Annotated in this window: 48 protein-coding genes and 3 pseudogenes (1 of these 51 running past the window's edge); 9 read left to right on the top strand and 42 right to left on the bottom strand. The window is 40.9% G+C overall.

Annotated elements, in window-relative coordinates:
• Positions 1–51, bottom strand: partial view of a hypothetical protein gene (locus Q7J63_RS13485; protein WP_304886860.1) — the beginning only. The gene continues 420 nt to the left of window position 1, outside the view; 51 of the gene's 471 nt are visible here — the first part of the coding sequence; it begins with the start codon at positions 49–51; its stop codon lies beyond the left edge, outside the window.
• Positions 52–590: 539 nt separating this feature from the next.
• Positions 591–2,027: an NADP-dependent isocitrate dehydrogenase gene (locus Q7J63_RS13480; RefSeq protein ID WP_304886859.1), complete on the bottom strand. Its 1,437-nt coding sequence runs from the start codon at positions 2,025–2,027 to the stop codon at positions 591–593.
• Positions 2,028–2,121: 94 nt separating this feature from the next.
• On the opposite strand from Q7J63_RS13480, the gene Q7J63_RS13475 reads away from it, so the two are divergent.
• The 3 genes from Q7J63_RS13475 to Q7J63_RS13465 all read left to right on the top strand — a co-directional run bounded on the left by Q7J63_RS13475 (position 2,122) and on the right by Q7J63_RS13465 (position 5,984).
• The gene (locus tag Q7J63_RS13475) at positions 2,122–3,045 is read left to right on the top strand and encodes a LysR family transcriptional regulator (RefSeq protein ID WP_304886858.1); all 924 of its coding nucleotides are present in this window, start codon (positions 2,122–2,124) and stop codon (positions 3,043–3,045) included.
• Positions 3,046–3,702: 657 nt separating this feature from the next.
• Positions 3,703–4,584 carry a bestrophin family protein gene (locus Q7J63_RS13470; RefSeq protein ID WP_026333723.1) on the top strand — a complete coding sequence of 294 codons (882 nt, stop codon included), beginning with the start codon at positions 3,703–3,705 and terminating at the stop codon, positions 4,582–4,584.
• A gap of 347 nt (positions 4,585–4,931) precedes the next feature.
• Positions 4,932–5,984 (top strand): formylglycine-generating enzyme family protein, encoded by a 1,053-nt coding sequence (locus tag Q7J63_RS13465; protein ID WP_304886857.1) that lies wholly within the window; start codon positions 4,932–4,934, stop codon positions 5,982–5,984.
• A 327-nt stretch (positions 5,985–6,311) separates the two neighbouring features.
• On the opposite strand, the gene Q7J63_RS13460 is transcribed toward Q7J63_RS13465, so the two are convergent.
• From Q7J63_RS13460 to Q7J63_RS13365, 20 genes are all read right to left on the bottom strand, one after another.
• A complete protein-coding gene (locus tag Q7J63_RS13460; protein ID WP_304886856.1) occupies positions 6,312–7,244 on the bottom strand; it encodes an NAD-dependent epimerase/dehydratase family protein in 933 nt (310 codons plus the stop codon).
• A 72-nt stretch (positions 7,245–7,316) separates the two neighbouring features.
• Positions 7,317–7,643 (bottom strand): RidA family protein, encoded by a 327-nt coding sequence (locus Q7J63_RS13455; protein ID WP_304886854.1) that lies wholly within the window; start codon positions 7,641–7,643, stop codon positions 7,317–7,319.
• A 104-nt stretch (positions 7,644–7,747) separates the two neighbouring features.
• Positions 7,748–8,272, bottom strand: a complete 525-nt coding sequence (locus Q7J63_RS13450) for a nuclear transport factor 2 family protein (RefSeq protein ID WP_304886852.1) — start codon at positions 8,270–8,272, stop codon at positions 7,748–7,750.
• A gap of 194 nt (positions 8,273–8,466) precedes the next feature.
• Positions 8,467–10,017, bottom strand: a complete 1,551-nt coding sequence (locus tag Q7J63_RS13445; protein WP_304886851.1) for an amidase — start codon at positions 10,015–10,017, stop codon at positions 8,467–8,469.
• A gap of 361 nt (positions 10,018–10,378) precedes the next feature.
• A complete protein-coding gene (ggt, locus tag Q7J63_RS13440) occupies positions 10,379–12,076 on the bottom strand; it encodes a gamma-glutamyltransferase (protein WP_304886849.1) in 1,698 nt (565 codons plus the stop codon).
• 487 nt (positions 12,077–12,563) lie between these two features.
• Positions 12,564–13,385 carry a sterol desaturase family protein gene (locus Q7J63_RS13435; protein WP_304886847.1) on the bottom strand — a complete coding sequence of 274 codons (822 nt, stop codon included), beginning with the start codon at positions 13,383–13,385 and terminating at the stop codon, positions 12,564–12,566.
• 1 nt (position 13,386) lies between these two features.
• A complete protein-coding gene (locus Q7J63_RS13430; protein WP_304886845.1) occupies positions 13,387–14,721 on the bottom strand; it encodes a M20 family metallo-hydrolase in 1,335 nt (444 codons plus the stop codon).
• 85 nt (positions 14,722–14,806) lie between these two features.
• A complete protein-coding gene (locus Q7J63_RS13425) occupies positions 14,807–15,862 on the bottom strand; it encodes an asparaginase (protein WP_026333720.1) in 1,056 nt (351 codons plus the stop codon).
• A gap of 78 nt (positions 15,863–15,940) precedes the next feature.
• Positions 15,941–17,122, bottom strand: coding sequence for a DUF1624 domain-containing protein (locus Q7J63_RS13420; RefSeq protein WP_304886841.1), 1,182 nt, complete (start codon positions 17,120–17,122; stop codon positions 15,941–15,943).
• Between the two features lie 160 nt (positions 17,123–17,282).
• A complete protein-coding gene (locus tag Q7J63_RS13415; protein WP_304886840.1) occupies positions 17,283–18,284 on the bottom strand; it encodes a c-type cytochrome in 1,002 nt (333 codons plus the stop codon).
• A gap of 235 nt (positions 18,285–18,519) precedes the next feature.
• Positions 18,520–19,524 carry an NAD(P)-dependent alcohol dehydrogenase gene (locus tag Q7J63_RS13410; RefSeq protein ID WP_019598582.1) on the bottom strand — a complete coding sequence of 335 codons (1,005 nt, stop codon included), beginning with the start codon at positions 19,522–19,524 and terminating at the stop codon, positions 18,520–18,522.
• A gap of 91 nt (positions 19,525–19,615) precedes the next feature.
• Positions 19,616–20,017, bottom strand: coding sequence for a nuclear transport factor 2 family protein (locus tag Q7J63_RS13405; RefSeq protein WP_304886837.1), 402 nt, complete (start codon positions 20,015–20,017; stop codon positions 19,616–19,618).
• Positions 20,018–20,059: 42 nt separating this feature from the next.
• The gene (locus Q7J63_RS13400) at positions 20,060–21,268 is read right to left on the bottom strand and encodes an acyltransferase family protein (RefSeq protein ID WP_304886835.1); all 1,209 of its coding nucleotides are present in this window, start codon (positions 21,266–21,268) and stop codon (positions 20,060–20,062) included.
• 48 nt (positions 21,269–21,316) lie between these two features.
• Positions 21,317–21,736: a RidA family protein gene (locus Q7J63_RS13395; protein WP_304886833.1), complete on the bottom strand. Its 420-nt coding sequence runs from the start codon at positions 21,734–21,736 to the stop codon at positions 21,317–21,319.
• A gap of 146 nt (positions 21,737–21,882) precedes the next feature.
• Complete coding sequence (locus Q7J63_RS13390; RefSeq protein WP_019598578.1) at positions 21,883–22,149, bottom strand: hypothetical protein; 267 nt, start codon at positions 22,147–22,149, stop codon at positions 21,883–21,885.
• Between the two features lie 174 nt (positions 22,150–22,323).
• On the bottom strand, positions 22,324–24,741 hold the full coding sequence (locus tag Q7J63_RS13385) for a TonB-dependent receptor family protein (RefSeq protein WP_304886830.1): 2,418 nt from the start codon (positions 24,739–24,741) through the stop codon (positions 22,324–22,326).
• 384 nt (positions 24,742–25,125) lie between these two features.
• Positions 25,126–27,072: a sensor histidine kinase gene (locus Q7J63_RS13380; protein WP_304886829.1), complete on the bottom strand. Its 1,947-nt coding sequence runs from the start codon at positions 27,070–27,072 to the stop codon at positions 25,126–25,128.
• 431 nt (positions 27,073–27,503) lie between these two features.
• Complete coding sequence (locus Q7J63_RS13375) at positions 27,504–28,835, bottom strand: DUF418 domain-containing protein (RefSeq protein WP_304886828.1); 1,332 nt, start codon at positions 28,833–28,835, stop codon at positions 27,504–27,506.
• A 123-nt stretch (positions 28,836–28,958) separates the two neighbouring features.
• Positions 28,959–29,471 carry a nuclear transport factor 2 family protein gene (locus Q7J63_RS13370; protein WP_304886827.1) on the bottom strand — a complete coding sequence of 171 codons (513 nt, stop codon included), beginning with the start codon at positions 29,469–29,471 and terminating at the stop codon, positions 28,959–28,961.
• A 327-nt stretch (positions 29,472–29,798) separates the two neighbouring features.
• Complete coding sequence (locus Q7J63_RS13365; protein ID WP_304886825.1) at positions 29,799–30,554, bottom strand: hypothetical protein; 756 nt, start codon at positions 30,552–30,554, stop codon at positions 29,799–29,801.
• 352 nt (positions 30,555–30,906) lie between these two features.
• Between Q7J63_RS13365 and Q7J63_RS13360 the strand changes: the two genes are divergently transcribed.
• Together Q7J63_RS13360 and Q7J63_RS13355 are read left to right on the top strand one after the other, a co-directional pair.
• Entirely contained in the window at positions 30,907–32,850 is a 1,944-nt protein-coding gene (locus Q7J63_RS13360; protein WP_304886823.1) for a tetratricopeptide repeat protein, read from the top strand.
• Positions 32,850–33,581 carry a response regulator gene (locus Q7J63_RS13355; RefSeq protein ID WP_304886821.1) on the top strand — a complete coding sequence of 244 codons (732 nt, stop codon included), beginning with the start codon at positions 32,850–32,852 and terminating at the stop codon, positions 33,579–33,581. The genes Q7J63_RS13360 and Q7J63_RS13355 overlap by 1 nt, the downstream gene beginning before the upstream one ends.
• A gap of 146 nt (positions 33,582–33,727) precedes the next feature.
• On the opposite strand, the pseudogene Q7J63_RS13350 reads toward Q7J63_RS13355, so the two are convergent.
• The 16 genes and pseudogenes from Q7J63_RS13350 to Q7J63_RS13275 all read right to left on the bottom strand — a co-directional run.
• Positions 33,728–33,862 (bottom strand): annotated as a pseudogene (locus Q7J63_RS13350) (type II toxin-antitoxin system HigB family toxin); the annotation flags it as partial.
• A gap of 110 nt (positions 33,863–33,972) precedes the next feature.
• A pseudogene (locus Q7J63_RS13345) lies at positions 33,973–34,271 on the bottom strand (HigA family addiction module antitoxin).
• Positions 34,272–34,274: 3 nt separating this feature from the next.
• Positions 34,275–34,555: pseudogene (locus Q7J63_RS13340) on the bottom strand (type II toxin-antitoxin system RelE/ParE family toxin).
• Positions 34,556–34,862: 307 nt separating this feature from the next.
• Positions 34,863–35,459: a mobile mystery protein B gene (locus Q7J63_RS13335; RefSeq protein WP_304886819.1), complete on the bottom strand. Its 597-nt coding sequence runs from the start codon at positions 35,457–35,459 to the stop codon at positions 34,863–34,865.
• Entirely contained in the window at positions 35,450–35,908 is a 459-nt protein-coding gene (locus Q7J63_RS13330; protein ID WP_304886817.1) for a mobile mystery protein A, read from the bottom strand. Before Q7J63_RS13330 ends, Q7J63_RS13335 begins: the two co-directional genes overlap by 10 nt.
• A 459-nt stretch (positions 35,909–36,367) precedes the next feature.
• Positions 36,368–36,670, bottom strand: coding sequence for an addiction module antidote protein (locus tag Q7J63_RS13325; RefSeq protein WP_304886815.1), 303 nt, complete (start codon positions 36,668–36,670; stop codon positions 36,368–36,370).
• Between the two features lie 85 nt (positions 36,671–36,755).
• Positions 36,756–37,820: a porin gene (locus Q7J63_RS13320; protein WP_304886813.1), complete on the bottom strand. Its 1,065-nt coding sequence runs from the start codon at positions 37,818–37,820 to the stop codon at positions 36,756–36,758.
• A gap of 29 nt (positions 37,821–37,849) precedes the next feature.
• Positions 37,850–38,113: a hypothetical protein gene (locus tag Q7J63_RS13315; protein WP_304886811.1), complete on the bottom strand. Its 264-nt coding sequence runs from the start codon at positions 38,111–38,113 to the stop codon at positions 37,850–37,852.
• Positions 38,110–38,802, bottom strand: a complete 693-nt coding sequence (locus Q7J63_RS13310) for a TrkA family potassium uptake protein (protein ID WP_019598560.1) — start codon at positions 38,800–38,802, stop codon at positions 38,110–38,112. The genes Q7J63_RS13315 and Q7J63_RS13310 overlap by 4 nt, the downstream gene beginning before the upstream one ends.
• A gap of 12 nt (positions 38,803–38,814) precedes the next feature.
• Positions 38,815–40,557, bottom strand: coding sequence for a TrkH family potassium uptake protein (locus Q7J63_RS13305; RefSeq protein WP_304886809.1), 1,743 nt, complete (start codon positions 40,555–40,557; stop codon positions 38,815–38,817).
• A 260-nt stretch (positions 40,558–40,817) separates the two neighbouring features.
• Complete coding sequence (locus Q7J63_RS13300; RefSeq protein ID WP_304886808.1) at positions 40,818–44,636, bottom strand: TaqI-like C-terminal specificity domain-containing protein; 3,819 nt, start codon at positions 44,634–44,636, stop codon at positions 40,818–40,820.
• Positions 44,637–45,309: 673 nt separating this feature from the next.
• Positions 45,310–45,732 carry a hypothetical protein gene (locus tag Q7J63_RS13295; RefSeq protein WP_304886807.1) on the bottom strand — a complete coding sequence of 141 codons (423 nt, stop codon included), beginning with the start codon at positions 45,730–45,732 and terminating at the stop codon, positions 45,310–45,312.
• Between the two features lie 75 nt (positions 45,733–45,807).
• On the bottom strand, positions 45,808–46,377 hold the full coding sequence (locus Q7J63_RS13290; RefSeq protein ID WP_304886806.1) for an NAD-dependent epimerase/dehydratase family protein: 570 nt from the start codon (positions 46,375–46,377) through the stop codon (positions 45,808–45,810).
• Between the two features lie 80 nt (positions 46,378–46,457).
• A complete protein-coding gene (locus tag Q7J63_RS13285; protein ID WP_304886805.1) occupies positions 46,458–47,027 on the bottom strand; it encodes a Crp/Fnr family transcriptional regulator in 570 nt (189 codons plus the stop codon).
• A gap of 449 nt (positions 47,028–47,476) precedes the next feature.
• On the bottom strand, positions 47,477–47,896 hold the full coding sequence (locus Q7J63_RS13280) for a hypothetical protein (RefSeq protein WP_304886804.1): 420 nt from the start codon (positions 47,894–47,896) through the stop codon (positions 47,477–47,479).
• A 99-nt stretch (positions 47,897–47,995) separates the two neighbouring features.
• Positions 47,996–49,099, bottom strand: coding sequence for a porin (locus Q7J63_RS13275; RefSeq protein WP_304886803.1), 1,104 nt, complete (start codon positions 49,097–49,099; stop codon positions 47,996–47,998).
• An 823-nt stretch (positions 49,100–49,922) separates the two neighbouring features.
• Here Q7J63_RS13275 and Q7J63_RS13270 point away from each other — a divergent pair.
• The 4 genes from Q7J63_RS13270 to Q7J63_RS13255 all read left to right on the top strand — a co-directional run bounded on the left by Q7J63_RS13270 (position 49,923) and on the right by Q7J63_RS13255 (position 53,036).
• Positions 49,923–50,594: a porin family protein gene (locus tag Q7J63_RS13270; RefSeq protein WP_022582266.1), complete on the top strand. Its 672-nt coding sequence runs from the start codon at positions 49,923–49,925 to the stop codon at positions 50,592–50,594.
• Positions 50,595–51,417: 823 nt separating this feature from the next.
• Positions 51,418–51,765: a helix-turn-helix domain-containing protein gene (locus Q7J63_RS13265; RefSeq protein ID WP_304886800.1), complete on the top strand. Its 348-nt coding sequence runs from the start codon at positions 51,418–51,420 to the stop codon at positions 51,763–51,765.
• Positions 51,752–52,492, top strand: coding sequence for an ImmA/IrrE family metallo-endopeptidase (locus Q7J63_RS13260; protein ID WP_304886798.1), 741 nt, complete (start codon positions 51,752–51,754; stop codon positions 52,490–52,492). Before Q7J63_RS13265 ends, Q7J63_RS13260 begins: the two co-directional genes overlap by 14 nt.
• A 22-nt stretch (positions 52,493–52,514) precedes the next feature.
• Complete coding sequence (locus tag Q7J63_RS13255) at positions 52,515–53,036, top strand: hypothetical protein (protein WP_304886796.1); 522 nt, start codon at positions 52,515–52,517, stop codon at positions 53,034–53,036.
• 241 nt (positions 53,037–53,277) lie between these two features.
• Here the strand turns inward: Q7J63_RS13255 and Q7J63_RS13250 are convergent, their stop codons facing one another.
• From Q7J63_RS13250 to Q7J63_RS13235, 4 genes are all read right to left on the bottom strand, one after another.
• The gene (locus Q7J63_RS13250; RefSeq protein WP_304886794.1) at positions 53,278–54,069 is read right to left on the bottom strand and encodes a DUF3050 domain-containing protein; all 792 of its coding nucleotides are present in this window, start codon (positions 54,067–54,069) and stop codon (positions 53,278–53,280) included.
• Positions 54,070–54,550: 481 nt separating this feature from the next.
• On the bottom strand, positions 54,551–55,459 hold the full coding sequence (locus Q7J63_RS13245) for an AraC family transcriptional regulator (RefSeq protein ID WP_304886792.1): 909 nt from the start codon (positions 55,457–55,459) through the stop codon (positions 54,551–54,553).
• Positions 55,460–55,468: 9 nt separating this feature from the next.
• Positions 55,469–55,969 carry a hypothetical protein gene (locus Q7J63_RS13240; RefSeq protein WP_304886790.1) on the bottom strand — a complete coding sequence of 167 codons (501 nt, stop codon included), beginning with the start codon at positions 55,967–55,969 and terminating at the stop codon, positions 55,469–55,471.
• Between the two features lie 8 nt (positions 55,970–55,977).
• The gene (locus tag Q7J63_RS13235) at positions 55,978–56,736 is read right to left on the bottom strand and encodes an oxidoreductase (protein WP_304886788.1); all 759 of its coding nucleotides are present in this window, start codon (positions 56,734–56,736) and stop codon (positions 55,978–55,980) included.
• Positions 56,737–57,671 lie beyond the last annotated feature (935 nt).

The raw sequence follows: 57,671 nt of genomic DNA, 5'->3' as shown, positions 1-57,671 counted from the left end.
ATATGATTCCATACCCGAAAAAGGGCAAATTATGAATAATTGATTGGCCATGATTTTTTTGTTTTGATAATCTGTATTGTTTTTTCTTGGCGATCATCTCAGATGACAATTTTTTTTCAGAGAATATTTTTTAGGGCTGATGTTTTTCTTGTCCTTTGGTTGGAGTCTTTTAGGAGAGGCAATCTAATTTGGGAAACCAGGTGATACGGTCCAAATACATGCATTTTCCGAAATTTTTTCTAAATTATAAATATTTTTCACAAGAAATTAATTGCTTTATACATTGGGTGTTTTTTGCGTAAAAGCAGTTTTATTATATAAATAATATTTTGTTTTTTTACATATTTTAAGACATCTTGATTCGCGATTTTCGTGTAAAAACAATTGTAGTATAAATTGAAATTGAGATAAACAATGGGTGCGATTTGTAATATTTTAATTTGATTATTTAATCATATAATTATTTAATTCATGGATATAAATTCAATAAATTATTCTTTATAATGATTTTTTAAAGGGTTTGTGAATTTTTAAATTTGACTTTGGGGCTATTTTAATAATAGCACCAAAGTCAAATTTAAATCTGCTATTTATTGTCCCTGTCCTAGCGAGAAGGCTACCTTACCATTGAAAGAATAAAGGTTTTCGGTTTTAATCGTGTCGATGTTTTCCTTCAGCGCATTGGTCAAGAGCGCGATGATAATTTCTTTGTTTATTTCCTGATTGTCTTTCGGCTTGAAGCGACATCTCCAGTGGTCCGTACAAAAAGTTTCTTTAAAACCCTGCGGCCACACTTTTATGCCTCTATTTGTAATCATTGACAATTCAAGTCCACTGGGGATTATCTTATTAAGATTTTCGGCCAATTCATTTGGGTCATATCCATTCCAGTGCACGAATATATCCACACCCATTAATTTCTTTTCAGCAGAGGGTTTGCGTTTGTATTTTGGAAGAATGAGTGCGGAATTGTTGGAATAGGTGACGGGTTTAAAAATGGTAGGTTTGTTTCCAAGATTGGCGATTACCGCTTTTGCAAATTCCCTTGTTCCTACCTTTGTTTTACTTTTTCCCGCTGTATAGATATCTGAAGTGTGTGTGCCTTGTTCCAGTGTGGCAAGCCATGCATTTTGGATTTTCTCTGCGACTTTGGTCTGACCAATATGGTTCAGCATCATGATCGCGCCCTGTAACAAGCCGGAAGGATTTGCAATATTCTTACCCCCGATATCAGGAGCAGTCCCATGGATGGCCTCAAACATCGCACATTCTTCGCCAATGTTTGCAGATCCTCCAAGACCCACAGAGCCGGTAATCTCGGCGGCTATATCTGAAATGATATCTCCATACAAATTGGGCATGACAAGCACATCAAATTCTTCCGGAGATCCAGCCACTTTGGCTGCACCAATATCCACAATCCAATGCTCGTTCTTGATTTCCGGGTATTCCTTGGCAATTTCATTGAACACTTGATGAAACAAACCATCTGTCTGTTTCATGATATTGTCCTTTGTAAAGCAGGTTACTTTCTTGCGATTTTGTTGCTTGGCATATTCAAAAGCATACCGAACGATTTTTTCACAACCAGGACGACTGATCAATTTCAAGCATTGGACAACCTCATCCGTTTGCTGGTGTTCAATCCCAGCATATAAATCCTCTTCATTTTCCCTCACGATGACAATATCCATTACAGGATGTTTTGTGTTTACAAAGGGATGCAAACTCATACAGGGTCTAACATTGGAATACAAGCCCAAAAATTTACGGGTAGTGACATTCAAACTTTTGTAACCACCACCCTGCGGGGTGGTAATAGGGGCTTTCAAAAATATTTTATTGCGCTGGATTACTTCCCATGATTCAGGTGCAATTCCTGAAGTATTTCCGGCCAAATAAACTTTTTCGCCCACTTCTATTTCTTCTGTTTCAATTTCGGCACCAGCCGCTAAAATAATCTCAAGTGTTGCGTCCATGATTTCTGGCCCTATTCCATCGCCTTTTGCTACTGTTATCTTGGTCATGTTAGATCGAGTTTGTTTTTTGACACCGCAAATTTGAACATTCAAAAGCATAATATTTTATTTATATTTGTAATGAAATACATAAACATAACTTATGAATTATACCCTTCATCAACTACAAGTATTCTTGAAAATTGTCCAAACGCAAAGCGTTACCAAGGCATCGGAAGAGTTGCATCTCACACAACCGGCTGTATCCATTCAGCTTAAAAAATTTCAAGAGCAGTTTGATATCCCACTTACAGAGTTGGTAGGCAGAAAAATTTACATCACCGATTTCGGAAGGGAAATTTCCGAAGCGGCAGAAAATATCATCAACCAAGTCTATGCCATCAATTATAAAACATTGGCCTATAAAGGGCAATTGACGGGAAGGTTAAAGATCTCCGTGGTGTCAACCGGGAAATACGTAATGCCTTATTTTCTTACTGATTTTATCCAGGAGCATTCTGGGATAGCCTTGTTGATGGATGTCACGAACAAGAACAAAGTCTTGGAAAGTTTGGAAAACAATGAGGTTGATTTTGCGCTCGTTTCCATTTTGCCAGCCACGCTGAACATCGAGAAACTTGATCTGCTTCAAAATAAATTGTACTTGGTGGGAAGTACAGCCATCAAAGCCAAGAAGGGGATTGGAACAAAAGAAATTTTTAAAGACCTGCCCTTGATCTTTAGGGAAAAAGGCTCGGGAACCAGACAAACTATGGAGAGTTTTTTTCAAAATAATTCCATATCGGTCTTGAAAAAAATGGAGCTGACTTCCAATGAAGCCGTCAAGCAAGCTTTAATGGCAGGGTTGGGATATTCCATTATGCCGCTGATAGGCATCAAGAATGAACTTCACAACCATGAACTTCAAATAATCCCCATAAAAGGTCTTCCGATTGTCACTACTTGGAGCCTGATCTGGCTGAAAGGCAAGAAGCATTCTCCTGTTTCGTCTTCATTTTTGGATTATTTAAGGAGAGAGAAAACTCAAATCGTTCAGGATAAATTCAGCTGGTATGAACAGTATTAGCGGCTTGGCTCTTTAACCGGTTTATGCATTACGGACGCAATTGAAGTTTGTAATTTACCGATAATGAATTGGGTAGAGACTATTTTTTACCTTACCCTATTGGTGTCAAGAATTTGGTTCCCAATAGTCTGATTTTCTGGAAGTTTCGATTCTATTTGGAAACGGAATGCATATTCTGGGTTTAGGGCCTGGATTTTGGCAAGGGAGCCAATAGGTTGATTTGGGAATTCCAACCTATGGAAAATTCCAAATTATCATTTCTATTTTGGGAGGATCTGGGGCAGTATCCTTCCAAAGAGGAAACTGGTTCAGGCAGAGAAGATCAAATACCCCTTGGGATTGGTTGACAGGGTAGGCGCTTTCAAAGCCAATTACCGCAACTCTCATAATTTCTGAATAGCGTTATATTCCGTCTTTTTCGAGGCATGAGGAGTTGGGTTTTTTTCTAAAAAATTGTGAATTATGATGCTGCTTGTCCGATCGAAAATCCACAGAACAAGAGTTTTGGATTGAACTTTGGCTTTTCCATTTGTAGGAAATAGAGATTGTATTTGTCATTTATGAAATCCATGGCGGAAAAAGTGTTTTTTCATGGGCCTTAATTTCCAGTCTGTTTTTACTCTATATTCGCAGAATTGTTCATTCTTGATTGCCTCCATGTTTTATTACAACCCAAAGGATTGGATTTTAGCCATCTTCAGAATCACAAAGTCAGAAACCATTATGACTTTGGCCCCCACCTTGATTTTTATTTCTTTGTACTCTTGGGGGATCGTGTATTTGGAGGTTTATTACCTCAAGCTTTCCGAAAACAGTTATGCCAAGGACATCACCATCATGCACTCACTTCTGGGTTTTGCCATATCGATGTTGTTGGTCTTCAGGACCAATACGGCCTATGATCGCTGGTGGGAGGGGCGAAAGCTTTGGGGAAGCTTGGTAAACAACAGCAGAAACCTGGCGATAAAACTCAAGGTTTTTTTACCGGCAGAGGACCAAGGATCAAGGACATTTTTCAGGCAAGTCATTCCGCTTTATGCCTCGGCACTCCACAAGCACCTTCAAAAGGAAAGCACCAAATTACAGTTGGATGAAAAACCACATCCGGAGCTCCCTGATTTTGACAACAATCCCCACGTACCCAACAAGGTGGCCGAAAGCATGATTTTCAAGATCAATGATTTGTACAAGAACAAGATTATCTCAGGAGACCAACTCATTGTGCTCAATGATGAAATGCGGTCCTTTACAGAAATCTGCGGTGCCTGCGAACGGATCAAAAACACGCCAATCCCCTTCAGTTACAGTGCTTTTATCAAAAAATTCATTTTTATCTATGCTGTTACCCTTCCTTTTGGTTTGGCGCTCTCCTTGGGTTATTTCACCATTCCAGTCACCGCGTTTATTTTTTATGTGTTGGCGAGCTTGGAGTTGATCGCAGAAGAGATCGAGGACCCTTTTGGCACAGACATCAATGATCTTCCTATGGAAAAAATAGCGGACAACATAAAAAGGAATGTCAAGGATATATTGACCTAATGACGGATCGGGTTTGAAAAGGAGCAGCCAGATAACGACCATGGAAGACAATTTTGGGAATTTGGCCTCTTCCATCCCACATCTGCATCAACGCAAGGTGTTGACTATTTTTGACTTCACCCTATTGGAGTCTGGAATTATTCTCCCAATAGTCTGATTTTCTTTCCGTTTCAATCCCATTTGGAAACCTATTGCATATTTCGGGTTTAGCGCCCTTTTTAGAAATCTACTGCCTGTTTTGGCTTGAATTGACTTGTGATTTGAGCGTTTTGACCCTTAGAAAATGATTCAGAATCGGTAACTTTATCAGAAATTAATGATATGCCTTTCTCCAAAAATGTCTTTTCATGAAGTACCTGTCGAGTAGCCTTTGTTTTTTATATTTATGGATTGTGCTGTGTTCTTGTCAGCGAAAAAACCAACAGGATCCATTGGTGGCCAACCTTTCCCAAGCACCTGAAAAGTCCATTGCGGGAATGGTGTGGATCACTGGTGGGGATTTTACCATGGGGACCAATGACCAAAACTCCTATCCGAGTGAAAGGCCAGCTGTGATCAAGAGGGTCAATGATTTCTGGATGGATGAAACAGAAGTGACCAACAAGCAATTTGCCGAATTTGTAGAAGAAACTGGATATATAACTGTTGCCGAAAAAATCCCGGATTGGGAGGAGATGAAACAAACCCTTCCACCCGGAACCCCTAAACCGGATGCATCCCTGATGGTCCCAGGTTCATTGGTCTTTGTTGGACCTGAGAAAGCAGTGCGCTTAGACGACATCAGCCAATGGTGGCAGTGGGTATTGGGAGCGAATTGGAAGCATCCTGAAGGTTTGGGTTCTGACTTAAATGGAAGGGAAAACCATCCCGTAGTTCATATTGCTTTTGAAGATGCGCAGGCCTTTGCCAAATGGTCTGGGAAGCGCCTGCCCACGGAGGAAGAATGGGAGTATGCAGCAAAGGGAGGGAAGAATACCCGATTTCCATGGGGGAATGAATTGAAACCACAGGGACTATTTAAAGCCAATACTTTTCAGGGGGATTTTCCCCATGAGAATGTGGAATTGGATGGTTTTCAGGGTACTGCACCGGTCCGCTCTTTTGCCCCGAATAATTTTGGCCTGTATGACATGATTGGAAATGTCTGGGAGCTTACGTCGAATTGGTATGATGCCATCGCTTTTATGCGTGCCAATAACATCGCTCCGGCCTTGGATACGGCCATCTCCAAATGTTTCAATCCTGAAAATCCATATGCCATCGAAAAAGTCATCAAAGGAGGATCATTTCTCTGTGCAGATGACTATTGTATCAATTACAGACCAAGCGCCAGAAGGGGCCAGGATGTCTATTCTGGAACCTCCAATGTTGGATTCCGCTGTGTAATGGATGCGGAGTGATGGCAATCAATAAACCGAGAAACCAGGCATTGGAATTTTTCCTGGGCAGATAGGGATTCAAGGATGGCTATTAAAAAATGCCTCAAACTGCTCTCAATAAAAGGAAGCGTCGTCTTCCAAAACTTGCTGAAGGTTGAACCCTTGTTCTGCATTATCAATTCTATTCCGGTCTGAAATTGCTTAAGAATCAGTTGCGTGCATACTGTTTTTGACTCCACTATTTCGGCGCTTCTGCTTATTCTCCAAATAGGCTTTTTTTTGTAATTGCAGTCCTATTAGGAAACCTAATGCAGAACACGGGTAAATAAATTGTAAGCAGTCATTGTTTTAGTATTCTCCCAAAGATTCCATAACGGTTTTGAATTTGATTCCCAGGTCATTTATGGCCAATGTATTTGCATAGACTGTTTTTGGTTGATTTCCGGGTTCCTCATGATTGAGCATCCGGGTGATATCAGAGACCGGATAGGTTTCACTTGTCAGCAGGTAATTTTTTCCATGCAAGCCTGTTTTGCTTGCCGCCTGAAAAATCCCCTCTGCAATATCTTCCACATCCACCATCGCAAACTCGATATCATTGTCATAAAATCCCTGAAAGAATGGATCAGGGGCAATCTTATTTTTGAATAGGAATTGAATGCCCGTGGAGGTCGAATCTTCCCTTTTGGACAATGACTTGCCGGTAACCAATACAGGAGATACCGTTACTATTTCAAAATCCAGATGGGGATGCGATGCGATAAACTGTTCCACGGTGCGTTGGGCAAGGAATTTTGCCTGTCCATAGGGATGGCTTTCTTCGCCATAGAAGGGGAGGTCTGATTCATCGAAGGTTTCATCGGGGTTTTTATTTCCTGCCGGAAGAGGGAAATCGGTATTGAAAGCTGCAACTGATGCTATAATGACCACTTTCTTGATTCCGGGAGTTTTCTGAGTGGCATCCAGAAAGTTTTCGGTACCCTTCACGGTCGGATCAAACAATTCAGTTTTGGGATCCTTCACCGCAAGCTGAAAGGGTGTGCCGCCATGAATGACGATTTCACACCCAGTCAAAAATCCTTCGAGTTCTGATTTGTTTTCAACATTCAAAGCGACAAGTTCTAGGTTTTCCGCGTTTGGCAAATGCTTTAAATGTATGTATTTCTCGACCTTGGAAATATCGGTGGTGGACACTTTTACATGATATCCTTCTTTCAAAAATTTCTTGGTGTTGTGGCTTCCAATAAAGCCTGAACCTCCGATGATTCCTACTGTTTTCATTTTTGATTGTTTAGGGTTTTAAAAATCCGCAAGGTTTAGGCTTGCCTTTAAAAATTCCATTGAAGGCTCTATTCATGCATTACATTGCGCTTCCAATTCGATCTCAATCAGAAATTCCGGCAAGGCCAAACCTTTGACCCCGAGCCAGGATCCGGTTGGAAACTGCTGGGGATAGATGGTGTTTCGGTATGCAGTATGTTCTAAAAATGCCGGCATGTCTGTGGTAAAGACATTCTCCACTACCACATCGTCAAAAGCACATCCATAGTACTTTAACACTTTTTCCAGATCGGAATAACAATTTTTCATCTGCTGTAGAAAATCACCAACAGCCATGGGAGCGCCTTCATCATCCATGCTGACCGCACCGGAGACTTTGATATTGTTTCCAATCTTCACGGCATGGCTGTATCCTTAGGCTTTTTCTACCTCAGGTCTGAGATGAAAGTATTCGGGCTTTTCTAAATCCATGGCTGAGGTCATTGCGTTTTGGATTGTTGGGGTCACTTAGAAGGTGCCTTGATTTCATACCCTTGACTTTCCAAAACATTCAACATATCATACCAATACCTCAAAAATGCAATCTTACCGTCCATTATCCTCCCTGCAGTATGATAGGGAACTGTTATCACTTTTCCAGTTGTCTTGTCAGTAATGGTATTGGTACCCCAGGACAAAACCCATTCCCCTTCGTTCCAATTGTTGGTGACTTTGACAGGAAGAAAAAGCTCTCCCGAAAGGCTGTGTTTAAATTTATTGGTACTATTGGTGTAATAGGCTGTATGCTGGGCCTTTGTCAAAGAGTCTAAGCCTCCTCCCAAACCATAGACCATTGCATTTGCAGCAAGTTGAGCATCCATAGTAGCCACATCACCTGACTGAAGGGCCTTGGTATATTTCTTTACGACCTCCAGTGCTGTTTCGGCATTTTGAAATTCCAAGGTCACTGCCATTTCCTGTGCGTTGGAAATGAAAGGTGTCAGCATGAAGACCAAAGCCAAGGCCAAAGTTTTTTTTAAATTTTTCATCGCAGATTAGTTTAAAATAGTGTGAAGGAATTTTTTTAAATCCTCCCTAATTACCTGAAAATCAATAAAAAATAAAAAGGAACATGGACAGATGCACTGATTTACTGTCCCAATGACGGGGAAAAATTTCCGAAGAGCGCACAAAGATTTGGGATTTCTAACAATAGAAATCCAGCTGCTTTTTTCGGTTTGTTTTATTTCGGGGATTTCCGGTGCTTGGTTCCCTGCTCGTAGGCGTAGGTGAGCTTGATCAAAACCGGCTCATCATACATCCTTCCCAAAAACTGTAAGCCTGCAGGAAGATTTCCGGATGTAAATCCCATGGGAATGGTGAAGGCCGGCTGACCGGTATGGGGAGAGACAATCTGGCTGTTGTCCCCTTTGTACTCTTCTTCAAAGAAATCGATCCTGGCAGGTTTGTTATTCCAGGTCGGATAGACCAAAGCATCCAGTTGCAGTTCCTCCATTTTCTTTTCAATGGCTTCCCGGAATGCAATTCTTCTGAGGTCTGTATAGGCATCTCCACAAGGGAGAGCGGGATTTTCCCGACGGAGTGTATTGGTGGAAAGGCGCTCCATCCTACCTTTGGTGTAGGCTGAATGCGTTCCGATGCGCATAATATCTTCCAATGTTTTGATCGTATCCCTCTTTACGTAGGTTTTGAGAAAATCTTCCAGGTCCACGCGAAATGTCGGACACCACTGATCCTGACTGAGCTGTTCAAAATCGGTTATTACTACATTTTCAATGATTTCAGCCCCCAGTTTTTCCATATCGGATAAGGATTTTTCAAATAGGGCATAGATCTCACTGTCAGGATGATCGTCAACCAGGTTTTTCAATACCCCAATTCTGGCACCCTTCAAACCTTCTTTGTCCAAATATTGGGTGTAATTGGAAGGGATTTTCCCTTCAGCGTATCGGGTTATGGGGTCCTTGGGGTCGAAGCCGGTCATGACTTCTAGCATTTTCACTGCATCTTCCACCGTCCTGCACATAGGGCCTACTACGTCATTTCTGAGATAAAGCGGTACGATTCCTTCTCTGCTGACCAATCCCAAAGTGGTCCGGAAACCCACCAAGGCATTGTGTGAAGAGGGGCCCCGGATAGAGTTTCCGGTATCGGTGCCCAAGCCAATTGTCCCGAAATTGGAAGCAATGGAGGCCCCTGTCCCTCCGCTTGAACCGGCCGGAACATGATCCAGATTATAGGGGTTTCTGGTGATTCCGACGGTGGAGCTTTCCGAATGCATGGGACTGAAAGCCCATTCGGCCATATTGGATTTGGCGATGACAATCGCTCCGGCGGCTACCAGTTTTTGGATGATAAAGGCATCTTCCTCCGGATAAAAATCCTGCAAAGCCAAGGACCCTGCAGTAGTAGGTAAACCTTTTGTATTGATATTATCCTTAACGATAAGGGGAATACCGTGTAGTGGACGAAGCGTTTTTGTCTGTTGAAACTCTTCATCCAATGCTTTCGCAATTTGCAATGCTTCGGGATTGATCATGCTGATGGAATTGATTGCCGAGTCCATGTTCTCTATCCTATCCAAATATGCCTGTACCAATTCCTGACTGTTGAATTTCCCACTTTGATACGCTTTATGGATATCTGAGATCGTGAGTTCTGAAAGGTTGATGGATTCCTTTTTTGGAGATTCGCATCCAAAGAAGGGGCTCAGGGTCAAAAGCCAAATGGCAATTTTTTTGGTGAAATTCATAGCTGAAACGAATAGATTCATTTAATACATTTGAATTTAAAACTAATCCTGGAAAAACAAGTCGATTTTGCTTTGTAAACCATCCAATTGATGCGTCCTTTTGCTAAAGTGGATGCTGGAAAGAAAAGCCCTTCCCAAGTCGCCAACCAGATACTGTTCAAATTCAGGTTTATCCTCCAAGCGGCAGTCAGGCTTTTACGTTTTCCACTCCAATATCTATTCAGATTTCATTCCATTTCAAGGAACCCTAGGCTTGATGACTTTCATGGTTTGAATGGGTTTCGTCAAGGGTACGTTGGTTGTTTTAATTTCACCTTTTCGAAGAATAGGAACTGGGGGCCAAAACTTAGGTATTGGTTTTAGGAGCAGGGAATGACGTCAATCAATACCCAACGGCTGCGCCATCCTTACTGGCTGAATCAGCCGCCCCCACATACACCTTCAGCCTTGGATCGTAGGTGATGCCCATCAAAACGCCCAAATTGTTTACGGCCCTTAGTTGATGTCCCATTTTTTCAAGGGCTTCCCGGGTATCCGGGGACAGGAGGTGTCTTTCATACCTGATTTCGTCAGGCAGCCATTGGTGGTGGATCTTCATGGCCTCGATGGCTTTGTCGATTCTCATGTCGAATTCCAATACATTCAGCACGGTTTGAAAAACGGTATTGATAATCGTCCTTCCTCCCGGGCTTCCGATGATGAGGTAGGGTTTATCGTCTTTTGCCACGATGGTGGGTGTCATACTGGATAACATTCTTTTCTCAGGTGCAATCAGGTTTGGATTGGAGCCAATGAGTCCTTCCCTGTTGGTAAGGCCTGCGACAGGATTAAAATCCCCCATTTCATTGTTGAAGATAAAACCCAGTTTGGAGGAACCCATTTTTACCCCATAAGAGTGCTCCAGCGTGTAGGTCATGGAGACTGCATTCCCGTCCTTGTCCACGACCGAAAAATGCGTTGTGCTGCTGCCGTCATAGAGTTGTCCATACAGGGATGAATCGCTCAAAGATGCTTTGGACAAGTCGATATTGTCAAATCGCATTTTGGCAAATTCTTTAGAGATAAGTTTGTCAACAGGGATGTCAGGGTTGAAATCGGGGTCTCCCAAATGTTCGGCCCGGTCAGCAAAAGCCCTTCTCATCGCTTCCGCTACCAAATGCACATACGCCGTGGAATTGAATTCAATCTTTTTGAGGTCGGCCAATTCCATCAGGTTCATCATTTCAATCAAGGCCACACCGCCTGAACTTGGTGGAGGCATGGTGTAAATGTCAAAGTTCTTGTACCTGCTTTTTAAGGGTTCGCGTTTTATGGCGGTATATTTCTCGAGGTCTTCCTTGGTGATGATTCCTCCATTGGCTTTCATGTAGGCTTCGATTTCCTCCGCAACTTCTCCTTTGTAGAAACCATCCTGACCTTTGTCACGGATTAGAGAAAGCGTTTTGCCCAATGCAGGCTGCTTCCAGATTTCTCCGGGTTGCACAACAGCGCCTTCCCCGTTCCGAAAGTAGTTTTTCATAAACTCAAATGAATCATCCAATTCGGACATCCTCAAGGCCACCTGGTACAAACCCCAAGTCATCGGAAATCCATTCTCTGCAAGGGCAACTGCCGGTTGGACCAATTCGGCCCATGGCAAACTCCCGTACTCTTGATGCGCAAGATACAATCCGGCAACAGTTCCGGGTACCCCAACCGCTTTGATGGTTTCATGGTTGGAACCCACGATCAGGTTTCCATAGACATCCTGAAACAAGTCAGGAGTTGCGCCCAAAGGTGCTTTTTCCCTAAAATCAAAAGTAGTGACCTTCCCATCCGATTTCATCAAAACAATAAACCCGCCCCCTCCGATATTTCCTGCCTCGGGGTGTGTCACAGCCAAGGCAAATGCAGTCGCAATACTCGCATCGATGGCATTCCCGCCTTTTTTCAAAATGTCAATCCCCACTTCAGAGGCCAGGACGTTGTCCGAGACCACCATGCCGTTTTTGCCGTAGGTTTGGGCCTCGAGGGGGGAGTGAAAGAGGAAGTGCGAGACAACACCTATGAATAAAATTATTAGGGATTTAGATTTCTTCATTTTGTTTTTTTAAATAATGTAATGGCTTCCATTTCATTTGCCTCCTTGCTCAAAGCATGTTCTCCATAATACCAAGGTGAATATGATTTGGATATGACCTTAAACCCGTTTTATGCATTCCGAACTCAGTTCAATAGTATAATTAACTGATTTTTAGTTAGTTGATGATCATTTTTGACTTCACTCCATTGGTGTCAGGAATTAGTCTCCCATTAGTCTGATCTTCTTGCAGTTTCGATCTCATTTGGAAACCTGCTGCATATTTCCATCTAACTTAATCAAGTTAGCTGCTTTACGTTACTTTTTCGATGGCTTAGAATTCGGCTTAAAACTACGTAATTCTATAATAGCATTGAAGCCGTCTTCCTATTCCTTGGTTAACACTTTTTGATCGGGGAGTGAATTTCTCAACAAAGCTATGCGTTCATCGCAATTGTCTCAATCAGGTATTTATTTACCAAAATGAACCCAAAAAGACTACTCTATTTCAATAATTCTCTTTTCTTTCCTTTTCAATCTTCTCAATATTGATAAACGGACTCCTGATGAGATACCAAAAAGTCTGCTTCTTTGGTTCATCAAACTCTACCAATCCAAGCTTGACTTCTTCGGCAGGTTTGTATTTGAATGTGCCGAAAATTCTGTCCCAAAGGATAAATATGTCGGCAAAATTGGAGTCCGTATAATATTGATCCTGGTGGATCTTGTGCAGGTTGGGTGTAGTGAAAACCAATCCTATGGTTTTGTCCAACCATGAAGGGAAGGAGAGATTGGAGTGCTCGATGACCAGAAAAGGAGTTGCCACCAAAAAATACATCCCTATGGTCAATAAATCGAATCCGAAAATAGCCGACATCAATATTGGAGCACTTCCAAACCAGAACAGTACCTCAATAGGGTGAGAGCGGAAATAGCTGGAAGAGTCCATCGTCGTATCACTGTGGTGAACTCGATGAAATCGCCAAATAAGTGGAACGAGATGGGAAATCCTGTGAAACCAATAGGTAGCCAAATCCAGGAGCATCACGCCCAAGATTAACTTCAACCAAACTGGGATTTCAATCAGAAAAAACAATCCGATTTCTTTTTGATTGAGCCATTCTATGCAGAAGACAAAGGCGATTGCCCAAAATATATTTCCAATCAGGAATACAATTTGGAACAGGAAGCTGTTCCAAAAATGCTTTCCTCTGTCCGTGAAGGAAAATTGAGTACTGAGGAGATGTTCCAAGGTGAAAAATACGGCTATCAACCCGATTGCGATGTAATTGAGGTCGATGCTGAGGAGGTATTCAATGGCTTTCATCATGTTATTTTAATTGAATTCCGATATCTTTTTCAGTTAAACTTTTATCCAATAACAACACCGTATGCAGCATCACATTGGCCCCATTGGCCATTTCTTTGGGTGATGAATATTCTTTGGGATTGTGGCTGATGCCGTCCTTGCTCGGGATAAACACCAAACCAATTGGGCCCAAAGCTGCCATTTCCTGCACATCATGTCCGGCACCACTCTGCATTTTGATATTGGAAATGCCAAGAGCATTGGCCGCTTCCATCATTTTATCCTGCATTTCCTGACTGGCAAAGGTTGGGGTAGTACCGAGGTTCAGGTTTTCAAATTGAATTTGGGTATTGGTTTCTTTGGCGATCTGTTCCGCACGCCTTTCAATATCAACAAACATTTTCATGATCTTTTCTGCCGATAGGTCCCGCATTTGTAGGCTCATTTCTACTTTTCCGGGAATTACATTGGGTGCACCAGAGGGCACAGATATCTTACCCACACTGCCGACTTGGGCACCTTCATAGCTGTTGACCACTTCATTGACTGCCAGCACCAATCTGGAAGCTGCGATCAGTGCATCCTGTCGGTCATTCATGGGCGTGCTTCCGGCATGATTGGCCATTCCTACTATCGTAATGTCCCAATCCTCAATGCCTACTATTCCTTCCACAATAGCCACATCGATGCCTTGGCTTTCCAAGACCTTGCTTTGTTCAATATGAATCTCCAGAAAAGCAGTTAAATCGCCTTTTTTTCGGACCACTTCATCCAATCTTTTCGGATCGCCACCGATGGCCCGGATTCCTTCTTCAAGGGTTAGGCCACTGGCACTTCTTTGGGACAAAGCGGCTTTGTTTATATTTCCGGTCAGCGCCCTGCTTCCAACCAATCCCCCTTCTTCATTTTGGAAAATAATGACTTCGAGGGGATGATTCGTAATGATCTTATTTTCATTGAGGACTTCGATGATTTCCAATGCGGTGATGGAACCATAGGCTCCGTCATAATTTCCACCGTTCGGTACCATGTCTATATGAGAACCAAAAGCAATGGGTTTTTTGGAGGGATCTTTACCGGCTCTTTTTCCAATGATATTGCCTGCATAATCAACATGCACCTCCAAGCCTGCTTTTCGCATCAGATCCATAAAGTAAGCCCTGCCTTCAATATCCCCCTGGCTGTAAGCAACCCGAAAAGGTTCTCCTTTCTCATTCTTGCCAAAGGCTGCCAGTTCAAAAATCCTCTTCTCGATGCGTTGTTCATTGACTTTGATGGGGTCAGTCGAGAAGCTGACCTGGGCCATAACGGAAAGGCTAAACAGCAAAAAGGAGATTGAAAGGATTAGTGATTTCATATTTCTTGATATTTCGTTAAAACTGATGTGTGCAAATGAATTATTGATCTTTAAATCTAATTTGGATGAATTTTGTCATTAAAAATCAATAGGTCAAAAACATTTCCTGAATTTTATCCTTGTCCTGTGTGATGGTTAAGGCAAGCATCAGAAGTATTCTTGCTTTTTGGGGATTAAGGTCATCAGATGCAATAGTTCCATTTTTTGCATCTTCAAAATCCCCAATATATACGCTGTGAACTTTTCCTGAAACTACTCTTGAGGACCGGACTACCATTATATTTTTCTTGGTTGCATTTTGCGCAGATTCTAAAATAGCTTTGCTGAAACTTCCTCCCCCTGTACCAGCTATTATAATTCCCGGGGTATTGGCATTGATTAGAGCGTCAATAGCAATATTGGACGCATCTGCATACGCATATACTATTTCTACTTTAGGTAAAGAATCAATTTTACTGATATCAAATGGCATAAAATCCGAATTCCTTTTATGGGATTGGATATTGAAAGTAACTTTGCCATCATATACTTCTCCTATCGGACCAATATTGGGAGATGCAAATGCATTGGTACTAGTAGTATTTATCTTGACCACATTTTTGGCACTATAAATTTTTTCATTAAAGGACACCATAATGCCCTTTTCTTTGCTATTGGGATCAATGGCCACGACAATCGCATCATATAAATTTTTGGACCCATCACTGCTTAATGCGGTCGCCGGCCGCATCGAGCCTGTTAAAACCACCGGCTTGTCCGAATTTACGGTAAGGCTTAGAAAATAGGCTGTTTCTTCCTGTGTATCTGTGCCGTGTGTAATGACAATACCGTCCGCTTCATTGTTGGCAAATATTTCATTGATACGTCTCGCTAGTTTGAGCCATATATCCACGGTCATATAATTACTTCCTATAGCGGATATTTGCTCTCCCTGAACAGTTGTTTTTTGAGTGATGGAAGGGATATTCTTCAGTAATTCTTCTATTGGGATTTTGCCAGAGATGTAACCTGCTTGATCAGTATTAGGCTGTTCTCCTGCGATAGTACCACCTGTTGAAAGTATAATCACACGTGGTAAATTTTGTGATTTGGCACAATTAATTAAGCTGAAGCAAAAAAGGATCAATAACAATTTTTTCATCTGTATTTTTTTTCATGATTGAAATAGAGGCAATTCTGAAATAATTGCCGTAGGCTTTTAATTTGATTTGCAACCAAATCAAAAATAACTCAACCACCATTTATCCTTATTGCCCATTTTATACCTATCAAACTTTTTGCAAATAGGATACAGCAATAAGATCACCGATATCCAAACCAAATACACTACCCAAAGCGGAAATCCATACCCCGGAAGTGGATTTTCAATTATTCCCCAAGCCGCCATAACCATATTTTTTTCCCAGCTATAGCCTGTCATTGCCGCCAAACCAATGGCGATCAAATGGATAAGGTAAATGTGGATGATATAGAAAAAGAAAGGAACCCTACCAAAGGTACAGATGAAATCTACCGCTTTGCCTTTCCATTTTTCGGAGTTGGCCAAAAGCAGCAATGTCCCGCCTAAGGTCATCAACAGAAATAAGAGGGAGGGCGGGTACTTAGTAGGATTCAGGAAGGACACAAGGTTTTTGGAAAATGATCCAAATTGTTCGAAAGCGATGGGATCGCCATATACATTGCTTCCCCTCAAAATCACAAACAAGACAATTGCCGAAATCCCGATAAAGTTGAATGTTTCCCTTCTTTTAACAGGATCTACAGAACGATCATAAAAAGAGCCAAGGCAATAGCCCAAGGACATCACTGCCACCCAAGGGATAATGGGATAACCGACCACCAACATCAAACTGTCGGATAAGTTGAAAATATTAAGTTGATGAAATAAAGCCCATACTATGGACTCGTCCAAACTGATGGTATCAAGAAGGTTATGCCCAAAAATCAGGATAAGGCTGAAAACCAGGAGGATGTTTCGTGGGAGATACACCAATCCCGCCAAAGCGATCATGCTGATTCCCAAAGACCAAATCACCTGTAAGAGTAGAGTACCATAACTGAAATCAAAAAGCCAACCAAAATTTACAAGGGTCAACTCAATAATTACCAACCAAATTCCCCTTTTTAAAAGAAATCCTGACAATTCATTTTTAGGTTTTCTCTTTCCTACCATAAAGGCAGACATACCTGCCAATAAACTAAAAGCCGGGGCACAGAAGTGGGTGACCCATCGGGTAAAGAAGATCGCCAAAGTCGTCTGAGTCGGATCAGCAGGATCAAACAAAAAAGCCTGAGCATGCACATAATCCCGCGTATGGTCCAGCGCCATGATGATCATGGCCAGCCCTTTGACTAAATCAAGGGAGGAGATTCTATTGTTGGAAATGGGAATTGATGTCATCAGGGTTTTTGAAAAATTTTATGATCTGAAAAAAATAGATTTTCCCTGGTTAAAAATTTAAAGGATATTGACAGTGACCATGCGGTCATCGTCCAATTGTTGGTTAAAATCATACTTGTTTTTTTTCTAAATATTAGATTGTCTAAAATTAAATTCGCTCTTATTTTTTAAACATCAACTCACCCGGATCATAATCCTGTGGTTCCAAGCTTGAAAGGTAGAGGTATAGCGCTTCCAAATCCTCATCTGTCATTCTGGAAAAAGGGCCCCAGTGCATTTGGGAGATGTTGATAATTCTTCCCTGACGAAAACGTGCTTTCCATTCCTCCACTGTTTTGAATTTCGATAGGGCACTGTTGGGATGTGGGGTGATATTGGGAGTACGCGTCCATATTTCAGGATCTCCTCCTACAGCCAAGGCAAATTCAGGCCAAGGCTCAAATTCCATCCCGCCACCATATTCCGGCCCTATGGCTTCAAAAGTCATGGGATCCCTTGCGGTATGACAACCCACACAATTGGCCACATACCGGGAAAGGTATTTGCCCCGCTCAATGGTCGCTGCCATTGGAGGAGCTTTGGGGTAGGGTTTGGGATTTTCTATCGGCTGAAAGGAAGAAGCCATCACCCGCACAGCCTTGCCCATAAAGGTCCAATCATTATCGGGAACCACATTATTGACTGGAGCCAAGGTTCTCAAATAGGAGACCACTGCGATCAGGTCTTCATCGGCCATGTCCCAAAAAGGCATGAGGACGGATAAAGTTGCCGTTCCATCAGGCTTCACTGCATGGCGCATCATTCTGAAGATTTCCGCATCGGAGTATCTTCCAATCCCTGTGCTTGGGTCGGGTGTCAGATTTCTCGGATAAATGGTGCCTATAGGTCCCAAGGGGAATGATGCCCCGCCTTTTAAGGGGATGTTTTCTCCGGCATCAGCTGCTATCATTTCCGCAACACTGCCCACATGACAATTGGAACAATGTGCAGGGCCATGAACGAGATACTTACCTCTTTCAATTACTTCCGGGTCATTACTGACCTGAAGATTGGGATAGGGATAATCATATTTTTTATCCCAGTTCAGTTGAACAAAAATCACCAATCCCCCTACCGCTACAATTAGCAGGATGAATACGCTTAAAATAATTTTCTTCACCATTTTGCTATCTCGTTTGTGGTTGTACAAATGGAGTCAAAATCGCATTTAAAATCAGAATCAATCTATAAAAAAAACATGTTAAAAAGTATATTATAATTGCTGTTATGATAAAAACAAAATTATATATTAAAATGAAAAAAATTCAGTGATTTTAAAGGTGTTTATTCATGCTGAATCGATTTTTGGCTTTCCTTTATTTTTTAAACTTGGTTCATCCTAGGTATTTTTGTCACCTCTAGTTTTTCAATACGATTCGGAAACGGGCTTTTCCGGATTCCAGATGTTCTATGGCTTCATTCACCTTTGACATGGGGAATTCTTCTGTAATCGGATAAATGTCGTGCCGTACGCAGAATTCCAACATGGTTCGTGTCAAGGCCGGGCTTCCGAGGGGACTTCCGGCAACTGATTTTTCTCCTGTAAGCAATGTAAATGCAGGAATAGCCATTGGCTCCAAGACTGCACCGACATTGTGGAATTTTCCTTTGGGAGCCAATGCAACCAAATAGGAATTCCAATCCAGGGTAACATTGGCCGTGTTCAGAATAAAGTTCAGACTCCCTGCGATTTTGGCCAATTCTTCGGGATTGGTGGAATCAATAACCTGCGTGGCTCCCATTTCCATAATAGACTTCTTTTTGTCAGGATTGGAGCTAAAAGCAATGACTTCACAACCCCATTTGTTTAGGAATTTGAGTGCCATATGACCCAAGCCTCCGATGCCAATGACGCCGACTTTGTCTGTGGCTTTGACTCCGGCCAAAATGATGGGATTGAATACGGTGATTCCCCCGCAGAGTAGAGGGCCTGCCTTGTCCAAATCGATACCTTCCGGCAGTGGAATTGCCCAGGACCAATGGCTTCGAACATAGTCTGCAAAGCCACCATGTCTGCCACCAATGGTATACTCGGCAGCGGAGCAGAGATGATGGGCGCCATCCATACACTCATGGCAGGACATGCAAGATCCGGAGAACCATCCCACACCGACTTTGTCCCCGACTTTAATGTTTTTGACGGCATTGCCTGCTGCGATAACCTCACCAATGATCTCATGTCCAGGAACAATGGGGTAGGCAGTCATTCCCCAATCATTGTTCATCATGCTGAGATCTGAGTGGCAGATTCCGCAGTTGATCACCCGGATATCGACTTGTTCAGGTCCCAGCTCTCCCATTTCATAGGAAAAGGACTGTAATTTTTGTTGTGGGCCTTTGGCCGAAAATGCTGATACTTTCATGTTTTTCCTGCGGTTATGGTGTGGCAAACTGTTGTCGATTATTGAAAATCAAACTTTAGGAATTGGATTCAAAAGAATGCTTCGCTTTCCATTAGTTCATTAAAGCCTCGTGCAGTTTTTTGGTATCCACGTACTGTTGAAAAGCCAACACTTTACCGTCTTTCAGTGTCCAGAAATGTGCTACTTGAGCATTGTAACTGTTCCCGTTTTTGTGTTTGGCATCATAGCGCAAAGTGGCCAACACTTTATCATTGAGCATCTCGTGCAGTTCGATATCCTCCAAATTAAAATACTCATGGTCCTGCATTATCCGGCCAAAAACGCCATTCAATACCGCTTCTGGTCCTATATAAGGGTTGCCATCGGCATAGGTGTTTCCTTCTGCTTCATTCCAAACTATTTTGGAATCCATACTGCCAAGAACTGTCGGGATATCACCGGCAGCAAATGCTTTGTAAAGTCCATCTATGATAGACATGTTCTTGTTTTCCATTTTAATGTTCTTTTAAGGGTTTATATGTGAGTTTTTTGTTTGTTAATTTCTTGCTAGTGCTACTTGTGCCGCTTCCTGAGCTTGCCTTATATCAGCTATCTTTCTTGAATATTTCCTTCCATTCAGAAACTTCCCGATAAATGTCCCTCTCACCAGGTAATGATAGCTTACATAACATATCACTCCTGTACTGATCAAGACAAACAAAAATTTCAATGTGGCTGGTATGGGCCAATCCACGATAAGACTTGGGATAAATGCAGTGAATGGTAAATGAATTAAATAAACCCAATAGGATGAATCCGATATATAGCGCATTCTCGCGGAGTGATTGCTCCCATATCTAATAAACAGGCCTGTGATTCCGAAAATAAATAACCATAACATAATGGATTTCAAAATAATTTTAGCTTCAAGACCAAAAGATGCATTCATAAAAAACAATATTGAAAACAAGATGATACCCAAAATGGTATTCATCCAATCATACTTTTTAAATGTATCCAAAAGGTGTTTGGATTTGAATAAAATCCAACCTACGGTATAAAAGACAAAATAATAGAGGAAAGTGTTAAAGTCAGGTATGAATGAAGTCGAAGTGTTTACTTGCGAAGTACCCATGATAAAATACACAATTGCTGAAATTCCAGCAAATACCAGGATCCGTAATATGGGTTTTTGAATCGCCCAGTTAAAAACTTTCGAAATTGTACCCGTTGCCACAGGGATTCTTTTAGCTACCAGCGCTAAGACCACTACGAAAAATGTAATCATCGCCAGATAGTATAAAAACCATAAATGAAATGTTCTCGGTGGAACAAAAGTATTCCAATCTGAAAAACGGGAAATTACTATTGTCAAGGCATCGGGATTTCCACTAAATACTAATCCGGAATACCTAAAGGCAAAAAATATAGTAGGCCAAAGTAAGAGCACAAATACAATAAAAGGAAGAACGATTCTATCCACCCTGTTTTTCACCATTTTCATGGGAGTTCTTTCATAAAATAGCATAGCACCAAAAAAGCCGGAAACAACAAAAAATATTTGCATCCTAAAAGCATGAATGAAATCAACGATAAAATCATTTGAGAGATGAGTTGAGTTAGGATCTTTTAATGGCCAAGCAGCACCATAATCTGTAATGGCATAAGTAATTGTTGAATGTATGACTAAACCCAATAGCATCATGATGGCCCTCAATGAGTCAAGTGAGTGCAAGCGTTCGGTTTTATGCGCTTCTATTTTCATTTCGTCTATTCATTAAGTGAAATTTTTGGTCATGTTATCTTCTAGAAATTATTCATGGCTTACATGCACCTCCAATTCGATTTCTATCAAAAATTCCGGCAAGGCCAGACCTTTGACTTCCAGCCAAGACCCTGTTGGGAAATGCTTGGTATAGATGGTGTTTCTGTAGCCGGCATGTTCCAAAAAGGCAGGCATATCCGTGGTAAAAACATTCTCTACCACTACATCGTCAAAGCTGCATCCATAGTGTTTCAGCACTTGGTCCAGATCGGAATAACAGTTTTTCATCTGTTGGAGAAAGTCACCCACCGCTGTGGGACCTCCTTCATCATCCATGCTGACCGCGCCGGAAACTTTGATGCTGTTTCCAATCTTCACGGCATGGCTGTATCCGTAGGCTTTTTCCACTTCAGGTCTTAGGCTGAAATATTCGGGTTTTTCTGTTTGGGTTGGTTTGGTAGGATTCATTTTCTATTTGTTTAATCCATTTTTGAAAAATGAGGGGTGACCCTTAGAAAACCTCCTGCTTCTTGATTTTAATTTTCTTTTGGGTCGCTATTGCCGAGGGCACTTATGCAGACATTTTTGCCAGCACGCTTTTGGCAGTAGCAGTTTTAATAAATAATTTCCATAGACATGGTTATCGGTTCCAATACCGTGTGCTTGTCTTTGATTCCCTGATTTTTAGGATCATTGATGATGGAGCCTAACAATTCCAGATCGGTCACCTCGATGACCAACACGACCGAATTGGGGTCGTCCATATCCTGAAAAGCCTTATAACTTGTTATTGCCGGAGCAAAAAGGTCCAAGCGATCCTGATGACCCGCAATCCAAGCCTTTGCATCCCCGACTTTGTGTCTCGTTACTACTGTTGCCATGATGTTGATATTTAAATGGTTGTGCCTGCCTTTATAGGGTTAGGGTTCCCTCAAAACTTGTTCGTGTTATAAAAGAAAAGCTACCTTTTAATTTTATGGGTTAAAACCCAGTAGGGACAAAGCAGCTGTATTTCTGTCCCAAGGCATGGTTTTATTTTCCCAAGGAAAAAATGATCAATTGGTCACCCTTCTCTGTTCTTCTTGGGAGCCTACTTTTCTGTCCCTGGTTCCCTTGATTTTGCTGTTTCCAAACTTATAGGTGTAGGTGGCCATAAATACTCTTTTTTCAAACTTGAACCTGCCAGAAAATTCCAATTCAGCACCCTCAAATGACCTCCATCGCAATTGACTGGTTTCAAAAATATCATTGCAGGAAACCCGCAATATTCCGGATTTTTCAAAGTCTTTTTGGATGCCCAGGTTCACAAAGCCCCTTGAAAGCCAATTGAAATAGCCGTTGATAGTAGGCGAAATATAATACCCCATCAACTCAATGGTGTATTTTTTGGGAAGGGTAAAAGTATTGGTAAGCACCACTTGAATCCCTTTTTGGTCAACTTCATAAACCTCTCCATTCAGATCTGAATTGACTCTTTGATAATTTGCCGTGAAATTGTTTTGGGTTTCCCACCAGGAAGTTATTTTTAAGGGAAAAGCGACCATCATGGAAACGGTCTTCCTTTGGTCAAGATTTTCCGTTCTAAGGAATACGGTATTGGTCTCTTCATCAAGAGAAGGCTGAAAGGAAGCGATTACATTCTTATCGGTGCTGTACTGCACAAAGAAGATCATACTCTTGTAGGAATAATCTGTTTTGAAAGTGTTGGTATAGGTCGGTAGTATATTTTCATTTCCGGCGAAAAAGGTAAAAGGGTCAGAAAAAAACACAAAAGGTGCCATCTGATTGAAAGTAGGGCGGGTAATCCTGCGGCCGTATGACACCTGAACCAAGTTGTCGGCATTGATTTTTCTGGATAAAAATGCCGTTGGAAAGAAATCCCCGTAATTCCTGTCAACGATTTTCTCTCCGGAAACAGTGGTCAGGTTGGTTTTTGTGTTCTCGTACCTTAGCCCTGCATTTAAGGTGGTTTTTTCATCTAATTCAATTTTTGCTGTGGAAAAAGCTGCCAATATATCTTCATTGAGGAGGGCATCATTTGTGAATTTTGAATCAATCAACCAATCTGATCCAAATTTCTCTTCGAAGACCACGGTATTGGTGAATTTTGAAAAAGTAGCCCTGACACCTGATTCCACAGCTACTGATTTCCCAATTTTCATAGAATGGTTCATGTCTGCTACCCAAAGGTCAATGGGAGTGTCTTTGGTTATCCTGAATTCCTCCGAACCGATCAAATCATTGGATTCATTGTAATTCATGATGGTGTACCAGGAGGGGTTGGAATTTTTATAGGTCAGGTAATCCACGTTGGTACTGAGGACCTGCCCGTTTTTAAAAGTATGTTGAAGATTGATATTGCCCATGATATGGCTCCATTTATTGACTTCTACCGTTGTCATCGTGACAAGGGTATCCGGGGAGATGGAATAATTGGAATTGGTAATAGTTGGTGCTGTCATATCCCAACGGTTATTATAGCCACTGAGCAAACCACTGATTATGGTATTGGTTGTTAATTTATAATCAAATCCCGCCTGGTAATTGATGGATTTTCTGGTGGAAAACCGGTCTGTGTAAGTATCAATTCCAATGTTTTCAAATCCATTGTTGTTGCCTCTAAAGGCTTCCCATTCAGCCTCCTGATCTACATAAGTCGAGGACAAAATCCCAAACCAACTGAATTTGGGACCCTGATGGTTGAGGCTGAAGCTCATATTGCCATTATATCCCGATCCATAGCCCTGGCCTATGGTCAGGATACCATTGGTGCCTATCATCGCATTGTCTTTTTTCATCACGATATTGATGAAACCCGCATCACCGTCCGCATCATAGTTGGCTGGGGGGACTGTGATAATTTCTATCTTTTCGACGTCACTCGAGTTCAGACCTGCCAGCATCTGATAGGCGGCCTCCATCGGCATCCTGAACCTATGTCCGTTCATCAGGATAACCACCCCGTTTTTCCCCAAAACAGAGAGGGAATTACTCTGCCTGTTGACCATGACTCCGGGAGACCTGTCCAGTACATCTATGACCGACAAGCCGGCAGCGGAAATACTGTTGGCTACATTGACTACCATTTTCCCCTGCACCAGCTCAAAAAAGGGCCGGGTTGCAGTTACAGTCACTTCCTCGAGATTGGTGTCTTCCTGAACCAAAATGATTGTTGCCAGATTATTCTTTTCTGTTCCCAAAAAACTGAACACCGGTGAATGGGTTTTGGCATATCCCAGGATATGTACTTCCACATAATATTCTCCTTTAGGTATTTCTGTAAAAATATAGCTTCCGGATTCATCGGAAACAACCCCCTTCACCATAGCGGAATCAGGCTTATTCCAAAGCAACACATTGGCAAATGACATCTCTTTGGCTTGTGAATCATGAACCTTCCCCTGAATAATTCCCTGGGAAAAGGCCGTGGAAATCAACAAGAAAAATAGAACGGGCAAAAGTAATTTCTTCATGGCATGGTTTAGGTAAAATTTAAAAATCTATAACTCTCAAATAGAAATATCCTGATAATCAGATTGAAATAATCATGAGCAAGGACGAAAGGATGGTTTTTCTGTCCGACTACTGGAATTTATTTTTCCAATGAAAAATAGAAAGTGGGGATATTCAAGTCATCTCTAAAATCCTAAGCCAAACAAGGAATTGAATAGGAATGTCTATTTATAATGTAAGGGAAAAAATTAAAATGCCTAAATAAAATACAAGCCTAAAAAGGTTGAGTTTTGGGACTTGGTTGTGCAGCAACTTGCTTTTCAAACCGAATCGGAAAAAGGCCTGCCCGTCTTTCAGGGACAGGATTTGGGCAGGTCAAAACTTATATGATTTTCAATATTAAATTAAGCTATGTTCGCTTTTTTAAAAAGTAAAGAAACAACTGTCCCATTGTTATTTTCATAAGTCAATTCCCCATCCAATTGCCTTGTCAAAAGCGCAATGAGCTGCGTACCAAAACCTGTGCCTTTTGAAGGTTGATCGGCGACTTTCCCAATCCCATCATCAGTGACGATAAGTTTTAGTTCAACTTCCTTTTTTTCCTCTTCATTGGCAATGGAGCTTAAACTGATTTTTATCGTTCCCGAATCTTTTCCTTCAAATGCATATTTTACCGAATTTGTAATTAATTCATTGGTAATCAATCCAATAGAAATTGCCGTATCTACATCAAGTATTAATTTCGACATATTACACTCCACTTTGATTTTACCACTGGCATTGAAGGAATCTAAAATATTTTCTCCCAAATTGATAAAATAATCCCGCATTTCGATGGAGGCCAAATTCTCACCTTGATAGAGTTTTTGGTGAATAATTCCCATGGAGTGAACCCGGTTTTGGCTGGAAAGCATGGCTGCCTGCACCGAAGGGTCTTGTATCTGTGAGGATTGTAATTCCAATAAACTCGAAACGATTTCCAGGTTATTTTTCACCCGGTGATGAATTTCCTTCAAAAGCAATTCATATTCTGCATTGCGTTTATCAAGCAAATCATTTTTATGGGCTAATTCTTCATTCAGTACTTCCAGTTTCTGATTACTCTTTTGTTTCAGTCTGTAATTCCGGTATAAAAGTCCAAGCATAAAAGTGCCAAGGAACAAGACCACTATGTAAATGTATTGTTGTTGTTTTTTTACGGCAAGCGCTTTCTCTTGTTGGACTAGATTCAACTGCAATTCACTTTCACGAAGGCTTCTTTCGTTTCTTTCTACTTCGATAATATTGTCAGCTTCAGAATACTCAATGTAGTGTTCAAGTGCTTTTTTGAAGTCGCCCATTTGCTCATAAACACTATATAATTTGCTGATAAAATAGGCTGTATTTGATTTTGTGTTGATTTCAATAGACGAATTCTTGGCTTTTTGATAATAGTCAATTGCATCATCATACCTGCCTTCTTCCTTGGCAATGTCACCCAAACTGGAATGTGCAAATTGATATACATCTATCGTAGTCAGGTTATATTCCTCCAATAGTCGTATGGTTTTTAACAGATATGATTGTGCTTCGTCAGATTTATTTCTTTTAATCAGGTTATTACCCATCGAATAATAATACCAAGTGTGATGAAATGGATTGGTGATTTGGGGTAAAAGCTCTTTCAGTCGATTCATATAATAATCTGTCGAATCGGGATTTGAATTTTCGAAATGGTAAGACAATAGTTTGTATGCAATGACAAGGCTTTCATACTTTTCAGGATAATCTGATTTTTGATAGCCGATCATACTCTCCTTCAAGTATTGAATGCCTATTTCTTCTTCTTCTGCCAAGCCATATTGGTAATAAAACCTACCCTTATCTTTTAAAATTTTTAGCTGAATCTCCGGTCGTTTATCATCTTTGAGCAAATCCAATGCTTTTACAAAAAGTTCTAGCCCAGGTTTTGGTTCTCCCCTAATTATTTTTATCAGAGCCCAATTGATCAACAAATTATAACCCAAAATATTATCTTTTTGGTCGTCGGGAATTTTTTCATAATAAGACCAGCCGATAGGAGCGAGAGAATCCACCACTATAAAGTTATGGGACCGATTGGCCCTATCGGTAATATCCCTATACAAATTTGCCAAACGTTCATATTGAATGGGCCTACTATTATGGAGTAAGGCAGCAGCGGTATCAAGGTAAAAAACGGTACTGTCACGGTTAAAATGTGGCATTTCCCGAAACCACAATGCCTTCTCCCGATAAGTTTCACTCAAATCAGCAACTTGCTCAGGTGAAAGATTTTGAGCAAAAGTTGTGGTAAATAAGAAAAAAAGAAAGAAAAAAAAGGAGATTTTCATTAGAGTTTATGATGTTATCCGCTTCATGTATCAAAGAAATTAATGTTGGATTTACTTTCCCTTAACCGGGAATTTGATAAGCTCCATAGTAAACTTTTCAAGGATTTTTATAAGTTCCCAAAACTCTAGCATTTGGCCATTTCTTAAAGATGTACAAAATTTTGAATTTTTTATAACCAAAACATTTCCAGTTAAAAAAAACAGGAGAATTTGAGACATCCGGAAATGCTGTTCAAGAACTATTACCTGGTGGGCAACAGGTTTAATTTTATGAACTTTAAGGAGTAAAAGTGGGAAAACCATCTATCTATAAATTAATCTTTATAGGGATTATTTAATTGACACCATAGAAGAACGAAGGGATTGTTTTACCCTTTGAATACTTAAATTTATTTCTTGAATGAAAACCAGCTAGTCCATCTGAATTTCTTTTAAGCCACCGGCACGCTGACCAATTTCCCTGTCTCTTTCCTAAACGCTGGCTTTTTCCGGTAACTCAAACTTCTCCAAACCCACTCCATAGGGCCAAAATGGAAATACTTTAACCAGATTGGACTGGCAATCAGCTGGAAAATCCAGATAGAGAAAACCACATACAATAATTCGAAGCGTTCCAATCGACCAAAGAGGCCAAAGCCAACTCCGGTGAAAACAAACATACAGATCACAGAATGCATCAGGTAATTGGTCAGCGCCATTTTGCCGACTGCAGCAAGAGATGTTTTCAGCCATCCAAAGATGGGGGTTTTGCAAAAAAGCATGATCAATCCTACATGTCCCATGGCCACAAAAATTCTTCCCCAGTAGTAAGTAATATTGGACTGACTAAATGAAAGGGTGGAAAAATTAGCATCTAAAATCAGTTGCATCTCATAATAGTTGATTGCAATTCCAATGGGATAACCAATTCCCACCATCAGCCAATAAGGAAAGGAAGGTTTTTCGCCTGAGAGCAGTCCCCATCTAAAAAGTGCTATGCCGATCAACATCATACTCAATACGTCCCAAAGTCCTCCTCTATATGGGCCATTGACATTGAAATCGTACATGATGGGAGCGAGGTGCTTGACTACCGAAAAATATCCCTTCTGCATTTCCTTCATATATTCCCCAGTGGCTTCCGGTGAATTTTTAGCTTCTCTTTTATCCCATGAATCCTTGGCTTCTGTTAATTCCTTTGAAAGTTCCTGACCTGAAACAAGGGACATCTCAGCTTGTTGAACCTTGCCGAACCATTCATGGTCTGTTCGGTAGTCATTATAATTCCATGCTGTTCCAATACTGAAAAGTAGTACTGCAGTAAATATTAGATTCCTTGGTGCCATATTCCGAAAGGAATAAACCAAAAATCCCATCAATGCATACTCGTAAAGAATCTCTCCTAGCCAAAGCAGTAAATACCCATGAATCAATCCAAAAACCAGCAGCCAAGTAATCCTGCGAAAATAGATATCAGAAGCCTTGATTCCAGCATCCTTTTTCAAAAGTCTATCCAGAAATATAAACATACCTACTCCAAAAAGCATAGAGAACAATGCCCGCATAGTTCCTTCAAAAAAAAGGTTGGTTACCATCCAAGTATAGAGATTCAAACCTGTATCCCCTCCTAAGACAGAAGGGTTGTTGTAACCAAAAGCTAAGCCAAATCCATTGATGTTCATCAACAAGATGCCGCAAAGGACTATTCCTCTCATGACATCTAATGAGATGATGCGTTCTGTACTTTGAATAGAGGTGAGGGAAGTGCTGGTTGTTATATTCATATGTTTGCCTGATTATTCCGGTTTTGGACTACTCTGATTTTAAAGGTTCTATTTCTACCTAAGAAGGAGGGGGGATTTGCAAATACCCCCTCAAAAAAAAGAATTTGGAATTCCCCTGAAAAATCAATTTTCCTTGGTACTGCTGTAGCCGATATCCCTGATACAAAGCCATTTTCCATCTCTTTTTTCCCAGATTGCCATATAATTTCCGGTGGAAATAACTTTTCCCGAGGCATCCATACGCGTAGATTTCCCGACTTCTGTGACCAATTTGTCGTCTCCAAAGACGTCCAACACCTCATAGGAAACTGTTTGCCCCGCTGGTCTGCTGGCAAATCCGGATTCCATTTCCTTCACAATTGCGGCTTTGCCAACTGCCATTGGACTGTTGGCGGACATACTCACGGCATCATTCGCCAAGAAGGCCCCTAAAGAATTTGCATCTTTTGCATTGTCAGCAGCGGACCATGCCTTTTCTATCGCCTGTATTTCTGCTTTGATTGCGGCCATATCGGGCTTGGATTCTGTGACCACGGCAACTGATGTGGATTCTTTTTCAGCCGTGGGTTCGCTGCAGCCAAAACTGAATAGTGAAAATCCTAAACATGCAATTAAGAATCGGAATGAATTTTTCATCGTGTTTTCCTGTTTTTTATTGCCTACTCTGATCGGTTTTCGGCTTCGCCGTCAAAAAAAAGCATAAGGGCGTTTGATCAACTCAACTAAATCTCTTATGGAGAAACCCTTACGCTTGATCAATCTTTTTTATGCATTTCCAACGCTATTCGAACCTGAAGTGGATTCCTAGTCAGTCCGTTATTTGTGTTTGTTGACTTCCCCAAATCGGTGATTTGCATTGCTCTCCAAACAGCCGGGTTTTCTTGCATTTTCAAGCCCCAATAGGAAACCCAATGCATCACACGGATTTCCTATTGTTTTGCCATCAGTTTGCCTTGGAGTGGCTCATTCCTTACCGGTATGGCTGATATCCTTCATAAGTTTGTAGGTTGAATAGTCACTTTCTTTTACTGAGCTTCTATAAACTTGCTGCATTTCATCCCTTTTCTCCTTTCCAACCGACGCTTCTATAATGGCCCAGACACTCTTGTGGCTATCCATAGCTGCATAATTTTTAAATGGAGTCACCACATGGTAGTTGGGTGTTCCGGGTCCGGCGGTTTGCCAGGAGTACCAATAATGTTGAAGGGAACCTTCCGCTTTAGCCACCAGGGCTTCCACCTCTTTGATAAGCGCAAAAAATTTGTGTCCGTTTTCCATATTCAGGTAAAACCTGTTGACACCGATGACTTCATCTTCCATGGCTACATTGGCACTTACCTCAGGAAGAAACCGGGTCACTTGATTGTTGGATTTTTCAATATGCTGATTGATCATCTGTCTTGCCAGGTTTGCACATTTGTTCCCGCTATCATCAGTAAGATCCATATCTCCCCAATTGGCCATGTCTGAGGCCAATACATAGACACTGCCTTCTCCTTGATCTTTCCGCCAGACTCTCCACTTCCATTCACCTTTGTTTTCAAGGTAGCAGTTCTTCCAGGCTTTGATCCCTTCCTGAAATTGCAGGTCGTGCCCGGGGATGATGGTTAACTCGGTTACATTCATCAAATGTCCCTTCGGGGCATCTTGGGCATGGGTTTCCTGAATTGTCACAAATAAAAGCAGAAAGCTAAAAAGCCCTTTCGATAACATTATCATTTTTGATTTCATGATTTTTTGGATTTGTTTGATTTGAATTTGCCTTGGATTTTCAAATTAAAAAAAGCGTTCGGGATGAATCCTGTGGTTTTCTGTCCGAAGCTGGGATTATACTTACCGAAGGTTTTCAAAATCGTAAAAAATTGAATATCTGAATGGTATATTTTCCTATCTTTAAAAATAGATATACAGTAGGGTTCCCGGTGGGTATTGACACTGTAAGAAAATAAGGCCATTTGGTGTATAGGGCTTCGTACCGATTTGGTAAAGTCAAAAACGGTAAACAATAGACTGATTCATTAGCGGTTCCAGCTTGGAATAGGGTTGGAAATGCATAACACGGGTTGAATAGATGAAAATACTTTTTTACAGTCTTGTTCTTTTGATTCCTTTAGGCTTGGACGCACAGATTTTTGAAGTGAGCGCGAATCGCAAGTACCGGGAGGTTTTTGTGGATACCGATAAATTTGGGGTGGAATATCTTGATGTGCTGGAAAATTCACTTTTGAACATGAAGGACAAGACCCTTCGCTTGAAGATTCTGAATGATCTTGGCTACTATTACCATACCCGAAACCTCAAAAAGTCTTTGGCATTTATCAATCAAGGTTTGGAAGAAGCATTGGACTTGGAAAACCTTTATTGGGAAGGGAAATTCCAAGTTTCCCAAGGTGCCGTGTTGCTGCGCATGGAGGAATTGGATTCTGCCGAAGAGGCGCTCAGGAGTGCCATGGGAAAAATTCCCGAGGAAGAAAGTTGGTTGCTTTATACCAACCTGGGTTATGTTTATGAAAGAAGGGGAGACCTGAGCAAAGCCTTTGAAATCGCCGGGGAATCTCTTCAAAGAGCGGAGGAACATCAAGATAGCAAGGGTAGGGCCATGGCGTATTCCGACCTCAGCAATCTGTTTTGGAAGCAGGGGAAATTTGAAAAAGGTTTGGAGTATGGCTTGAAAGCATTGCAATTATTCAAAAAAAGGGGGATAAAAGATCTGGATTATGATTTCACCTTTCACGTAGTGGGAAATAACCTGATCGCTTTGGGCAGATATGATGAAGCATTGGATTATTTTAATGCATCTGTTGAAATCGGGGAAAAATACGGTTTCTACAATAATCTCAGTGATACCTTCATTGCATTGGCTGATTTGTATATGGAATTGAACCAATTTGTCCAAGCGCAACAATCCGCAAATGCAGCATTAAAATACGCCCGCTTACTGGAAAATGATTTTATGATCATGCGCTCATTTTTAGCCCTTGGAAAACTGCAAAATACGCTTGGTGAATTTGACAATGCTTTGGAATATTTGCTTGAATGCATCGAGGTGGCAAAAAGTGATTTTGGAGATAAATTTTACCTTGCCCATGCCTACAAGGCATTGAGCAAATCGTATGAAGGAAAGGGCGATTTGCCTGAATCTTATGAGGCATTTAAAATTTTCCACCATTTACAGGAGGAAGTTTTTAATGCCGAGGCCGGTCAAAGGCTTGCCATGCTTCAGACCGAAATGGATGTGGCGCAAAAAGAAGCCACCATCAACATTCAGCAAGCCAGGCTTGATCAGCAAAAAACTTTGCAGGTATTTATTCTGATTCTGTTCGCGGTCCTGATTTTCTTTTTGGCAGTCCTTTATCGGGTATTTCTACGGAAAAAAACCTACAGTGAATTGCTCGAAAAGCAAAACAAAGAGAAGGAGTTTTTATTGAAAGAAATCCATCACAGGGTTAAAAACAACATGGAAATCATCTCCAGCCTTCTTTCCCTTCAAACAGCACAAATAGAGAACGACAGCCTTCAAAACATCATGATTGAAAGCCAAAATCGGGTCCACAGCATGGGTTTGATCCATCAGAACCTTTATCTGGGAGAAAACATGGCCGCCATTGAAATGAAAAAATACTTTCTGAATCTGGGTCAATATGTGCTGGAAACCTTTGGGGCCAGCGAAAGGATAAAAATCAATTGTGTCATGGATGCACTCGATCTTGACATTGACAGAGCCATTCCGATAGGTTTGATTGTGAATGAACTCTTGACCAATGCGTTGAAATATGCTTTTCCCGAAAACAAAATTGGAGAAATCGACATTAGTATGAAGGAAAGTGGTGGCAGCTTATTGCTAAAAGTAGCAGACAATGGTATCGGTATGCATGTTGATGGCCAAATCAGCGGCACCGGATTTGGAAGTCAGCTGATCGGCTTACTTTGTCGGCAGCTGGAAGGGAAGATGCATTTGATTCAGGAGGGAGGTACCCAGGTGTTTTTTGAATTTCATATCCAACATGCGGCATAATGTATAAAACCAGAATATTAATCGTAGAAGATGACATGATCATCGCCGCAAATATCTCTTTGCAGCTAAGCAAACTTGGATATGAGGTGACCGGAATAGAAACGCGGGGAGAAGAGGCTATTCATCATGCCCTCGAAAACGAACCGGATTTAATCCTGATGGATATTCGGCTCAAGGGAAAATTGGACGGCATCGCCACCGCCAAAGCCATTCATGAAAGGAAAGCCATCCCCTTGATTTACCTCACCGCCAATATTGATGAGGCGACATTCAATGAGGCCAAAAAAACCAATCCCTATGCTTTTATTGGCAAACCTTTTCATATGCTGAATCTGGAAAGAACCATCGCATTGGTGGTGAATCAAATTTCTGAAAAAGCGGGTGCGGAAAACGAGTCAGATGTGGCGGTGAATTTTTTGGAAGACCGTATTTTTATCAGGAACCAGAATAAACTGATCAAGCTGATGTTTGGGGAAATCCTCTATATAGAAGCCGAGCGCAATTATTGTAAAATTGTGACCCCTGAACAGACCTATACGATTGTCAGTGCACTGGGGCACCTCTGCGACAAATTGCCCAAGGACATTTTTCTGAGAGTACACAGGTCATTTTTGGTCAATATTTCCCATTTGGATGCCGTTGCAGATTCCCACCTCGAAATCGGCAAGAAGAGCATCCCCATCGGCAAGGGCTTGAAGGATCAGCTCTTCAAACGCATCCACAAAGTCTGATGGATTTTCCAAAACCTGCATGTTTCAGGGCTGGCGTTACTACTTTCTGCTTGGCTGCTTAATAATCTTGAATTAAAACTTCAGTTGGTGTTTTCAATTTGGAACTCAATTTTCTGATCATATTTAAAGTCAGTTTGCGTTAATTCCTGGCTGCCGGACAGGTTATCGTACTCAGCTTGCGTTCCAATACATCTTATCCAACAAAGTTGAGACTCAAAGTTAAATTTTACAATCAACCGATAATCATTTCCTTTGATGTTGAACACAATCCGATTATCCTTATTTTACCGCTTTTTTAGCGAAACCACGATACCGGGTTGAAAAAAAAAGGGCTAGGCGTGACAGCACTTGGTGAAATTTTAAATCCAGTGCCGGAATAGGTGTAATTCGATTAAGCCTCGTTTATTTTTATCTTTTTAATTTTATCCAATTCTTTAATTATCTGATTTCTTTCTTCTTCTATGTCAACATCATCTTGCAAACCCAGCCAAAATTTAGGAGTTGTGCCAAAATATTTACTTAACCTCAGTGCTGTAACAGCTGTAATTCTTCTCCTTCCTTTTACAATCTCACTGATTCTTGTTTGGGGAATATTGATGTCTTTTGATAGTCTATCTGCTGAAATTTCAAATTGTTTTAAAATTCCTCATTTAAAACTTCTCCCGGTTGTATGTTGCTTAATTTTTCCATAAATCAATAATCAATGATATCCATAATCTTTACTTCAGAAGCATTCCCATCAGACCATTTGAAGACAATTCTCCATTGATCCGAATGCTATAAAACCCTTTTAGATCATCTGATAACTTTTCCAGTCTATTTGATGGAGGAATTCGTAAATCAGCAATATTTTGGGAGTTATCAAGCATCCTAAGCTTTCTTCTTCCTGTTTCCTGAATATCTAATGGCCATTTAGGAATCCGTTCACCTATCCAGACTTTTTCAGTTTCTTTTGAACCAAAACCTGCAATTATTATGTGTTACGTTAGTAACGTTAAACGTAAGTAAAAAAGGTTTCTAATAGGAGGGATTTTTTGAGATAAAAACATTCATTATAACAACTTTCTATTGAACTTATTTCGTCCAAAATTCATCAGATATTTGGGGCGAAAAAATTATTTACCAACCTTTTCATAAAAACTTTTCTTTCCTGTTTTTAAGAAGTCAAAAAAGTTGATTCCTTAACACCTGCAAGTCTGAAGTGACTTGATCCCAATCCATGATGGATGCTGAATGAATGCGCAGCAGGTATTCCTGTCTTTTTGAAGAGAAGACACCTTTTTAGGATCTGGCAAACCTCAAAAGTTGTTCAAAATCACCCTTATCAGCTGCTCTGACTGCTTGTAGATAGTTAGAACGGGCCTTTCCCTCGTGTACTAAATCATCTGTTCCCCAACTGAATAATGGCATTTTATAAACCTTACCAATAATTACATCTGCCATCAATCTACTCTGTCTACCATTTCCATTGGCAAAGCAATGTATACTTACAATTCTGTGTTTAAATCTTAAAGCTGTCTCATCAGCGGTAAATGTTTTATTTTGAATCCAGTAGTATGTATCATCACAAAGGTTTTTCAGTGCCGTGGGAATTTGCCATTTATCTATACCCAAATTTTTCCCGGTCTTTCTGAATTTTCCAGCCCATGCCCAAACGTCTCCATACATCCGTTGATGTAAATTACATATAAACTTTTCGGTTAAAATCGTTTTTGCTGTTAAGGGTCTACTCAAAACCCATTGCATGGCTTCTTCAATATTGTGTTGTTCAAATTCGTCCAACTCTTCACGGCTAGCTATTGTAGGGATCAGGAGAGCTTCTTTTTCATCCTCATCTAATGGCGTTTGTCCATTGATGTATACCAAGTCTAATCCCATAAAGCTTTGGGAAGTTCTCTTTTAATAATGATTATCCGTTCTTCAATCGCTTTTTTAAGTTGTTGTTTCGTGTTTTCCTGATCTTCAAGTTTCATGGTGTTTGAAGTTCGGGAAACTATTTTTTCAGCTAAAGAACGGGCTTTTATATCAAGGTAATTTTCCAAAGACCCATCCTTTGGAACAAAGCCATAGACAAGCTCCATATCTAAAGCCCTTGCAGTTTCTCTTAATGATCTAAGTGTTATTGAGCCTTCTTTTTCTCTCATCTCAATTTCCTGAACACTTTGTTTTGTCATTTTCAATTTATTGGCCAGCTGCTGCAAGGACATCCCAAAAGCCAGTCGGATGGCTCTAATCCATCCGGTAGGAGGGTTCGGCAATTCCTGGGCATGAGAAAATCGCTTTACCTTTGATTCAAGTTGATCGAGTTGAATTTTCTTTTTATCCATAATGTCAGCCTTTAACCTGATTAAATATCCATAAAAGTAAGGCTAATGCCTGACAAATAAAAATTATAATCAGGCAATAACCTGACGATCACAAAAACTGCAAAGACCCCAAAAAATTATCAGAGCATTCATACGATGCACACGCATTCGGCAAATCCGAATTCCCACAGAGCAAAGGATATCCCATCACCGATATTAAAGGAACTCAATAACCACCACCCGCTTCGGTTTTTCCAGAAACGGCTACCCTCGGGAATATTTATCTTTGGCTTTTTCAGCCCGTATCCCAAAGGATTTGCCCCTGACCAATCTTTGATGGATGCTGCGTGAATGCACAGCAGGCATTCCTGTAATTTGGACCTGGTGTTGCAAATCCCCAAACTCAAGAACATAGGTGATCTGTATTTCTTTAATAGTATTGCTTTCTTGGGTTTTTTATTCTGATTATGGGGCAATGGTCTACCTAGTGGTGTTTTTTCTTAAGTTGTTGGGATTTATTTGTATTTCTCCACCGATTGCTCTTAAAACTTTCATAATTGTCTCAAATTGGGGTTTAGCGCCATCAGATAAAGCTTTATATAAACTGGGCCTGCTTAAGCCGGTTTCTTGAGCAATCTTTGTCATTCCAATTGATTTTGCAATATGTCCGATTGCTACAATGACATCGGAATCATTCCCTTCTGCCAAAACAGTGTTCAGGTATTCGGCTATCATTTCGTTATTGTCTAAATAGTCTGCGATATCAAATTTTGAAATTTCCATTGCTCTTATTTAAGTTAGAACCCTTAAACCCTTTGGTTTTCTGGGTCATTTGTCAAATCCGTCTGTTTTATAGGATTGTATTTTACTATTCTATTTTCTCTGAAAATCTGATTGCGATTGATGCCGCTATGATAAAATTGTTCTCTGACAGGGTGTTTTTAGTTTCAAAAACTTTGTCCTTGCTGTTTAAGCAACGCCCTTCCAATCTACAAACGATATTTGTTGTCGGTGAGTAATCAAAATTTAATGAAAGTCCACTTGTTTTAAATCCATTTGGTGTGTTTGTAGGATTGATGATTCCTGATTCGTCATGGTAATATTCTGCTCTTATGGCTGTGTTCCAATTTTTATTTATCGTGTATCGTCCTATTATTACTGGACTCAACCAAAGGTCATAAACTGAACTCCCTTGTATTCTCTGCTGTGTTCCGATGTCGAATCCTGTGATTAAGCCAAACTTTTCTGTCAATTGAAATTGCCCGTAAAAATTATTGAAGTAACGCATTCTCCTTGTCGTATCGGGGTCGTCTGTTCCAATGAAAGTACTCCAATTAAATGTGACTTTTTCTGTAGGACTAAAATTTATTTGAGTTCCAAATGAGGGCAATGAATTTCCTTGTAGCCGTTGGATGCGTTGCCATCCGTTCACGATTAATCCTGCAAATTCCCATTTGCTGCCTGGGTGATAAGTTAATTTTGCTCCTGACAAAAAATAAGGTGAGTTTTCAGCCAACATAGACCGTGTCAAGGTCCAATTGTCGGCAGAAATAGCACTTTCAAAGCCAATATGGGACGCAAAAACACCTGCATCCAACCAAAGATTATTTTTCCTGTTAAGCGACAAACCAACATTCGCTTCGAAAATGTTTTTGAGTAGTCCAGGTTCTTCTGAATAGTTGTCATTGGCATAAGTGCCTGTTTGTAAGGCTAAATTTGCCCGGTATTTTGTGTGTTCCAAACCAACTTTCACAATACCTAAGTTCAGGTTAAACTCGTTGTGTCGGTTGTGATTAAATAGAAATGCTTGTCTTTCTGCACCTTGTGGTTGGTTGAAATCATACACATAAAAAACGTCCAAAAAGGCCGAAATATTCAAAGCTGGCTTTTGTTGCCAAATACTGTCATTTTGAGCCGAAACAATATTGCTCAAACAGGAAAAAAGCAGCATCAAATATATTCTTACTTGCATTGATGAATTGGGTTTGAACAATTACCCTTATGAGCCATAAAACCATAGGATGAATTTCCGTCCAAGTCTTCTTTGTAGATGAGGTATTCGCAACCTTCATAGACAATTACAGATACTTTATTTTCAGGGATTTTTTTTATTTCATGCTCGATAGAACTTTTTTCAGAATTTTCAATCTGTGTTTTATCGCCCTGCAAATTACAGGATGCTGAAATTATTAAAACCAATATTGTGGATGCAAATTTTTTCATCATCTTAATTTTTGTTTCAGGAAGATTTGTAAATCCTTGTTTGAACCATAAAGAACTAAAATGTCGTTTGGTTCAAGTATGGTATCCGCTGATGCGACACCTTGAATCTGTGTTTCGGTTTTGGATTTACCGATAACACTCTTTACTTCTACTTTCTTAATGATAGTCAGTACCAATAAATTAAAATCCTTACGAAAACCCACTCCACGAACTGTTTTACCCACGTAATCAGCAGGTACTTTTGCTTCAATAATACTGAAATCAGCATTTAATTCAAAAGAATCCACGACGTTACTAAGGCATAATTTTTTTGCCCATCGCTCAGCTGTTTCTTCTTCGGGGTGTACAATTTCATCCACTCCGATCGCCTGTAAAATCTTTTCGTGCAATGGATTGATGGCTCGACTTATCAAACGTTTGACCTGAAAATTTTTCAACAGTGCTGTTGTCATAATATTTGCGCCTTGGTCTTCGCCAATGGCAACGAGCACAATGTCAGTTTCTTTTAATGGAAGCCCTGAAACAGTAAACTCGTCTGTTGCATCCATACAAATCGTATGAGAAATTTTTTCTTTATAAGCATCCACTTTTGCCATGCTGTTATCAATTCCGATGACTTCATTCCCTAGTTCAGTGAGTTTCTGAGCAAGTGAAGCCCCAAAATTCCCAAGGCCGAATATGATATATTTCATCTTTTACTATTTTTAATTTATTGTGATTTCTTCTTTTGGGTAGCTGTAGTTTTTATACTTTGCTCTCTTGAATACCGCTATCACCAATGAAAGCATACTGATACGTCCAACAAACATGACAACTATAATGATAAATTTACTGACGCTGCTCAAGTCACCTGTAATGCCTAAACTTAAACCTACTGTACTGTATGCCGAAATACACTCAAAAGCGATTTCCTTTAATTGTTTTTCGGGGTCAAAAAAGGAAATAAACAGTATGGCAAAACAGATGACAACCAATGACAAAGAGATAATGGCAAATGCTCTCCGAACAGAAATATCAGCTATTTCCCGTCTGTAAATTTCAGTTCTTGATTTTCCTTTTGCCAAACTCAAAACATTCAATATCGCAATGGCAAAAGTACTTGTTTTTATGCCACCTCCCGTGGATTGGGGCGAAGCACCAATCCACATCAAAAGAAATACCATCATCACAGTGGGTAGGGCCATCGCCGCGGTGTCTATGGTGTTAAAACCAGCTGTTCTTGGTGTGGTTGCTCCAAAGAGTGCCGTTACTACTTTCCCAAATGCATTGTGTTCGGCTAAGGTATTGTTGTATTCGAGAAGGTAAAAAATGACAAAAGCCACCAATGAAATGGAAAGCGTGGTAACCAATGTAATTCGACTGTTTAAGTTCAATACCCAAGGTCTGTATTTACTTCTTTTGGATGAAAATAAAGTAATGATTTTGTATTTTAAATATTTAAGAATGTTCACCACTATTGGAAAACCCAGACCGCCAAGTACAAATGTGAGAATAATAACCAATTGAAGGTAATAATTGAATCTAAAGCCTGTCTCGTACAAACTGTTGGTTAATGTTGAAAATCCTGCATTGCAAAATGCCGAAATAGAATGAAATGCAGAGAAAAATAGTTGTTCCGACTGAGAACCAAAGTTGCTGGAATCTATGCTCGTGTATATTAAAAATCCTGCAAACAGTTCTATACCAAATGTAATGAGAATGATGTATTTTAAAGTCGAAAATACTTCTCCCAATTTCTTTGCGCTGGTCATATCGCTTAAGGCCAATTGGTTTTCATAAGTAGTGCCGCCTTTAAAGAAATAGCTGAAATAACTCGCAAAAGTCAAAATCCCCAAACCCCCCACTTGTATTAAGATCATGATGATTGTTTGACCAAACAATGTAAAATGTGTGCCTGTATCCACCACCACCAATCCAGTAACACAAACTGCACTGGTTGAAGTGAATAAAGCATCTAAATAGGAAATTCCGTCATAAGTAGCATTCGGTAAAATCAATATAAATGAACCAATAATAATGATGACTAAAAAACTCAGTATGAAAAGTTGTGCCGGATTGAGAACAGTCCTTTTGAAGTTTATTTTGATTTCCGAAGACTCTCGAATGAAAGTAAGCAGAACAGCAATTTTGACCCAAATGGGATTTTCGAGAAGTAAATCGGTTTCAAAGGGTACACCTATAAAGAGATACATGTAAAATACCCATAGCGTAAATGCTATGGATATAAGGTCAAAAACAAAAACTTTCCTTTCTAATAATTTGGCATTTTGAATATATCGGGCAGCTGTTGCTAGGATGCCAACTCCAAGCACCACAAAGTAAAAGCTATCCAATAGTCGTTGAGAAAGGGCATTTTGATAAAACCCGAAGTCCGAAATAATGGCAATCAGTCCTGTCAGGCTAATCCAAAATGCAATTCTATAAAACAATTTTAAGTCTAAATTCATTTATTGTTTTGTTTCCTTTTCTGTCGGATTCTGTTCAAAGTGTCGGTTTCCTAAGCTTCAGACAACTTTTTTCCTCCCCCCAATTCTCCCGCTATTGGAGCATCTTGTGACCAATACCGCTGCAGCAAGCGGATATCTTTGGCTTATCCAAATCTAATTGTTTTTTTGAGAGGCTAGTCCTTACTTTAAAAAATTCTTTGCTCAATTCCTTGGGTAGTGATACTCCTTTCTGTAATCTCTCCTTTCATCCAAAATCCACCTTAACCCCCCTCCACAATCCCAATCTCCTCTTCCGTCAACCCATAAAGCGCATAAACCAATTGATCTATTTGTTTCTCAATCTCGCTTGTGTCGGCAGAAGAGTCCTGTTTTTTGATGGAAAGAATTTCATTCACTAATTCTTCAATTTCTTGCTCTTGTTTTTCTGAGGGTTCTTTAATTGGCAACAATTCGATTTTGTATTTTTTCCATCTATTTGTTCCCATTCCTGTGGTAGTACCTATAAGATTGAAATACCATTCTGAAACCCTTGAATTAAGGATGGCCAATAGAAATTTAAGTTTCTCCCCAGTCATTAAAAAAGTTGTGGCTTCTGCATAGAACTTGGAATCATCATAGGCAAACTTCGGCTTGTCGGAAATTTCACCCCAAATTATTTTCGGTTTTTCAAAGTCTTTCCAATATGATATTGAATCCTGAGTTTCAAACCATTTATTATTTGTTTTCTTTCGACTCCCAATTTCGCCACTTTGTTCTAATCTTTTTTTCCCAACTTTTAAAAAATAATCATTTATATCTGGATAATCATAGATATTAATTTTCAGACTTGGGAACGTGCAAATTGCCCATTGTTTAGAAAAATCATGCGCATATCTTTTTAGATCTCTACCTCTTACAATTGGTTTTAGGACTTCAGAGTTTTTGGCATCAAGATCAATCAATTCATTTTTCTTCTCTTCGTTGATAATAAAGGCTTCATTGAACCCTGTTTTTATTCCAAAATTGATTTTAACATCGTAATCTTTTAATAGCTTGGTCTCCGTTTCAATTTTTATTTTCAATTCGCCTGCTACCTGTTCTCCTATAAACCATTCAGATGTTTCAGGTACGACAAAATCAAAGTGATTCTTTTTAAAATATTCTGCTAAAGAACTTCCTAAATGATAATCATTAGATAAGTTGACCACTAGGATGGAATCCGTCAGTTTCCTTTTCTGTAAGATCATGATATTGGATTCTACTGTAGCTTCATCAAATATCTGGACGTCTTCAATATTCATTAAAGCGATGGGCTGCAGATATTTCAGCAAATGTTCTTTTAACAATGTCCCATATATAGCACGTAGCCAAGAATTAGAAGTGATATAGGTCAAAAAGCCTTCTTTTCTGAGTATTCGTCCACCCAATTCATAGAATAAACAATAGATGTCGGTACCCTTTGAATAGGTTTCAAAACCTGCTCTTGCAAAATAGTCTGCCTGATCTTTTAATTTAGACATTGAAAAATAAGGCGGATTCCCGATCACCACATCAAAACCCACAAAATCCCCCTCGTCATTCAGCACCTCCGGAAATTCAAAGCGCCATTCAAAGGCATTTTCAAAGATCTTATTGCCTTTGATTTCTTCGATTTCGGTTTCCAGTTGGTTGAGGTTGGCTTCCAGTTTGGCGGCTTTGGCCAGGCGTTCTTTTTTCAGTTTGGGACTTTCTTCAAAGAGGCCCTGCTGCATGGTGAGGTTGTAGAGTTCTCCGGCCAGTTGGGCCTTGCGCTTGATCTTGGGGTCGTTCTTGGCGATTTCACTCCGAAAATCCGATTTGATATCGGCAATCAGCCGCTCCATTTCTCTTTTTTCTTCCTTGGTTTTGGCATTGCGGTAGGTCGCCACCGCGATGCGATAGCTGTCTATGGACCATTTGCTCTTTTTCAAGGCCTGCTTCAGGTCGGCATCTATGGCAAAGCGGCTGACCAGCGAGTTGCCGCATTTGATATTGATGTCTATGTTGGGCAGGGTTTCGAGCTCCCGGGAAAAACCTTGAAGGTCTTCGTCCTGCTGCTTGTAATATGCACTCTTCAGCAGTTCTATCCAAAGCCTGAGCCGGCAGATTTTGACCGAATTGGGATTGATATCCACCCCAAATAGACAGCTTTCGATCAGGATTTGCTTTTCGTGGAACAGCGTTTCCTGGATGCGTTGGCTCTCCTTGGATTTGGGATTGTATTGGTACAATATCCCTTCTTCGTCTGTGACGATAAGCTCGTCATTGACGACTTCTACCGTATAGCTGCTCAAGGGTTCGTAATGGGCATCCACCAGGACTTTCAGCTCGCTTTTGATGGCGAGCAGTTCGTTCAGTACCGAAACCAAGAAATGTCCCGAGCCCACGGCCGGGTCGATGATCTTCAGGCTGTTGATGATTTGATTGGCCGATTTTCTGACTTCCTTTCTGTTTCCTGCTTTTATTTCTTCTTGGATGTCCTCTTTGAGTTCTTCAAAGGATTTGCAATTCCAGCCTTTGGCCTCGTTGAATTTCTGTACCACTGCCTTCCGGATGGTTTCACCGGACATGTACATGGTGACAAATCCGGGTGTAAAGATGGACCCCTCCTTGTAGCCATTGATTTTTTCGAAGATCAATCCTAGCACGGAGGCATTGATCAAGGTCTTGTTGTCTTCCTGAATATCCTCTCCACCTTCTGCCCCAAAATCATAGGCCTCCAGGAATCGGAACAGATACTCCAAAGTTGGCATTTCGCCGCTGAGCTTTTTGCCCTTGTCATCTTTGAGGACGGTCTGCGAAAAAATCGGGATTTTCTTGTCGTCTCTCAGATTGCTGATAAACAAAGTGGAATGCTCTATTTCCGTAGGTTCAAAAAGCGAGGAATTGAGATAGGGGACTTTGTCGAACGCTTTTTTTACATCTTCGTTTCGTTCTGGGTACCTGCGTGCCAGAACCTGAAAAAACAAACCATTGAGGTCGTCATAGCTTTTGATTTTATCAAGATTCAGGAATGCATAAGCCGTATCGCCACGGTGATAGGTGAGGAGCTGGGCTTCCAGCAATTTCAAGAACAGGATCCTATTGATCCAGGTGATGGTCAGCTCCAGGGCAACAGTGAATAGCCGTTCCTGTTGGGTGTTTCCAAACTGGCTGGGGCGCTCCAGACGGCTGATCTTGTCCATGCTGTCCAGCTGAATGATGGCATCTTCCAGGATACTGCCCGTATTCCGCTCGCCTTCTTTGTTTCGGTTGATCAGTTTTTTGCCGCCTTCCTTGGTTTCGGTCAGCCCGATGATGTGGAGAAACTCACTGTAAAACCTTTTGTCGAGGCTGTTGCTGTCGTTGGTGAAGGGGAGCTTTAGGAGGTGCTCGGGAGACAGCAATTTGAAAAGGGCAATTAGTATGTTGTCATCCGCTTTGTCGGCGTTCCGCAGCGGTTTTTGGTAATCCTGAAGGTTGAAGTAGGTAAATTCAATTTCGGGTTCGAGCGCCGCAATAAACGGTTCGGCGATCTGTCTGTAGAAAAAGTCTGTTTTGGTATCCGCCAAGCGTCCCCCTTCAAAATCCTGGAATTGCTTGACCAGGTTTTTGTTTTGGGCAAACAAGCGGTCAAAGGTGGTGGCATCAAAGATAAACCATTCATTGATATTGGTGATGACCAGTTGCCTGACCTCAAGATTCTTGTGTGTGATCCGCTCGCGGAGATAGTACAGGACCAGTTCCTGAAAGGCTTTGGTGTTCAGCTTTTCGGCGCCATTGGACACCTGAGGCATTTCGGTTTTGTTGGTCGGCTTTTTGGCTTCGATGATCACGGCCACCGGGCTGCTGGACTTGTCCCCGTTGTGGATGACCAGGTCATTTCGCCCTTTGGTATTGATGTAGTGGTTGGGCTCGTAATAGGTTTTCTTCAGAAAGTCAATGACCAGGTTTTTATGGAACTCCTCCGATTCGGTGTCATTGGTCCTGTCGAGCAGCTGGATCAGGTTGGTCTTAAACCGCTCAATGTCTGTCCTGTTCGGTTTAACTTTTAAAAATGCCTTGTTGAGCGCCTTCCTCGGTTTCAGTCTGTTGATTTTCATTTACACGGTAAATTTCTTTTCGGTGGCATAAGATAGTTTTTTTCTGGGGCTTATTAGTTCTGGATGTTGAAAAAATAGCGATTGCCCATAGAATTTTTACATGCCCGCGCTGGGTGTAGTTTTTACTACATCCAAATATTGGTGAATGCCCAATGAAATGCTTCACGCAATAAGCCATTTCCAATGGCAAAAGGAAAAACGAATCCGGTTACAGCTGAATGTTTTTGCTACTCGAATTGCAAATTCGAGGGATAGGAAGGCGTAGTGGCATACTACGCCTAGCGCCTGACATTACGCCTAGCGCCCTGGGTGTAGTTTTTACTACACCCAAATATTGTTGAATTCCCAATGGAATGCCTCACGCAATAAGCCATTTCCAATGGCTAAAGCAAAAACGAATACCGGTTTCAATCGAATGTTGTCATTACTCGAATTACATATTCGAAGGATAGGAAGGCGTAGTGGCATACTACGCCTAGCGCAGTTTTTTGCTGCTGGTGTGGATTTTTTTCTTCTTTTTCCGGGTTTAGCCCAAAAAAAAAGCATTCACTTGACAATCCAAGACCATTGGATTGTCAAGTGAATGCAAATGGCTTCTGGTGGAAAGGGTAGTTTCAAAAGCAAAATTTTCCCATGGATGATTTTCAGTGGTTTTCCTTTTTTTCAATAATTTTTATGGAATTAATTTATCTGCACGGAGATCTTCAAAAAGCTCAATAAAGGAATCCAGGGTAGGTTTGTAGGTTGTAAATCCCAGTTTCCTACTCAAGGACATATCTGTCATAATCTCTATCGGTCGGCTCAAATCCAAATCGGTATGCCAGGCAGAGGCCAGCTTTAAAAGGTTATTTTCTTTCAAATTGTATTTCGAAGCGATATCATTCCATACTTCTTCGTCCCCTGCCATTTGCTGCTCCAGGGATTTGATCTCTCCTGTATACCCTTGTATTTCTAAGCCGAAATAATTTGCGATTTGTTCCCACATCCATTTCCATCTAAAAATATCTCCATTGGTGATATTAAAAGCTTTATTTTGAGCAGCCTGCGTCGTAGAAGCCCAGATCAACTGATCTGCCAAAACATTGGCATCTGTCATATCTGAAATGCCTTCCCACTGTGCTTCAGATCCAGGCCAGGTAAAAGCTTGTCCTTTTTCCTTACAGATGCTTGCTTAAACTGCCAAGGTAGTGCCCTTATTCATCAAGTTGCCTACGGCTTTGCCAATGACTGTGTGAGGGCGATGGATACTCCAAGTAAATCCGTCTCTTGCAGCAGCTGCGTAGACCTCATCTTCCTGTGCATAATAAAAATTAGGCGTGTCCAGACGGGGATGATCTTCCCTAAACGGCGTCAGTGGAGATGCTCCTTTGGCATAATCATCAAAAGGTCCCAAATAATGTTTAAGTCCGGTCACCAAAGCGACATGTCTGATGGATTTATGAGGTGAAAGGGTATTCAAAAGATTCTTGACCATGCTGCTGTTTACTTTTATGTTTTCCGCTTCGGTAGCATGGCGCATCCAGGTAGATAGGTATACATGGCTGGGTTTTACCTCTGCCAAAGCTTTTTGCAGGTCTGCTTCATCCAGCAAGTTTGCTGCTACAGGAATTAGGGACTCAATGCTTATATTCGGGTTTCTGGATAACCCATAAGTTTTCCATCCTTTCTTGATCAGTGAATCGGCTACACTACTTCCTGTGATTCCGGTTACCCCAACTACCAATGCTATTTTATCTTCCATCTTTTTTATCTGCAAATTTCAGAAATTTTTCAGGGTTCTAAAAGGACATAGATCACGCCATGCATGTGCGCTAAGTCACACTATATGGATAAGCGGCTAAGGGTTTCACGGCTGATACCCAAATAAGAGGCGATCAACTTTTTTGGAAGCCTGTTGACCAGATCAGGATAAAGTTCTTTAAATAGTCGGTAGCGATCTTCAGAATTTTGGCTCATAAGTGATAAAATCCTTTTTTGCAGGGCGATGTACCCTGCAGTGGTTTTTTTCAAGAAAAAATACTCCATTTTTTGGCATTCGACACAAAGCTTTTCCCTGTTGTCTATAGAGATGGCCAGTGCTTGGGTATTCTCCAGACAATCAATATTTAAAGTAGCGTCTAACCGATTATGATAGGCCTGAGGGTCAGAAATCCACCAATCCTCCATGGCAAATTGAATGATGTGTTCTTTCCCATCTTCATCAGTAAAAGATGATTTCAAGAGCCCCTTTGACACAAAATGATCATAAGGTGCGGAAGAGCCAGCTTGCACCACATATTGATGTTTTTTATAATTTTTGGCTTCAAAGTGGCGCAGTACTAAATCATATTCATTGTCTGTCAATATGACTATGGCTTCAATTTGTTTCCTCAAGGCATCTTTTATTCCCATTCCAGCTCTTTTCTGTTTTTAAAAATTAAACCCATGTTCTGCCAGAGCAATTCAACTCCACCCTATAATTACTTAATTGTCATTCAGTTGTTTGTTGTTTTTTCCCTCACACTATTTGTTACTACACTTTAGTTCACCAAATAGTCTGATTTTCTTGCAGTTTCAAACCATAAGGAAACCGAATGGATATTTCGGGTCAAATGAATAAGGGGATTACAAAAACTTCTTGCGGGATGCTTACCAATGCAATCTAGCAAATATAAAGTAAGGGTATTCTAATCGACTTTTTATTAGATTTTATTCAATTTCCAGTGGTCATGATCAGTCTGATCATGCCTTTTGCAAATAAAGGGGAATTAAAGGCTACCCACGCTGGGTGTAGTTTCAACTACTCCTAATGTTGGTGAATCCATACTGGAATGCTGCAAGTCGATGCTTGTTGGGAGCGCTTACTTTTTTCCGACGCTGATTTTGCTTCGGATAAAATCAAGGTCTGATGTTGGCGCGTTTTTGGAAATGGCGACGGTGATCTGGGTATTGCCCAGGAGGGTGTCTTTCAAAATGTAATCCGGATGGACGATTGTCCTGTTTTTGGGATTCTCCAGCACATAGTAATCGTATGTAGGTTGGTCGGCGATGGCATAAAACAGGATATTCCTAAAAATTGGTTTTGCGGGGTTCAGGTTTCTGAACTGCTTTTGATTGACCGCAAATTCAAAATCCCCAAAAGTCAGGGAATGGAAATTGGCTTCCGGATTGGAAACCGACACATAATTGTCCTCGGAACCAATTTTCGTTTCTTCGGCAATCTTGCTGAAAGGGGAGCAGCCAATGGCAAATATGGAGCAGACAAAGAGGAGGTATTTCATGGTTCACATTTTTAATTGCGGCTGCCAATGTAAATCCGCTGTTCGGGATTTGCAATCCCGAACCCAGATATTACAGGATTTGTAATCCTGGTAATCGTCCTATTTCCTGAAGGTCTCCGAAAACTGAATGGCCATGGATGCGGCGATGATCAGGTTATGATGTGTTGGGTCTGTTTTGGTTTCAAAGATCTTGTCCTTGCTCTTCAGCCATCGTCCTTCCAGTCTGCAAACCAGGTTTGGGGCAGGGGAGTAGTCTAGAGTGATGGAAAGACCAGTGGTCCGGAAACCGTTCGCAGTTTCAGTTGGAATCATAATGCCCGTTTCGTCCTGGTAGTATTCGGCCCGGATCGCGGTTTTCCAGGTGTTGTTGAGGGCGTATTGTCCTATGAAGACAGGGCTGAGCCAAAAATCAGTAGCTGTACTTCCCTTTGATCTTTGTTGGGTCCCGATGTCAAGGCCTGTGACAAAACCCAATTTTTCCGTGGGTTGAAATTGTCCATAAAAGTTACTGAAGTAACGCATGCGCCTGTTGGCATCTGGATCGTCTGTACCGATAAATGTGCTCCAGTTTAGGGTTGTTTTTTCGGTTGGGCTGAAGTTCACTTGGGTTCCAAATGCCGGGAGGGAATTTCCCTCTAAGCGTTGAATGCGTTGCCAACCGTTGACCATCAGTCCCGCGAATTCCCATTTCTGGTTGGGCGTGTAGGTCAATTTTGCGCCTGTCAAAAAATAGGGTGAATTCTCCGCCATCAAGGAACGTGTCAGGGTCATATTGTCCATGGAAATGGCACTTTCAAAGCCGATATGGGAAGGCAAAACTCCGGTATCCAACCACAGGTTGTTTTTCTTGTTGAGTGAAATGCCGATGTTGGCTTCAAAAATATTTTTCAACAGTCCGGGTTCTGCTGCATAATTGTCATTGGCATAGGTGCCTGTCTGCAAGGCAAAATTGGCTCTGTATTTCGTGTGGGCCAAGGCCAATTTCACCAAGCCCAAATTCAAATTGAATTCATTGTGTCGGTTATGGTTGAACAAAAACGGCTGCCTTTCCATGCCCTGGGGCTCGTTAAGATCATAGAGATAAAACACGTCAGTAAAACCGAAAATGCTTATTTCTGGTTTCTGTTGCCAAACGCTGTCGACCTGCGCGGATAGGCTGAAACTCATCAAGCTCAACAGCAATATTCCTTTAAAAAGCTTCATCCATTTTAGTTTTAACCGCCATGCTCTTCGGGATTTCGCTGTCCGCGTTGTTCGGGATTTGCAATCTTTAACCAAAGGTAATTCAGGATTTGCAATCCTGCTCTGAAACGAACAAACAATTTAAGATTTGTAATCCCTCGGACCAGATCATTCTTTAAAGGGGTCTGAAACGGAATGAAAATCAGGCTATTTGGAGAATAATGGGTTTTAGTTATTGGTGGGCAAATTCTGGTTGGTTTGGACCTGGGAATGCATCATGATGATCAGGGTAAGCCGCTTGACAAGGGTCTGGAATGCAATTCGATGACAAGAAAATACCTTTGTCGATATTTTCGGCTAATCTTAAAAGGCTGCTTTTTAATCTTATTCTTTGGTAAAAAATAAATTTTAAAATATTAATTTAATAATAGTTTTTAAATGAAAAACTATATATTATATTTATTATAATTTTAATATGTAAATAAATAATTCTTTAATTAATTTTATTTTTGTCTTGTTTCAAATTTTTCCTAAGCGTATTTCAATAGTATAAAAGGACTGTACAAATTTTTTTTGGTCCTGAAATCATCAAAGAATGGATTTTACGAACATCAATTCCAACATCTTTTTTGGTAACCCAGGTCAAAGCACAAGACTACCCATGTTAGGTTTTTGAAGGCTATTTCATCTTGAAAATGCTTCATGATCAGATAGTGGTTAAGGGTTTTGATTTACCAGAGTACTGAAACAAAAGAAAACAAAAAAGTGGAGACCAGAGCCCACTTTAAAAAACGGGGTGATACTGAAAAACCTTACGAGTAGGAAAAAAATAAGCAAATTCCACATGAAAAATCTATTAAAACTGTTTGTTGTGGTTATGGGATTCACAATGGCTACGGAGTCTTATGCGCAATCATTTGTGGTCAAAGGCGGATTGAACTTGTCAAAATTTCTTGCAAAAGATGATGAGGGCACCTACAGTGATGATTTTAAGATGAATCCGGGTTTCCTTTTTGGGGTAACATCGGAATTCCCAATATCCGAGGTGTTTTCATTTGAAACCGGCTTACTTCTCTCCAGTAAAGGAGTGAAAATAAGTGAAGAAGAATCGATTTTTGAGGAAATGGTTGAGTTTGATTCGAGAGTGAATCTTCTTTATCTTGATATTCCGCTGCTTGCCAAGGCCACGGCTGACCTGGGGTCAGCAAAAATTTATGGTGCTTTCGGGCCCTATATTGGAATGGGTTTAAGCGGGAAAATCAAATCTGAATTCACCAGCATGGGCGAAACTGAAAAAACCGAAGAAGATGTTAAATGGGGTTCGGGTGAAGATGATGACTTTAGAAGGCTTGATTATGGTTTGTCTTTTGGGGCAGGGGTAGAAATAAATGCGATTCAAATTGGATTGTCTTATGGTTTGGGTCTGGCAAATATTTCGCCGAGTTCTGAAGGTGGTGCCAAAGTGAACAACAGGGTACTTGGGATATCTTTGGGTTACCGATTTGGAGGAAATTAATACGAGCCTTCCTTGGGTGTAGTTTATACTACACCCAGCTGTTTGAGATTTATAATCTCGAACCACAGATAAACCAGGATTTGCAATCCTACACAGAAACGAGCCCGCGATTCGGATTCTCCCAGTCCAAGTATCCGCACTGGGTGTAGTTTATACTACACCCTAATATTGGTGAATTCCCAGTGGAAAGTCACACGCAATATGCCATTTCCAATGGCAAAAAGAATAAACGAATCAGCCTCCAACCGAATGTTCTTGCTACTCGAATTGCAAATTCGAGGGATAGGAAGGCGTAGTGGCATACTACGCCTAGCGCCATAGGTTAAGTTTTTACTACCCCCAGATATTGGTGAATTCCCAATGGAAAGCCACACGCAATATGCCATTTCCAATGGCAAAAAGAATAAACGAATCCAGCTTCAACCGAATGTTCTTGCTACTCGAATTGCAAATTCGAAGGATAGGAAGGCGTAGTGGAATACTACGCCTAGCGCCCTCCGTGTAGTTTATACCGCACTGGGTGTAGTTTATACTACACCCTAATATTGGTGAATTCCCAATGGAAAGCCACACGCAATATGCCATTTCCAATGGCAAAAAGAATAAACGAATCCGGCTTCAACTGAATGTTTTGGTTACTCGAATTACAAATTCGAAGGATAGGAAGGCGTAGTGGAATACTACGCCTAGCGCCTGAAATTGCGCCGAACACGCTAGGTGTAGTTTCAGATCCTATAAAAAGATAAAATAATCTGTCACGTATTTAAAAATGATGAAGAATTTAAGTTAAATTCGTGACAATATTTTTTTATAACAAACAACTATGGAACTCAAACATATAATCGGGCAAAATCTATATTCCTTTAGGGAAAGCGGAGGTTATTCCCAACTTCAGGTAGCAGAGTTTTTAGGAGTGGACCGTTCCTTAATCGCGCATTATGAAGCGGGGAGGCGTGAAGTTTCTTTTGTACACCTGAAGAAAATTTCTGATCTTTTCAATATTGAGGTTGAGGATTTAATGGAAATGGATGGGTATAAAAATACTGTAAATCATGCCTTTGCATTTAGAAATGAAGGATTGGATACGGTTGGTCTGCAGGCCATCGCCAAATTTCAAAAGGTTGTAAAAAATTATCTAAAAATGAAAAAGATGGCAAGTGAAGAAGGATGATTTGCTTCGGTTGGAGCTTAAGGAAAAAGCCTCGGGCTTCAGGCAAAAATTTGGATATGCAGAAACGGATCCCATTTACTTAAAAAGCTTCCTGTTGAAAAACAATGTCATCACTGTTTTTTCTGATTTGGGGGAGGGATTGTCTGGTATGGCTTTGAAAGTGCAGGAAGATCGGTTTATGCTGGTTAATCATGGACAATCTTTGGGAAGGCAGCACTTTACGATTGCCCACGAGTTGTACCACCTTTTTGTACAGGAAAACTTCGTTTCCCGGAAATGTGTGACAGGATTGTTTTCCAATCAAAAGGATTTAGAGGAAAAAAAAGCGGATTTGTTTGCCGCCAATTTATTGTTGCCGGAAACAGGCATGTTAAATTTAATTCCCATTGCCGAACGATCAGGTAAAATAAGTGAACAAACAATTTTCAAAATCCAGCAATATTATTCAGTATCTGTCAAGGCCGTCATCTTTAGATTGTTTGCAATGGGTCTGGTGGATAAATCTTATTTTGATGCGTTTAGCGGAGGATTGAGTTCCAGGGCTAATCGCCTTGGATATGATGGGAGACTTTTTTTTAAGGGAAATGAAAATCTAGTGGTAGGCGATTATGCGGTTTTGGCCAATCAGTTGTACGGGGAAAGGAAAATGTCTGAATCCCTCTACTTTGAATTTTTAAACTCGGTCAATATCGACCCTTTGCAGACTGCTGATAATGGGGAAGAATAAGGTATTGCAACCAAAAATATTATTGGATGCCGATGTGCTTATCCATTTATTTAAGGCGGAAAGGATATCCTTATTAAAGGAACTGTATGAGGGAAGGGTTTTTATGTTGGACATTGTTTTAGATGAACTCCGTAATAATAGGACAATCCAAGCAAATCTTGATGCCATATTTTTGTTTTCAGGAATAAATGAAATTCAATTTCCGACTACCTCCAATCCGCAGCTTTTTCAAGAATTTATGGCTTTAAAGCGAAGGATAACCGGGGATGGAGAGCGTGCCAGTTTGATCTATTGTAAATATCATTCTGATATTATTGCCAGCAGCAATACTAAAGATCTAAAGCCATTTTGTGTGGAACATGACATGGCTTACCTGACTACCTTGGATATTTTATGTGTGGCAGTGGCTCGAGGAATTCTAAATGATTTGGAGGCTGATGCATGTGTCAAGCGGATAACAAAGGGAGGAGGAAGCTACTTGTGTTGCTCTTCTGTTAGTGAACATCGGAAGCGTCACTTTGAAACCGTTAAGATTGGTTTTTAGTGATCCTGCTTAGCCGGGTATTATAAAAATTTTGATTTTCATTATTGGCAAGATGGCACTACGCTTATCCTTCAATTCGTCTGATTTACCAACTGTTTGAGATTTATAATCTCGAACCACAGATAAACCAGGATTTGCAATCCTACACAGAAACGAGCCCGCGATTCGGATTCTCCCAGTCCAAGTATCCGCCTTGCACTGAAATAAAAAACCCTTCCGAATGCTCGGAAGGGTTTTTTGCTTATATATCGGCAGTGATTTTCCTTTTGATGATTTGGTTGTAAGCCCCATCCCAAAGTTCAATCCGTTTTTCCAGGGATTGGATCGTCACTTGTTCGGCTTCTTTCCAGCGATTTTCATCCGTTCCGCAGAGGTTGGAGGTCATCTCCAAGGCAAGGTGGCTATGGTGGTCTCCGTCAACTTCAATGTGTCTTTCGAGGTAATATTTGAAGGTCGAAATGCTGTCGGGAAAATTCTTGTGGATGTCATTGACCAGTGCTATAAACATACCGGGGATAAGGTCCTCGCGTCCAAAAGTGAAAATTGCAGCTTGCAGATGGTCCTTGTTGCTTCTAATAATGTCGAAGGTGAAATCCACAAAGTTTCGGGCAGCTTGGGGGGTATTTGAGGCCAGATATGCCGTCTGGAAATCGCCGGATTTTTTCAATGCCGCAATGAATTGATCAATGGGCTGGGTGTCTGCCCCGCATTGATTCATGGCGTCGAGGTACAGTTCAAAATGACTTTTCCTGATCCCATTGGCGTCAACATCCGACTCTTCCCCCACGACAATTTCGTTGATAAGGTGTCGGGTATCTGCCGAGCCTCTGGGAAACCAGGGGACGGTCGTGCAGGTCAGGTTGTTTTGAAGGGTTTTGAGCAATGACATAAAGTCCCATACCGCATAAATGTGGTATTGCATGAAAATCTTCAAGTCGTCGACGTCTTGGATGATGGAATAAACTTTGTGGTTGGTGATTTCCTCCTGTAATGGCGCGATGGTCCTTCTTATTTTCTCTATTTGTGCATTCATTGTTTTTGGATTTTTGTCTGCTGATTTTTGGGCTTTGCCATGAAAACCGACAGGCATGGATGAGTTGAAATCTACTCCTTTTTAAACCCCATTGAAAGTCGAAATGTTCAGGGGAAACCTTGTTAAACCCGTTTTATGCATTACAAACGCCATTCAATACTGTAATTGTTTGATAATTAGTCAATTGTTGACTTTTAAGGATTTCAACATATCGGTGTCAGGAATTAGTCTCCTAATTTTCTGATTTTCTTTCGGTTTCAAAATCCTAAGAAAGCCTAATGCATATTCCATCTAACTTAATCAAGTTAGATGTTTTACGTTACTTTTCCGCTGTCTTAGAATTCGGGTTCAAACCCAATAAATAGAAGAAAGAAGAATGACCAAAAAATGCAAGATCCATATTTGCAGTGGGATGCACTTTCCCGCGTCAGGTTGTAGCGCCTTCTGGGGAGGCTGAAAAAAGAATGCCGGGATATTATTTCTAGTTGTAGCTCCTGTATTCACTCGGGCTCAATCCTGTTTTCGCCTTGAAGAGTTTGCTAAAATGGTTGGGGTATTCAAAACCCAATGCATAGGCGATGCCACTGATGCTGTCTTTGGATTGTAGAAGCAAACCTTTGGCTTTATTGACAAGGTGAAGGTCAATATGTTCTTTGGTGCTTTTGCCGGTCTCGGCCTTCAGGACATCGCTCAAATAATACGGGGACAGGTTGAGCGCTTCACCGCACTGTCCAACACTCGGGATGCCTTTAGTAGTCAATTCGTTTTGAAAATAGGCATTTAAATACTGTTCAAATTCCACCAAAACCCCCTTGTTGAGATTTCTGCGGGTGATAAATTGTCGGTCATAAAATCGTTGACAATACTTCAGCAGGGATTCCAAATTGATGGACATGATGTCATCCGTGTGCTTGTCGATGTTTTGGTGGTATTCCTTTTCTATTTTGTGTACGATTTCGGTGATGGAAGTTTTCTCCCCATCGGATAGATGTAGGGCTTCATTGGCTTCATAATTAAAAAATTGATAGTGCTGAATGGCTTGACTCAATCCCGAGCTGTGGATAAAATCCTGATGCACCAGAATGGTCCACTCATTTTTTGATTGGGAAAATTCGGTTTCACTGAATGAAAAAACCTGGTTGGGGGCCATAAATACCAAAGAACCTTCCTGGAAATCGTATTTGTTTCTCCCGTATTTCAATACCGCCTCCTGACTGCCTTTTAAGGAGATCAAATACATCTCTAAGCTGATTCGCTGATCTTTATAGTTGAAATCCATCACCAAATCAGAATGTCTCACCACAGAAATCAAGGGGTGTTTCGGTTTTGGCAAACCAAAAAGGTCATGCAAATCGGTGATGGTTTTGATGGCGAGGATGTTCTTTTCCATGCTCTAAAATTAGTCAATTGGGGTCAATATCCGTAAAGCTTCCAAATAGGTTTTGAGCCGGTGGTGGAGAAAGGAATCAATAATGAATGCCGCCAAAAAAAATCCCGCAAAACCCAAGCTCATTCCTTGCCAAAGATCACTTTTTAGGACAAAGTACAAGATGGCTGAGAAGAAAAACGAAACAACCCAAATCACTTTGAGCCTGCTGTAGATCAGGTCGTCTTTTTGGGCTTTATCAAGTTCGGTTTTCAGGGCAACTTTTGGGTTGCTGTGCATTTCTTGCGCTACTTTTTCTATGTGTTTGGGTCTCATGGACATTTGAAACCCTCCGTATCCGAGCAAAAAAAACATGAGCAAGGCAAAGGGCCATGCCATACCCTTATAAAATGATTCTTGGAGATCCGTAAAATACAAGAAGGTGAAAATCATAAGAATGGCGAAGCCAAACATGATTCTTCCTTGCAGGACTTCGCCCTTTACCCACTGTGTGGTCGCTGTGATTGGATGCATGGTTTCCGTTATTTAATCTGACTTAAAATTATTTTATCAAAAAGAGTATCGCCCAAATAAGTTCTCATCCAAACCAGGGGTTTTGCGAGTTTGCCTACTCGATAACGCGTTTTTGGTTGGCGTGCATTGACGATCTTGACGAGGGTATCAGAAATCACCGACGAAGGGGAAGCGCCATTGGGTTTGCTGTAGGTATTCTTGGTGGCTTCCGCTACGGCCATGGCAAATTTCTTGTAGGGCCCATTTCCCGATACTTTTAGCATGGGTTCATAGAGGACCTCGCCAAAAGCCGTGGCGATAACTCCAGGTTCAAGGATCACTACATGGATATTAAATTGTTTCAATTCCAACCGCAGGCAATCGCTCCATCCTTCCAGTGCGTGCTTGGTTGCATGATACCAAGCCCCAAGCGGCGTGTACATTTTGCCTCCCATGGAGGAAGTATTGATGATGGTTCCTGATTTGGCTTCCCTCATATAGGGGATAACCTGCTGTGTCAGGGCGGCCAAACCAAAAAGATTCACATCAAACTGCCTACGGGCCTCTTCGATGGAGATTTCCTCTACCGAGCCAAAGAGCCCAAACCCGGCATTGTTCCAAAGGATATCTATTTTATTGCTTTTGTCGATGATGGTTTTTACTGCATTTTCAATATCTGCTTTTTTCGAGACATCCATTTGAATGGGAAAACCACCCATTTGCGCCAGATCATTCATGCTGTCCAGCCTTCTTGCTGCGGTATACACGGTATGACCTTGTTTGATCAATGCCTTTGCCGCTTATTTGCACATGCCTGAGGAGGCACCGGTTATTAAAATCACTTTGCCCATTGTTGTCTTGTTTAACCCGTTTTATACATCAAGAACTCAATTCAATATTGTAATGAAATGATGTTCAATTATTTGCTGATTGTTTTTGACTTCAGCCTATTGTTGTCAGGAATTAGTCTCCCAATAGGCCGATTTTCTTGCAGTTTCAATCCCATTTGGAAAATGAATGCATATTTAGTGTTTAACCCGTTTTATAGATTTCCATTTTAACTCCATCCTGAAATTGCCTGATGATCCGCCAATTGTTTGCTATTTCTGAATCAACTTTTCAGTGCTCAGCCCCATTCTCCAAATCGCTTGCTTTTCTTGCAGTTCCAACCCCAATGACGAAGCTGAATGGATATTTCCAATTTGAAAATTCAGATGACAACACAAATGTAGCGTGGGGCTGATCCCTGGGCGGATACGAATTGCGGAAGCTTGGATAGATTTTGCTTTTTTTGGACTTGGTTCTTCAAAGGGGAATTTTGAAGGGTTTGGCATTTGGGAGGCGTAGTGGGATACTACGTCTCGGGCACCGGGTGTAGTTTTTACTACACCAAAATATTGGTGAATTCCCAATGGGATACCCCACGCAATAAGCCATTTCCAATGGCAAAAAGAATAAACGAATCCGGCTTTAACCGAATGTCCTTGAAACTCGAATTGTAAATTCGAAGGATAGGAAGGCGTAGTGGAATACTACGCCTGGCGCCTGACATTACGCCCAGCACACTGGGTGTAGTTTTTACTACACCAAAATATTGGTGAATTCCCAATGGGATACCCCACGCAATAAGCCATTTCCAATGGCAAAAAGAATAAACGAATCCGGCTTCAACGGAATGTCCTTGTTACTCGAATTGCAAATTCGAAGGATAGGAAGGAGTAGT

The organism is Rhodonellum sp. (assembly GCF_030656585.1).
GTDB classification, from domain to species: Bacteria; Bacteroidota; Bacteroidia; order Cytophagales; family Cyclobacteriaceae; genus Rhodonellum; species Rhodonellum psychrophilum.
Note: the sequence above shows the minus strand (reverse complement) of the source record. Positions and strands in the feature narration are given on the sequence as shown.

Excerpts from the sequence above, each read along its gene's own strand:
- Q7J63_RS13480 (WP_304886859.1), bottom strand. The coding sequence starts at position 2,027 with ATGACCAAGATAACAGTAGCAAAAGGCGATGGAATAGGGCCAGAAATC.
- Q7J63_RS13475 (WP_304886858.1), top strand. The coding sequence starts at position 2,122 with ATGAATTATACCCTTCATCAACTACAAGTATTCTTGAAAATTGTCCAA.
- Q7J63_RS13470 (WP_026333723.1), top strand. The coding sequence starts at position 3,703 with ATGTTTTATTACAACCCAAAGGATTGGATTTTAGCCATCTTCAGAATC.
- Q7J63_RS13465 (WP_304886857.1), top strand. The coding sequence starts at position 4,932 with ATGAAGTACCTGTCGAGTAGCCTTTGTTTTTTATATTTATGGATTGTG.
- Q7J63_RS13460 (WP_304886856.1), bottom strand. The coding sequence starts at position 7,244 with ATGAAAACAGTAGGAATCATCGGAGGTTCAGGCTTTATTGGAAGCCAC.
- Q7J63_RS13450 (WP_304886852.1), bottom strand. The coding sequence starts at position 8,272 with ATGAAAAATTTAAAAAAAACTTTGGCCTTGGCTTTGGTCTTCATGCTG.
- Q7J63_RS13445 (WP_304886851.1), bottom strand. The coding sequence starts at position 10,017 with ATGAATCTATTCGTTTCAGCTATGAATTTCACCAAAAAAATTGCCATT.
- ggt (WP_304886849.1), bottom strand. The coding sequence starts at position 12,076 with ATGAAGAAATCTAAATCCCTAATAATTTTATTCATAGGTGTTGTCTCG.
- Q7J63_RS13435 (WP_304886847.1), bottom strand. The coding sequence starts at position 13,385 with ATGATGAAAGCCATTGAATACCTCCTCAGCATCGACCTCAATTACATC.
- Q7J63_RS13430 (WP_304886845.1), bottom strand. The coding sequence starts at position 14,721 with ATGAAATCACTAATCCTTTCAATCTCCTTTTTGCTGTTTAGCCTTTCC.
- Q7J63_RS13425 (WP_026333720.1), bottom strand. The coding sequence starts at position 15,862 with ATGAAAAAATTGTTATTGATCCTTTTTTGCTTCAGCTTAATTAATTGT.
- Q7J63_RS13420 (WP_304886841.1), bottom strand. The coding sequence starts at position 17,122 with ATGACATCAATTCCCATTTCCAACAATAGAATCTCCTCCCTTGATTTA.
- Q7J63_RS13415 (WP_304886840.1), bottom strand. The coding sequence starts at position 18,284 with ATGGTGAAGAAAATTATTTTAAGCGTATTCATCCTGCTAATTGTAGCG.
- Q7J63_RS13410 (WP_019598582.1), bottom strand. The coding sequence starts at position 19,524 with ATGAAAGTATCAGCATTTTCGGCCAAAGGCCCACAACAAAAATTACAG.
- Q7J63_RS13405 (WP_304886837.1), bottom strand. The coding sequence starts at position 20,017 with ATGGAAAACAAGAACATGTCTATCATAGATGGACTTTACAAAGCATTT.
- Q7J63_RS13400 (WP_304886835.1), bottom strand. The coding sequence starts at position 21,268 with ATGAAAATAGAAGCGCATAAAACCGAACGCTTGCACTCACTTGACTCA.
- Q7J63_RS13395 (WP_304886833.1), bottom strand. The coding sequence starts at position 21,736 with ATGAATCCTACCAAACCAACCCAAACAGAAAAACCCGAATATTTCAGC.
- Q7J63_RS13390 (WP_019598578.1), bottom strand. The coding sequence starts at position 22,149 with ATGGCAACAGTAGTAACGAGACACAAAGTCGGGGATGCAAAGGCTTGG.
- Q7J63_RS13385 (WP_304886830.1), bottom strand. The coding sequence starts at position 24,741 with ATGAAGAAATTACTTTTGCCCGTTCTATTTTTCTTGTTGATTTCCACG.
- Q7J63_RS13380 (WP_304886829.1), bottom strand. The coding sequence starts at position 27,072 with ATGAAAATCTCCTTTTTTTTCTTTCTTTTTTTCTTATTTACCACAACT.
- Q7J63_RS13375 (WP_304886828.1), bottom strand. The coding sequence starts at position 28,835 with ATGAATATAACAACCAGCACTTCCCTCACCTCTATTCAAAGTACAGAA.
- Q7J63_RS13370 (WP_304886827.1), bottom strand. The coding sequence starts at position 29,471 with ATGAAAAATTCATTCCGATTCTTAATTGCATGTTTAGGATTTTCACTA.
- Q7J63_RS13365 (WP_304886825.1), bottom strand. The coding sequence starts at position 30,554 with ATGATAATGTTATCGAAAGGGCTTTTTAGCTTTCTGCTTTTATTTGTG.
- Q7J63_RS13360 (WP_304886823.1), top strand. The coding sequence starts at position 30,907 with ATGAAAATACTTTTTTACAGTCTTGTTCTTTTGATTCCTTTAGGCTTG.
- Q7J63_RS13355 (WP_304886821.1), top strand. The coding sequence starts at position 32,850 with ATGTATAAAACCAGAATATTAATCGTAGAAGATGACATGATCATCGCC.
- Q7J63_RS13335 (WP_304886819.1), bottom strand. The coding sequence starts at position 35,459 with ATGGGATTAGACTTGGTATACATCAATGGACAAACGCCATTAGATGAG.
- Q7J63_RS13330 (WP_304886817.1), bottom strand. The coding sequence starts at position 35,908 with ATGGATAAAAAGAAAATTCAACTCGATCAACTTGAATCAAAGGTAAAG.
- Q7J63_RS13325 (WP_304886815.1), bottom strand. The coding sequence starts at position 36,670 with ATGGAAATTTCAAAATTTGATATCGCAGACTATTTAGACAATAACGAA.
- Q7J63_RS13315 (WP_304886811.1), bottom strand. The coding sequence starts at position 38,113 with ATGATGAAAAAATTTGCATCCACAATATTGGTTTTAATAATTTCAGCA.
- Q7J63_RS13310 (WP_019598560.1), bottom strand. The coding sequence starts at position 38,802 with ATGAAATATATCATATTCGGCCTTGGGAATTTTGGGGCTTCACTTGCT.
- Q7J63_RS13305 (WP_304886809.1), bottom strand. The coding sequence starts at position 40,557 with ATGAATTTAGACTTAAAATTGTTTTATAGAATTGCATTTTGGATTAGC.
- Q7J63_RS13300 (WP_304886808.1), bottom strand. The coding sequence starts at position 44,636 with ATGAAAATCAACAGACTGAAACCGAGGAAGGCGCTCAACAAGGCATTT.
- Q7J63_RS13295 (WP_304886807.1), bottom strand. The coding sequence starts at position 45,732 with ATGACAGATGCCAATGTTTTGGCAGATCAGTTGATCTGGGCTTCTACG.
- Q7J63_RS13290 (WP_304886806.1), bottom strand. The coding sequence starts at position 46,377 with ATGGAAGATAAAATAGCATTGGTAGTTGGGGTAACCGGAATCACAGGA.
- Q7J63_RS13285 (WP_304886805.1), bottom strand. The coding sequence starts at position 47,027 with ATGGGAATAAAAGATGCCTTGAGGAAACAAATTGAAGCCATAGTCATA.
- Q7J63_RS13280 (WP_304886804.1), bottom strand. The coding sequence starts at position 47,896 with ATGAAATACCTCCTCTTTGTCTGCTCCATATTTGCCATTGGCTGCTCC.
- Q7J63_RS13275 (WP_304886803.1), bottom strand. The coding sequence starts at position 49,099 with ATGAAGCTTTTTAAAGGAATATTGCTGTTGAGCTTGATGAGTTTCAGC.
- Q7J63_RS13270 (WP_022582266.1), top strand. The coding sequence starts at position 49,923 with ATGAAAAATCTATTAAAACTGTTTGTTGTGGTTATGGGATTCACAATG.
- Q7J63_RS13265 (WP_304886800.1), top strand. The coding sequence starts at position 51,418 with ATGGAACTCAAACATATAATCGGGCAAAATCTATATTCCTTTAGGGAA.
- Q7J63_RS13250 (WP_304886794.1), bottom strand. The coding sequence starts at position 54,069 with ATGAATGCACAAATAGAGAAAATAAGAAGGACCATCGCGCCATTACAG.
- Q7J63_RS13245 (WP_304886792.1), bottom strand. The coding sequence starts at position 55,459 with ATGGAAAAGAACATCCTCGCCATCAAAACCATCACCGATTTGCATGAC.
- Q7J63_RS13240 (WP_304886790.1), bottom strand. The coding sequence starts at position 55,969 with ATGCATCCAATCACAGCGACCACACAGTGGGTAAAGGGCGAAGTCCTG.